The organism is Streptomyces sp. NBC_00316 (genome assembly GCF_036158715.1).
Classification (GTDB): domain Bacteria; phylum Actinomycetota; class Actinomycetes; order Streptomycetales; family Streptomycetaceae; genus Streptomyces.
Genome location: NZ_CP108024.1, coordinates 57,672 through 115,342, shown reverse-complemented (window position 1 = coordinate 115,342; position 57,671 = coordinate 57,672). Strand labels below are relative to the sequence as shown.

Genomic DNA, 57,671 nt, shown 5'->3' with positions numbered 1-57,671 from the left:
GGCTCCGCTGCCCTGGTCGCGGACGGTCTGCACGCCCGTACCGCCCGAAGGAGCGCCAGGTACCCGGACGGGGTACCGTCGTCCGGGCGGCGCCGACACGGGAGCGCTCAAGGACTGAGGAAGGATGCAGCAGTGACAGGCACGGGACAGACCCGCAGGCGGGGCGTCGCCCGGCTGCTGGCGCTCTGCGCGGTCCTGCTCGGCCTGTTCCTCATGCACGGCGCACCGGCCACTGCCGCCGGGGGCTGCCACGGCGAGATGACCGCGCCGGCCGCGATGCACGAAGCCCCCACGGCGGTCGCCATGGAATCCATGACGCCACCGGTCATGGCGCATTCCGGCGCCCAGCAGGCGGCCGACACAGCGGCTATGCACGGTGCCCTGTGCGTCTCCACCCCTGCACGCGACAAGACCCCGCTGCCGATCGGCGGACTGGTGGCCGTCGCCGCGATCCTCGCCGCCGGCTACCTCGCGGGCCGGCCCTGGGCTCTCGGCCGTACGGGGCGGCGCGGACCACCGCCGTCCGGCGGGCGAAGTCTGCTGCTCCAGGTGTGTATCGCGCGGACGTGACAGGACGCGCCGGAACCCGGTTGTGAGGACCGGGCCCGGCAATTCTCGTCCTGCTCACCCCGCGCGCCGCCCCGGTGTGGCGCGCCCACCCGGAAAGACCCACCTTCATGTTCGTTTCTTCTCGTTCCACCCTGCGCCGTCGGGCCCTCGCGGCGGCAGGCACCGCCGCCGCTCTCGCGCTGACGCTGGCTGCGTGCGGCTCCTCCGGCGACTCCTCGATGCCTGGCATGGACCACGGCGCCAAGTCCTCCGCGTCCGCCTCGGCGAGCGCGTCGCCCTCGATGGGCGACATGACCGGCATGGACCACATGGCCGCCGGCAACGGTCTGTCCGACACCCAGGACGGCTACCGCCTCACCAACCGGGACGCCAGCCTGCCGACGGACAAGCAGAGTGCCTACCGGTTCGCCGTCACCGGTCCCGACGGCAAGCCGGTGACCGACTTCGCGCTCGACCAGACCAAGCGGATGCACTTCTACGCCATCTGCTCGGACCTGACCGGCTTCCAGCACGTCCACCCGACCATGGCCGCCGACGGCACCTGGAGCGCCGACCTCGCCTCCCCCGCACCCGGCTCGTGGCGCATGTTCGCCTCCTTCACCCCCGACAGCGGCAGCAGCAAGGGCAAGGACTTCGTCCTCAGCCGCACCGTCACCGTCCCCGGTAAGGCGGCCAAGACCCCGCTGCCGGCGGCGGCGGACTCCACCGAGGTCGACGGGTACGACGTCACCGTAAAGGGCAAGCCGATGGCCGGCATGGCCCACCCGCTGACGGTCACCGTCACCAAGGACGGCAAGCCCGTCACCGACCTTCAGCCGTACCTGGACACCTACGCTCACCTGACCGCCTTCCACGAGGGCGACCAGGCATTCGCGCACCTGCACCCCACCACGAAGGTCAACGGCGACCACGGCGGTCCGGAACTGTCCTTCCACGCCGAACTGCCCACGGCCGGGAACTGGCGGCTGTTCCTGCAGTTCCAGACCGCAGGCAAGCTCCACACCGCAGCCCTCACCCTGAACGTCGGCTGAACCCCCTGCGGGGCGCCGCCCGTCCGGCGGCGCCCCGCACCTCCGGCCACGACGACACCAGCCGGGCTGGCCGTGTCGGTGCCCCAGGACGTACCGCTGCCGGAAGGCTTCCGCTATGCACGCCGTACTGCACGCGCTGTCCATCGCCGGTTCCATGACCTGGGAGATCACCTGGGCCCTGATCCTGGGGTTCGCCCTGTCCGCCGTGGTCCAGGCCGTCGTCCGCAAAACGACCGTCGTCTCCCTGCTCGGCGATGACCGCCCCCGCACCCTCGCCATCGCCTCCGGCCTCGGCGTGGCCTCCTCCTCGTGTTCCTACGCCGCCGTCGCCCTGGCCCGCTCCCTGTTCCGCAAAGGCGCGAACTTCACCGCCGCGATGGCCTTCGAGATCGCCTCCACCAACCTCGTCGTCGAGCTCGGCGTGATCCTCGCCCTGTTGATGGGCTGGCAGTTCACCGCGGCCGAGTTCATCGGCGGGCCCATCATGATCGTCGTGCTGGCGGTCCTGTTCCGGCTGTTCCTCCGCGACAAGCTCCTGCGTCAGGCCCGCGAGCAGGCCGAACGCGGAATCGCCGGCTCGATGGAAGGGCACGCGGCGATGGACATGTCCGTGCAGCGTGAAGGGTCCTTCGCCCGACGCCTGCTCTCACGCGAGGGCTTCACCTCCACCAGTCACGTGTTCGTCATGGAGTGGGCCGCGATCCTGCGCGACCTGGTGATAGGACTGCTCATCGCGGGGGCCATCGCTGCCTGGGTGCCGGACTCGTTCTGGCGCGCGTTCTTCTTCGACGGACACCCACTGGCAGCCAAACTGTGGGGGCCCATCATCGGCCCGCTCGTCGCGATCGCGTCGTTCGTCTGCTCCATCGGGAATGTGCCGCTGGCGGTGGTGCTGTGGAAGGGCGGCATCAGCTTCGGTGGCGTCGTCGCGTTCATCTTCGCCGACCTGCTGATCCTGCCCATCCTCAACATCTACCGGAAGTATTACGGCGCAAGAATGGCCCTCTTCCTGTTCGGCACCTTCTATCTCGCCATGGTCATCGCCGGCTACATCGTGGAGTTCGTGTTCGGCGGCCTCGGTCTCATCCCTGATCAGGCCGACGCCAAGGTCCCCATGGAAGGCATCACTTGGAACTACACCACCTGGCTCAACATCGCCTTCCTCACCCTGGCCGCCGCCCTCCTCTTCCGGTTCTTCCGCACCGGCGGGCGGGACATGCTCCGCATGATGGGCGGCGCACCCACTACGCGCCACGACCACGGCGACCATGGCTGAGCGCAACATCCACCTGGGGGTGGGGCACTGTGTCCACCCCCAGGCCGATTCCGGCGCTGCCCAGTCAGTGCTCGACTGGTCCCATGAGCCCTCTGCTGCCCCGCATCCTGCCCAGCCCTGACGGCAAACCGTCACCGCAGAACGACACCGCAGCGGCATTCCGGGCCTTCGCCCGCGACCTGGCAGCAGGCCGGCGCCCCTGGACCACCGAAACAGCCGGCTTCCTCTCCGACCTGTTCGACCAGCTCGCCGGCTCCTGGGACAGTGACCAGGCCACCGGCCGTGACGATCCCCTCCACGACGCACTCGCTCGCGGCGGCCCCTTCCCCCACGGCACCTGCCTGGAAATCGGCTCCGGCACCGGCCTGTTCACGCCCACGCTCTCGGCAGCATTCGGCACCGTGATCAGCATCGACCTGTCCGAGCAGATGCTTCGCCAGGCCGCCGAACGTTCGCCGATCCGCGTGCGCGCCGATGCCAGTGCCCTGCCAAGTGCCGATGCCACGGTGTCGGTCGTCGCCGCCATCGACATGCTGTTGTTCCCCCGCGAGTTGGCCCGCGTGCTGGCGCACGACGGTGTACTGCTGTGGATCAATCAGCTCGGGCAGGACGGCCCTCTGTACCTGTCATCCGAAGAAGTCGCGGCTGCCCTTCCAGGCCAATGGACCTCAGTGGAGGCCGCTGCCGGCTGGGGAAGCTGGGCCGCTCTGCGACGTAATCGCTGACCCCACGACGCAGGGGTGCGAACGCCAGCCAGCGGCCCGCCCTGTGCGCCAGCGAGCTTGTTCGAAAACCGCCTCCGTAGGTTGTTCGGCGGCCCCGGAGAGCGTTGGGAGATGCGCACCGCGGCGACGGCTGGTCAGACCGTCGATGAGTTCCTGAAGACCGCGCTCTCCAGGCCGCGAACGGTCCATTCCTCCTGCCCTGGAGCTGGCCGCGGAGACCGTGGCCGCTCGTACCCGAGAAGTTGTCGTCCAACACGACTACGCCCTATAAGCCCTGGCCAGTCCGCTGCCGCCGGAGCCCGGTGAGGTGGACGCGGAGGGCGCCGCCGGCGCCGCGGACGGCGAGGCGGCGGCCGAGCGGCCGCTGGACGGGATGACGGTGGTGGTCACCGGAGCCATGACCGGGGTGCTGGAGAAGCTCTTGCGGAACCAGATGAACGAACTGATCGAGCGGGCCGACGGGAAGTCCTCGTCCAGCGTCTCCAAGCGCACCACGCTGCTGGTCGCAGGGGAGAAGGCCGGGTCCAAGCGCACCAAGGCTGAGGTCCTCGGCGTACGGATCGCCGCACCGGACGAGTTCGCCGAGCTGATCGCCGAGTTCCTGCCGTCGGAGGTGTGAGGGGCGGACCACTCGGGCGCCCGTACGCGGGGGTGGACGGACGGGCGCGCCGATCCCTTGGATTTTGCCTGAGAGTGGCTTTCTTTGCCTTCCTATTGCATAGTGAGGGTTCGGTCGTGCCTCGCTATCAGCGGGTCGACGTGTGTGTGAACGGCTGCTGAGGCAGGCCGGGGGATGAGGGACGATGCATTCTCCGCACGACGGACGGCGGCACGGCCGGTCCATCCGCAACGGATACCGCGGTGCCACCCGCGGACTCGCCCTCGACCTCGGCAGTTCCTGCACCCGCGCCTGGATCCCCGGACTCGGCATCGTCACCGACGTCGAGTCCACCGGCGATCCCGGGGGCGGGTCCGGTCACGGCCGTCCGGTCCGGCGCGGGCGCATCGTCGACCCCGAGTCCTGCGGCCGGATTCTCAGCCGCATCGCCGGCACGGCTCTGGGCGCCGACCGGAGCGAGACCCTGATCGTCCTCAGCCACCCGGTACTCGCCGGGCCCGAACACCGGGCCGAGGTGCGGGAGATGCTCGCCGCACTCGGGCCGACGAGGATCATCGTGCTGGACAGCGCGAGAGCCGCTGCCGCTTACGCCGGACCGCAGGACGGCGGCCCGCTGCTCGTCGTCGACATAGGCGCCGAGCTGACCGAAGTCACCCTCCTGGTCGACGGAATGGTCCGTGACGCCCGCCAGGCCGAGACCGGGCTCAGTGACCTCGGACCCGATGAGCCGCCCACCGCCGTCGTGCGCACCGCACTGGACATGATCATGGAGATGTGGCGGCAGGACCGGCACGGCGCGGTCCTCGGAGCCCTGCGCAAGGGGCCGCTGCTCGCCGGCGGCGGTGCGCTGCGCCCCGACGTCACCAACAGGATCGCGGTCCGCCTCGGGGTTCCGGTGCGGCTCGCTGACGACCCGGCCACCACGGTGGTCCGCGGCGCGGGACTGATCCTCGACTCCGCGCTCCGGAAGGCCGGCGCGGCACCCGCCCTGCCCGGCCCGGTGAGGTGACCACCTTCCCGGGGGCGTCCCCGGGGTACACACCCCTGCGACGGTGGATGGACAGCCCGGTCCGCCGAGGGCGCGCGGCGGCAGCCCGTCAAACGCTCGTCGTGCTCCTTCTCGTCGTGCTCACCGTCGTCGGCGGCGCGTCCGCAGCCGTCGCGGCCGCCGGAGGCGTAACCCCGTCACGCTCCCTGTCCGGTCCTGAGTCCGCCACCACGCACACGCCCGCCGCCCCGACGCCCGCCCGGCGCACCGACCTGACCGCCCGCCCCGGCCCGCCGCACGACACCCGGTGGACCCGCACGGCCACGGCCACGGCGACCGGCCACGACCGCACGGACCTCCCGGCAGTACCCCGTCCCTGGGTCGCCACCGACCACATCCGCATCCAGCACCAGCTCCCGCCGCCCGGCCCCGGCGGCGCCCTGTTGCCGGGGCCGTTCCGGGTCCAGGTACCGCTTCCCGCTCGGCAACAGACCACGGACGCCCCCTCCTTCGCAACCGACCGCTTTCGCGTGGCGCTCCCCGGCGTACGGGGCCCTCCGAGGACGGACCGTTCCCTCGGCCACCGTTCTGCTCGACAGATCTGACGGCACGTCCTCGCCGAGATGAGGACGGCCGGCGTCCCTCGGAGGATTTCCATGACTCGCGCCACCACGGTGCGAGCGGTCCTGGCTGCGGCCGTGCTGCTCGTCTCCGTGCTCATCACGCTGACCATGTCACCCAGACTCGGCCTCGATCTTCAGGGCGGCACCAGGATGGTGCTCCAGGCCAAGGACTCCGCCACCGCGAAGGCGGACCGGGAAAGCACCGACCGGACTCTCGAGGTGCTGCGCCGGCGCATCGACTCGCTCGGCGTCTCCGAACCGACCCTGACCCGGTCCGGGGAGGACCGGATCATCGTCGAACTGCCCGACGTCCAGGACCCGCGCAAGGCCGCCGAAGTCATCGGCAGGACCGCCCAGCTCAGCTTCCACGCCGTCCGGGGCCCGGGCACGGAACAGGAGAAGGGCAAGGCCGCGGGGCTGACGCTGCCCGACGAGGAGGGCCGCCTTCTCGCGCTCGGCCAGGCCCGGCTCACCGGCGCGGGCGTCAAGGACGCCGGGGCCTCCTTCGATGCCCAGCAGGGCGCCGGCTGGACCGTCGCCCTCGACTTCCACAAGGACGCGGGCCGGGACTGGACCCGGCTGACCGGCGAAGCCGCCTGCCATCCCGCTCAGGACGAACGGCGACGGGTCGCCATCGTCCTCGACGACCGGGTCATCTCCTCGCCCCAGGTCGCCCCGTCCGTCGGCTGCAACGTCGGCCTGCCGTCCGGCTCCACGCAGATCACCGGCTCCTTCGGCGCCGACGAGGCCCGCGATCTCGCGCTGCTCATCAAGGGCGGCGCGCTGCCCCTCCCCGTCGAGCTCGTCGAACAGCGGACCGTCGGCCCGACGCTCGGCGCCGCCGCCATCGACGCCAGCGCCCGGGCGGCCCTCATCGGTGCCGCCGCCACCGTCCTCTTGATCACGTTCGTCTACCGGCTCTTCGGCGCCCTCGCCGCGATGGCCCTGGCCGCGTACGGAGTCATCTCGTACGCCGCACTGGTCGCCCTCGGCGTCACCCTCACCCTCCCCGGACTCGCCGGATTCGTCCTCGCCATCGGGATGGCGGTCGACGCGAACGTGCTGGTCTTCGAACGTGCGAGAGAGGAGTACGCGGAACGGTCCGGCCGTTCCCTGCGCTCCGCGATGACCGCCGGGTTCCGTAACGCCTGGAGCGCGGTCGCCGACTCCAACCTGACCACACTGATCGCGGCCGGTCTGCTCTTCTTCCTCGGCTCCGGACCGGTCAAGGGCTTCGGGGTCACGCTCGCCATCGGTGTTCTCGCGTCGATGTTCTCGGCGCTGGTCATCGCTCGCGCCCTCACCGAGATCGCGTCCCACTCGCGATTCGTCGGCGACTACCGGGGCGTCAACGGCATCGCACGCCCCGGACGGGTACGGACCTGGCTGGCCCGCCGTGACCCGCAACTGTTCCGGTCCCCTCGCCGCTGGCTGCTGATCTCCACGGTACTGATCGCCGTCGCGGTCCTCGGCATCGTCGAACGAGGTGTCGACCTGGGCGTGGAGTTCACCGGCGGCCGACTCGTCGAGTACTCCACGAGCCGGCCCGTCGACGTGGAGACCGCCCGCACCGTCCTGGCCGGAGCGGGATTCGGCGACGCCGAGGTGACCACGGCGGGAGCCGGCGACCTCTCCGTACGCACGGGAGACCTCGACAACCACGAGGAGCACGCCCTGCGTGCCGCCCTCGCCGAGGCGGGCGGCGACACCACCAAGGTCCGCGACGAACTGATCGGCCCCAGCCTCGGCGACGAACTGCGGCGCAACGCCCTCATTGCGCTCGCCGTCGCCGTGCTCGTACAACTCGCCTATCTGACGGTCCGGTTCCGCTGGACGTTCGCCCTCGCATCGGTCGCCGCGCTCGTCCACGACGTCGTCCTGCTGGTCGGCGCGTTCGCCTGGCTCGGCCGCACCGTCGACGGCATCTTCCTGGCCGCACTCCTGACCGTCATCGGCTACTCCGTCAACGACTCGGTGGTCGTCTTCGACCGGGTCCGCGAACTGTGGGCGATGGCACGCCGAGAATCCGTGACGACCATCGCCAACCGTGCCGTCCTGCAGACCGTGCCCAGAACCGTCAACACAGGCATGGGGGCCCTCTTCATCCTGGCCGCCCTCGCCGTGCTGGGCGGCGACTCCCTCGAGGACTTCGCGCTCGCCCTGCTCATCGGCATCTGCGTCGGCACGTACTCCTCCGTCCTGACCGCCGTACCGGTCGCGCTCACCCTGGAGAAGAGAGCCAAGACCCCGCCGCCCGCCCGCAAGCGCGCCTCCGGACGCACGTCCGGCGCAGGAGCGAAACGCCGGGACCCGCTCGACAACGGGGCGCGCGTATAACCGCTTCGCGCTCCGACGACGTGTGCCGCCCCCGCCCAGCGGTGCGGGGGCGGCACACGCTGCGGCGGTCCCGCGTCTGGCACTACACCGAACGACATCCGCACCCTGCGCATGGACGCGTACGACATCGCCGATCGGCTGAGGTCCTGGCCCACCCCCTGACCATCCGCACTCAGGCCACGCGACTCGACGGGACACGCGACGGCCTGGGAAGAAGTGCACACCGCCGACGCCACTCATCGAACGCGACGAGGTGACCGCCGCATGAGCCACGTTGCAGGCACCGACGCCCCCTGGATGGTGCTGGTCGGGCCAGCCGGCACGGGCAAGACCACCCTCGGCCGAGAAATCGCCGCCAAGGCGCAAAGACCGTTCATCGATCTGGACGCCGCTGCCCACGGGTACTACCTGCAGGCGGGGTGGAGCATGCCCAAACTCCGCGAGCGCATCGCCATCGTTGGACGTCTCGCGGCCGAGGCGGAGTGGGAGCCGGCTCGGGCACACGCCGTGGTGCGTGTCGTCGCCGACCATCCCGGCGCAGTCATCGCCCTGGGCGCAGGCCATACCAGCTACACCCATCACGAGCACTTGGCCATGGTCCGCAAAGCATTGCGCCACTGTCGAGACGTCGTCCAAGTCCTGCCCGCACCCCGACCGGGAGACCTCGCTGACCGTCCTACGACAACGCTGCACGGCCAGCAAGGGAGCAACTTGGATCGTCGATGGACACGACTTCCTCGCCCACTGGCTTGACGACCCAGGCACACAACAGGTGGCGACACGGACGATCTACACCCACGACGAGAGTCCCGCCCAGACCGCAGCCCGCCTGCTCCAATAGGAGCGAGCAGGCCACTAATCACCAGATCCACAAGTATTGACTATTGCTCTGCGCCCCTCGCCGAGTTCAGCATGGGCAGCCCGCCCATGGGCAAGGCCGAGGCCCAGCGCTGGCTGGGCATCTACACCCGAATGGTTACCGGCGGCCAGCTCCCCATCGACCCGAAGGTGCGGTCATGACGGGCTCAACGCCCGCACCGCGTGGGGCCGAAGCGGAGCGCCTCGCTCGCGCGCCTTACGTGGCCAGATCGTGCGGCGTAGCCGCTTCCCTCTACTTCGCCGCCGCGGTCCGCAGGGCCGGCCCGAACCCCTGCACCTGACAGGGCGCCCCTGCGATGATGCGGACCCGCACCCATCCCAGGGGGACCATGCGCACCCGACTCAGCGCCGTCGCAGTGACCCCGGCCACCCTGCTCGCCCTCACGGGCTGCGGGGCCAAAGCCGACGTCGCCGCCTGCAAGGCCGCCATGGCCAAAGCGTTCGATGAGGCCATAGCCGCAGGCGACACGGCCGACTCGGTAAAGAAGAGCGAGAGCCCGGCCGCCTGCGACGGGGTCGACGACGAGACGGTCCAGCGCTTCGCCGCTGAACTGATCAGCGATCGGGCCGGCAAAGCGGCCGAGGACGTGATGGAGAGCGCCGCACCCGACGCGATCAACGCAAAGACGGCCCTGGAAACTGAGCCTGTCCGTGCCGAATACCTCAAGCGGCACCTGCTGCACCAGGGCGTCTACCTCGAACGCATCCGCGGCAACCGGGTACTGCACGAAGTACTGTTCGTCGGCGCCGACCCGTTGCACCTCACCCTGGTCTTCAACCTGTCCCGTACCGCCGCGAGCCGCTACGCGACCATCGCCGAGAACCTGCTCGACGACCGGACGGGAGTCCGCCGCGATGCGGTCGGATGGGAGAGCGGGCGCTCTTGACGGCTGCCCGTAGGGGGATTTCCGACCGAACGATGCTGGCGGAGCAGACAGGAAAGACCGGCACGGCTTCTGTCGAGGAGTTGCCGCAAAAACAGTGGCGTCCCCATGGACGAGCCTCATAGCTTGTGCGCTCGTGACAGATGACCCGAAGACGCGCCCGAATCGACATGACCTCGGCCGGGTGTTCAACGAGGTGCCGGAACTCTACGACCGGGTCCGGCCGGCATACCCCGACAAGCTGTTCGCGGACCTTGTCGCCGTCACCGGCATGGACGAAACGTCGTCGGTGCTGGAGGTGGGCTGCGGTACCGGCCAGGCCACGCACTCGCTGGCGGCGCTCGGATGCTCAGTGACCGCCATCGAGCCGGGCGAAGAAATGGCCGCCCTCGCTCGCCAACGGATGGCCGTCTTCGGCAACGTCGAAGTCGAGACCTCGACGTTCGAGGAGTGGGACGACCGCGGTCGCCGCTTCGATGTTCTTGTGGCTGCGTCGTCGTGGCACTGGGTCGTGCCGTCGATCGGCTGGCAACGAGCGCACGACGTGCTCTTTCCCGGAGGTTGGATGGCACTGCTCGGCCACGTCGTTGTACGCCGACCGGGAGAGCCGGAGGTGTATGCCGAGACCGCCGATCTCCACGAGCGGTTCTGCCCCGGGAACCCCGGCTGGGGTCATCCTCCCCTGGAGGACGACGTGCGCACCACCGACAAGGGTTGGGGCTTGGTCGACGATCCCGGAGGATTGTTCGGCCCGACGATCGTGCGCTGGTGCCCGACCGTTCAGTGGTTCAACGGGGACGGCTTTGCCGATCACCTTCGCTCGCTGTCGCTGTACCGCAGGCTCGACCGCGACGTCCGCGAGCCCCTGCTCGACGCCGTCGCCGAGCGTATCCGCACGCGGATGGGCGACCGAGCACCACGCCGTTACCTGAGCGTCCTCCGTGTCGGACAGCGCGCCAAGTGAGCCCAGCGGTGAAGGACCCGCCGATTCAGCGGCAGCGGACCCACCGCACTTTCATGCCAGCCTGCCGAAGACGCCGTGGGTGCGATGGCGCGACGGGCAACGACGCCTCTTGCCCGCTCGGGTCGTCCAGCAGCTTCATGATTTGTACGGCTGTGGGAGTGATCAATGCATGAATGACGTTACGCTCTGATCCCTTTCGCGCATCGTTCTCCATGTGTCTACCCGATCTGGGGCAGAGCAGCGGAGGAGAACATATGAGGAACGTCCAGAAGATTGCCGCGGTGACCGTAGCCACCTGCGGAATCCTCTTCGCCGGCATCGGCGTGGCCAGCGCTGACACCGGTAACGGGGGGGACAACATCCCCGTGCTCAGCAACTTCAACCAGCTCGACTGGGACGATTCGCCCTTCTGTGGAATTCAAGTCAAGACCAAGGACAGCAAGCAGGAGACGAACTGTCCGGTAGTGCACAACGAGGGCAGCTATAAGAGCCCCGTCTACATCATCACTTTCGGATCTTGATCTTCCAAAGCGGTCCGGCGGTTCGCCCGTCGGGCCGTTTGGCTTGTCGGGGCGCTGGCAGGCAGGTGAGTGATCCGGCTGTTGTGTCGGGTGGGCTCCCAGGGCTTCGGCATGGTTCGGCCTCGCATTTTTGATCACGTCAGGCCGAGGAGGGCCAGGGGGGCGGGTTTGGTCCGGCCATGCTCACTGATCGTTTCAGAATGCGGTTCGGAGTCGCCTCAAACAGATGATGCTGCAGGCGAGTTGGAGCGGGCCTTGGTGGAGGTCGGCGCGTATCTCGTAGCGGATGCGGAGTCGTTTGAACTGGTGGAGCCAGGCGAAGGTGCGCTCGACGACCCATCGGGTCTTGCCCCGGCCGGGGCCGTGCGGGATGCCGCTGACCTGGGCCGGAGCGCGATCGGCGCCGCTGTTCCTGTGCCGTTCGGAAACTCGTCGCCGCTGGTCAGGCCGCACATCTGTACTCGTTGACCACGCCGCCGAGGAGACGAGTGCGTAGGAGCCGGTGAGCGGTCGGGGTGACCATGGGCTCCGGGTGCTCGCAGGCGAGGGGCGGGAGTTGCCCCCGGGCCTGATGCGGACGATGACCGTTGTAGTGCCGGGCATAGGCGTGCAGGACCTGTCGGGCGTGGGTCTCGTTCCAGATCAGCAGGTGGTCGAGGACCTCGCGGCGCAGGGTGCCAACGACCCGCTCGCAGTGCGCGTTCATCCGAGGGGCGCGCGGAGCGGTCCGCACGACCTCGATACCGTCGGCGGCGAAGACCGCGTCGAAGAACTCGGTGTACTTCGCGTCCCGGTCGCGGAGCAGGAAACGCAGCGAGTCGACCCGTACACCCAACTCGACGGCGAGGTTTCTCGCCTGCTGCACCGTCCAACATCCGGTGGGATGGGCGGTCACGCCGGCGATGTGCAGTCGGCGTGTGCCGTGCTCGAGGAAGACCAGCGCGTACACGCGGCGCAGGTCGACCAGGTCGATGTGTACGAAGTCGCAGGCGATGATGCCCTGGGCTTGCGCGGTCAGGAACTCTCGCCACGTCGGGCCGTTGCGGCGTGGAGCTGGATCGATGCCCGCTGCGGTGAGGATCTCCCAGACCGTCGTCGAGCCGACCGGGTGTCCGAGCCGGACGAGCTCCCCTTGGATCCGTCGGCAGCCCCAGCGCGGATTCTCCTTCGCGAGCCGCACCACCAGCGCCTTCACCGTGCTCGCGGTCGACGGTCTCCCGGGCCTGCTCCGGCGCTTGCTGTAGTCCCACTTCTTGGCGATCAGCCTGCGGTGCCACGCCAGCAGCGTCGCGGGCGTCACTGGGAACACCTGCGCCCACCGGTGCCGGGGGATCAGCGACGACAGCGCCGCGAACCACAGCCGATCCGCTGGCTCGTACCGCACAGGACCGGTGAGCTGCCTGCGCAGCACCGCGTTTTCGTGGCGCAACACCAGCAATTTCGCGTCCTTGGCCATGTCCCTGCGCAGCAGCACCGCCGGGACCGCGAGGAGCTTCCGAGCCACCCGATACACCAACGAGACGATCACCCAGACAGGGTTCCAGCAGACCGTAAGGGCGCGCCAGACCCCCTACGACCAGCAGCGATGAGTTTCCGAACGGCACAGGGTTCCAGCCGGACGTTTTGGCTGCCGGCCTGTTGGCCTTCGTTCCGGGCTGGTGTGGCCGAGATGGACCATCCGCATCTTCACAACTTCCCAGCTGCGTACGAGTACTTCATGCGCCACCGTGTGCGGACGTATGTGATCAGCCGTCTGTTCGAACCGGCGGCGCGTCGGCGCCCTGGGCCGAGACGACGGCCTCGAACTCCTGCAACCTTCGAGGGTCGCCATTCTCCCCGGCGGCATCTGCTGCGGCCTTCAACAGGCGAGCGGGGGCGGCCAGTTCCGTAAAAGCCTGCAATGCCAGGTGCCGGGCGGCTGGTATCGCGTGCCAGCCGGTGCAGCCGCGTGACCGGTAGCGCGTCCAGCCCGGCCGCGATGTGCCACGTCAACTCGACACTTCCTCCCGCCGCCGGTCATCGCTGGCTGTGGCGGGGATGGCGTTGTCGATGAGGACGGCGGCGATGGCGGCGGCGGTGGGGAAGGCGTCGGCGTCGAGGACCTGGGTGCGGGCCGCGGCGCCGTCGATGAGCAGCGCGAGCTGCTCGCCGAGCTGTTCAGGGTCGGCGGCGCCGGCTTCGCGGGCGGTGTCGGCGAGCCGCGCGGCGACGGCCTTCTTGTAGTCGCGTGCGTACTGGGATGCGGGGTGCTGGGGGTCGTGGAGTTCGACGGCGGCGGCGATGTAGGGGCACAGGGGGGTGGTGGGGGGGATGTCGAAGGCGGCGAGGAGCCGTTCGCGGGGCGTGAGGTCGGTGCGGTCGAACACGCCGGACAGAACTGAGGGGTCGAACCGGCGCAGGTACTCGGCGATGAGTTCGTCCTTGCCGCCGAAGTGCTGGTAGGCCGTGCGCTTGGACACCTCGGCCGCCGCGCAGAGCTGGTCCATGCCGGTGCGGTTGATGCCCTGCTCACGGAACAGTTGCTGGGACGCGCTGAGGATGCGCTCGCGGGCGCCCCGGCCGCGGCGGCGGCCCGTGGGGCCCTTTTCCAACTCCGTCATGGGTCCATGGTACTCCAGCTGGGTAACGACCGGTGTACATAGTTTGCGTCCCGACCGCCCGCCCGGTACCTTAAGTGCACGGAGCGGTGTACATAACGCCGTCACCCCAGGTACACACGGCACCACCGACCCAAGGGAACGACTATGGGAAAGCTTGACGGCAAGGTCGCGGTCATCACCGGCGGCACCACCGGCATGGCGCTGGCCGGTGCGAAGCTGTTCGTCGACGAGGGGGCGCACGTCTTCATCACCGGCCGCCGCCAGGACGCCCTGGACGAGGCCGTGAAGCAGATCGGCCGCAACGTCACCGGCGTCCAGGGCGACGCCGCCGACCTGGACGACCTGGACCGCCTGTACGACACCGTCAAGCGGGAGAAGGGAAGCCTCGACGTGCTGTGGGCCAGCGCCGGAGGGGGCGAGCCCGCCCCGCTCGGCGAGATCACCGAGGCCCACTTCGACGCCGCGTTCTACCTCAACGCCCGCGGCACCCTGTTCACCGTCCAGAAGGCCCTCCCGCTCTTCAACGACGGCGGTTCCATCCTCATGACCGGCTCCAACGCCTCCCTCGGCGCCTTCCCCGGCTGGAGCGTCTACGCCGGCAGCAAGGCCGTCCAGCAGGCCTGGGCCCGCGTCTGGCTCAACGAGCTCAAGGACCGCCGCATCCGCGTCAACGTCCTGACCCCCGGCCAGGTCGCCACCGCCAAGCAGGAAGAACTCTTCGACGGGGCCACCATGCGCCAGTTCGAGTCCCTCATCCCCCGCGGCCAGATGGGCCGCCCCGACGAAATCGCCACCGCCGCCCTCTTCCTCGCCTCCGACGACTCCAGCTACGTCAACGGCATGGAACTCGTCGCCGACGGCGGCACCACCGCCATCTGAACCGAACAACCACAACCAGGGCGGGACATCTCATGAGCAACATCAGCATCATCGGCACCGGGAACATGGCCCGCACCATCGGCGCGCGGGCGATAGCGGGCGGCAACACCGTCGAGGTCATGGGCCGCGTTCAGTCCAAGGCCGCTGACCTGGCCAAGGCTCTCGGCGGCGGCGCCACGACGGGAGAATGGGGCACCGCCCCGGCCGGGGACATCGTCATCGTGGCCCTGCTGTACGACGGCGTCGTGCCGGTCGTCGCCCAGTACGGAGACGCTCTCGCGGGCAAGGTCATCGTCGACATCAGCAATCCGTTCAACTCCACGTTCGACGGGCTAGCCCACCGCGAGGAGACCTCGATCGCGCAGGAAGTCGCCAAGGCGGCCCCGGCCAGCGCCAGCGTGGTGAAGGCGTTCAACACCGTCTTCCGCCATGTCCTGGAGAAGGGTCGGCCCGACGTCTTCATCGCTGGCGATAATGCGCAGGCCAAGGCAAGTGTGGAGGCGTTCATCGAGAGCCTCGGGCTGCGCCCGTTGGACGTCGGCGGCCTGAAAATGGCGCACTGGCTGGAAGGAGCGGGCGTGGTCACGGTGGGCCTCGCCAACCACGGGGTGGGGAACTTGGACTTCGCCCTCAGCATCACCGAACTTCCCGTCTGAGCAAACGGTTGACGGATCACCGAAAGGACTCGCCAAGTGAGCCTGTGGCGAGTCGGTGGGGTAGCGGTCCTGCGCGTCCTTCTCGAAGGCGAAGATCACTTCCGTCAGGTCAATGACAGCTCCGTCCAGTCGTGCTTCGGCCGCCTCCAGCCCCCGGGCCGCCAGGCGGCCGTCGGTGAACTCGGCAAGCAGCCTGATCACGCGCGTGTAGGTCTGGCTGTTCGTCAAGGCCGTAGCCCGGTGGTGGGCGATCCAGGCGTGTTGCCAACTGGGCGACCAACTGCGAGCACCGATAGTTCCCCGGGCGGATCACGCGCCGCATGGCCGTCTCCCGCCTGATCGGCGCCCTCGCCGTCTCCGGTGAGAAGGCCCTGCAGGCCGTCCGGTCCGAACGGTCCGAAGTCCGGTCACGCGTCTGGTCGTTGGCGGGCAATAACGCCCCCCGATGCCGACAAGCAGATCATCGTCGATCTCGACGGCGTCCTCGTGATCGCGCACTCGGAGAAGGAGGACGCAGCCGCGACCTGGAAGAAGACCTACGGCCACCACCCGCTGGCCGCCTTCGGCGATCACGGCCCCGGCGGAACCGGAGAGCCCGTCGCCACCCTCTGAGACCGGGAAACGCGGGCTCCAACACGGCCGCCGACCACATCACCACCGCCCAACTCGCCTGGTCCAACTACCGAAGAAGTAACGAAGAGGGCGGCAGACGCTGATCCGCGCGGACTCCGCCGGCGGCACCCACGACTTCGTGTCCTGGCTCGCCAGGCGAGGGCGATGGCTGTCCTACTCGGTCGGCATGGTGATCACCGAGGCGATCCACGAACACGTGCTGAAGGTCCCCGCCTCGGCCTGGACCCCGGCCGTCGAAGCCGACGGCGAGGTCCGGGACGGGGCCTGGGTCGCCGAGCTCACCGGCAAGCTTTTGGACGGCTGGCCGAAGGGCATGCGATTGACCGTCCGCAAGGAACGGCCCTATCCCGGGGCCCAGTTGAGGATCACCGACGCGGACGGCATGCGGATCACCTGCTTCGCGACCAACACCCCTGACCGGCCGATCGACGAGCTCGAACTCCGTCACCGGCTGCGGGCCAGGGCCGAGGACCGCATCCGGGCCACCCGGGCCACCGGCCTGCGGAATCTTCCTCTGCAGCGCACCGCCCAGAACCGGATCTGGCTGGAGATCGTCCAGATCGCTCTCGGCGTGCTGGCTTGGATGCCCATGCTCGCCCTGACCGGCAAGGCCCGGCTCTGGGAGCCCCGCCGCCTGCGATTCCGCCTGTTCTCCGCAGCCGCCCAACTCGTCACCACCAGCCGATGCCGCATCCTCCGCCTCGCCCAGAACTGGCCCTGGATCAGCCAGATCACCGCCGCCCTCGAACGGCTCGCACTCCTGCCCAACCCCGGCTGACCAGCAGATTCACCCGCCCCGACGACAGCAGCACCCAACCTCCGGGCAGTGGAATCCGGCGCCCACCCGACGCGACGGCCGGGCCACCATCAGCCCCGAAAAGCGAGAGGTCCGCCGACTCCGTCGGCGGACCCTCAAAAAAGGGTCGAGGCTAGATGACGTAGCGGCGGATCATGCTGCCCTGTTCCTTGCGGTCGGCGTGGTCCGTGTCGTCGAGGGTGAAGTAGCGCAGGGCGGTGAACTGGGCCTCGATGCGGTTGAGCCAGGCGGAGTTGGTCGGGGTGTAGGCGATCTCGACGTTGTTTGCCGTGGCCCGGGTGCCGACCCGTTGGCACGGTTTCGTGGTCAGAGCGGGGAAAAGTTGTCGCAGCTCATCGGTGATCTCGGTGAACTCGAAGCGGTCGCCGGTACGTCGGAGATGTGCCGCCGAGGATCGCCGGCTGGGCAACGGCGTCCTCTCGTCGGCAGCAGACTTTGACCAGTATGAGCAGAAGTCCGCTCTCTTTGCCCGGAACTTTCGCGTAGCAGAGTCTTTCTTTGGCTGATTCGCGGCTATACGATCCGAACCTGGACCGAGCCAGTCGCTCACCAGTGATCCCGGTGGGCGCTTACGCGCAGCTCGGAGTTGTGCACGCACTTGGCGTCACCCCGTCCCACCCGTAACGCAGCGACCGTTCACCCGTCTGGCTGTTCCCTCTGGACTTATCGGCGCATACAGCACCTTTCCCGGCTGGGCCGTCTCCGCACGACGGCCCGTCGGTCGGGCATACCCCTGAGGAGGTTCCATGCGCATAGCCCTCCGCCGCCGCCTCACCGCGTTCGGCGTGCTGCTCGCGCTCGTGGGCAGCACGCTCATCGGTTTGGCATCGACGTCCATCCCGGCTGCGGCGTCCGCTCCGGCCGCGGCCGTGCCGGAGAGCTCCGGCAATCAGTACAGAGTCCTGGTCTTCACGAAATCCACGGACGCGGACCCGTCGGTGATCGCCGCCGGTGTGGACGCCATCAGACAGCTGGGCGATCAGCTCCGGTTCGCGGTTCAAGTGACCGACGACGCCCGCAAGTTCGACGAGGAGCACCTCAAGCAGTACCGCGCTGTCGTCTTCCTCAACACCAGCGGCGACGTGCTCACCACCGCCCAGCAGGACGCCTTCGAGGCGTACTACCGGGCGGGCGGCGGCTTCGTCGGCATCGGCTCGGCGATCGAGGCCCAGCCCGGCTGGGCCTTCCTGTCCGACGCCCTCGGCACCCGCGCGTCCGGCCGGACCGACGTACAGCCCGGCACGATCAAGGTCGCCGACCGCGTCCACGAGGCGTCGAAGAACCTGCCGGAGTACTGGACCCGTTCCGACGCCTGGTACAACTTCAAGTCCAATGTGCGCGGCAAGAGCCATGTCCTTGCCACCGTCGTCGAGGACACCTTCAAGCAGCAGCCGTCAGGTGAGACGCTCTCCGGCATCAGCGGCGGCACGATGGGGTACGACCACCCGGTCACCTGGTGCAAGGACTGGGAGGGCGGCCGCTCCTTCTACACCGCGCTCGGCAACACCGCCGCCAGCTTCCGCGAGGGCGACATGCGCTCGCACCTCGGTGGCGCGATCAAGTGGGCGGCCGGGCAGGCCGACCCGGTGTACTCCGACTGCGGCGCGACGGTGCTGTCCAACTACCAGCAGACGGCCGTCGCAGCCCCGCCGAACCTGGGCGAGCCGATCGGCTTCGACGTCCTTCCCGACGGCCGGGCCATCCAGACAGACCGTCGCGGCAGTGTCCGGCTGCACGACTCCAAGTCGAACACGACCACCGTGCTGGCCCAGATCCCGGTCTACCAGAACAGCGAAGACGGCATGTACGGGCCGGGAATCGACAACGACTTCAAGACCAACCACTGGGTTTACCTCTACTACGCGCCACCCACCGTGAAGGACGTGAAGCTGTCGACGGGTGAGGTCGTCACGCAGACGACTCCGGCGGCGGACGCGCCGACCACCGGGGCCTCGCCGGCGGTCTGGGATCCCTGGGTCGGGTACTTCCAGCTGTCCCGTTTCAAGTTCGTCGATGCCGCCGGGGACAAGCCGGCGCACCTCGATGTCGGGTCCGAGCAGGAGATCATGCGGGTTCCGGTCAACCGCGGCGCCTGCTGCCATGTCGCGGGCGACATCGACTTCGACAAGCACAACAACTTGTGGATGGTCACCGGAGATGACACCCCGTCCGGCGGCGGCAACTCCGGGGGCTTCGCGCCCTTCAACGACATGCTGACCACGACCGGGCAGTACAACGCCCCGTTCGTCGACGCTCGCCGCTCGGCGCAGAACACCAATGACCTGCGCGGCAAGGTCCTGCGCATCTCGGTCAAGGACGGCGACATCGCCGCCGGCGATCAGAACCGGTTCGGCGGCGCCTACACGGTCCCCTCGGGCAACCTCTTCCCGGTCGGCAAGGACAAGACCCGTCCGGAGATCTACGGGATGGGCTTCCGCAACCCGTTCCGGGTCCAGGTCGACGAGAACGACGTCGCCTACGTCACCGACTACTCGCCCGACTCGCAGACCCCGCAGAACTTCCGCGGGCCTGCCGGTACCGGCCGAGTGGAGATTGTGCGCAAGCCGGCGAACTACGGCTGGCCGCTGTGCGTGCGCCAGGACCTGCCTTACTACCGCTGGAACTTCAACACCTCCACGCCGCTGGACAGTCCGGCGCAGCCGTTCGAGTGCGACAACCCCGAGCACGGGCCGCAGAACAACTCCAGGTGGAACCTCAACGGCGGGCCCACCGTTGAGCCCGGCCTCGAGTACGGCCCGCCGGTCACCAACCCGGACATCTGGTACTCGTACACACCCGAGAACCGGGCGGACAACCCGATCGGTACGCCGTGTCTCGCCTACTACAACGGCTCCGGTGCCACCACCTGCCCGCGGCTGTTCCCCGAGCTCGGCACCGGCGGTGTCGGCCCGCAGGGCGCGGCCAAGTACCACTTCGACCCGGACAACTCGGACCCGACGAAGCTGCCGCCGTACTACGACAACGCGATCTTCGCCGGCGAGTTCACCCGGGACACCCTGAAGGAGGTCCGCCTGGACTCGAAGGGCAGGGTGTTCAAGATCAACGACGTGCTCGACTGCGCCGGTCTCAATGCCAGGCGGGTCCCGGACACGAACAAGCCGTTCGAGTGCGACAACCCGATGGACATGCAGTTCGACGGGAACGGTCACCTCTACCTGCTCGGCTACGGCGACGGCTTCTTCAACAGCAACGCCGACGCCGGCTTGTACCGGTGGGACTACGTGAAGGGCAAGCGCGCACCGATCCCGGTGCTGGCGGCGACGCCGGCGAACGGCTCCGCACCGCTGAACGTGAAGTTCTCCAGCGCGGGCTCGCGGGATCCCGACGCGGGCGACTCGATCCGGTTCGAGTGGGACTTCAACGGTGACGGAACCGTCGACTCGCTCGACCCCGACCCGCAGTACACCTACACGACGCCGGGACAGTACACCGCGAAGCTGACCGTGCTCGACTCGAGCGGCAAGTCCGCCTCGGCGAACACGACCATCACGGTCGGTAACACCGCGCCCGTCGTGACCGTCAACACGCCGGTCGACAACGGCCTGTTCTCCTTCGGCGAGAGCATCCCGTTCTCGGTGACGGTCACCGATCCCGAGGACGGGACGATCGACTGCAGCCGCGTCGAGGTGACGTTCGTCCTCGGCCACGACACCCACGGTCACGCCGAGCAGAGCGTCCACGGCTGCACGGGTGTGCTGACGACCGATGTCAACGACGTGTCCCACGGGGGCAACGTGTTCGGTGTCATCAGCGCCTCATACACCGATCGCGGCGGTGCCGGCGGCGTTCCGGCGCTGACGACGGTCACTCAGAACCAGGTCCGGCAAAAGCGCCAGGAGGCCGAGTTCGCCCTGGAGGAGTCCGGCACCAACGTCGCCACGACGAACGACCCGGCCGGCGGCAGCCAGCACCGCGGCAGCCTCGGCAACGGCGACTGGATCGCCCTGAACGGACCGTTCGACCTGCACGGCATCGACTCGCTGACGTTCCGGGTGGCGAGCACGTCGACGCAGGTGCCGGCGGGTAGCCCGATGGCCGCCGTCGAGGTCCACCTCGACTCGGTCGGCGGGCCGGTTCTCACCACGGCGAATCTCACGTCGACCGGTGACACGGCGACGTGGCAGAGCCAGAAGTTCCCGATCACCGACCCGGGCGGCAAGCACAAGATCTACCTCGTGTTCCGGTCGGTCACCGGCGGCCAGACCGGAGGCAACCTGTTCAACCTCAACTGGGCCGAGCTCGGCGGACAAGGAGTGAGCGCGTCCTAGCACCATCCCGCGGCCGGGGGCGCCGTGCGATCACCGCGGCACCCCCGGCCCTGACCTGGTTCAGCCACTTCGAAAAAGGGACCACAATGGCCTTCGAGAGCAAGTTCAACCGGCGCCGGTTCATGGTCGGCGCGGGCGCGGCGGTGGCCGCGGCGTTCAGCCCGATCGGCCCCGCATCCGTGTTCACGCCGGCCCAGGCGAGCGCAGCCGGCGGGCGGCTGATCCCGGGCGGCAAGCTGGGCACGATCGCCTACAGCCAGCGCGACGTGCCCACGCGGGTCGGCATCGCGGCGAGCGCGGCCCTCGGCGTCTCACCCACCATGGGCCGCCTGGGCGGCCCGAACTTCCCGCAGGACCCCACCGACCTCGGCCCGCTCGTGCCGCTGCCCGGCGGCTGGGTGGAGCTGTTCGAGTTCCTGGCGAACTGCGGCTTCAAGCAGATCGAGTTCGCCGGCTACGGCCAGAACGCCGCCAACCCCGGCGGAGACGTGCCCAACCCGGCACCGGGCGGCGTCACCACACCGCAGTCGCGAGCGGCGTACCTGGCGTATGCGCGTACGCTGCGCGGCTTCCTCGACGCGTACGGTCTGGAGGTGATCGGCAACCACGGGTTCATCCCGAACACCTGGAACGGCCCCAACAGCGCCGGTGGCGCCATGTCCACGCAGGATTACGAGCGGCTGCAGACCGAGCTCGAATTCGCGGCGATCCTGGGCACGCCGTTCATGGGCACCGGCAGCGACCCGACGAACTCGGGCAACCGCAACATCGAGCCGTGGACCGTCGCCGGCGAGAAATGGGAGGCGCTGAACACGATCAGCCAGCAGTGGGGCATCCACCTGTACACCCACAACCACTCGCCGGCGTACAACTTCCTGCAGGACGGTCCCATGGTCACCGTGACCCAGGACCGCGTGACAGGCAAGCCGATTGCGCCCACGCAGGTGCGGGGAGAGTCGGGCAAGCGCCTCATGCAGCACTATCTCGACATCACTGACCCGGCCCTGTGTGTCATCGAGATGGACGTGTACTGGGCGCACGTCGCCCAGCACCAGTGGCGGTGGCGCTATGACTGGGAGGGCAACCGCGTAGAGGACATCTTCGACCCGGCCGCCCAGGTAGCCAAGCAGCCGCAGCGGTACCAGCTGTTCCACGCCAAGGACGGCGACGCCACCGGCGAGGCCCCCGGTGTCGGCAACGGCTACAACTTCATCCCGTTCGGCGACTCCCGCAGCGACATCGACTACACCACCTTCTACAAGAGCGTCGGTGCCAAGGGTCACTACAACTCGAACTACGAGCAGGACAACGCCCCGGGCGGCAACTCGGACCCGGGCCAGTCCCTCAGGTTCTCCAGGATCAGTGCGGCCGGCATGGCGACACTGCGCGGCTGATACCGGGCAGCTCTCCGTCCCGCTCGCGTCGCGGCGGCCACGCAACCTGGTGGTCACCGCGGCGGGAGCGGGGTGCGCGCCGGCAAATCCCGTCCCGGGCTTTTGCATAGAAGAACAAAAGTTCTAGTACTCTAGTGTCCCGAGTCTTAGGAGCACTACATATCTAGGATTTGGGGTTCGGCAGGCGGTTCAGGTAGCCGGCGAGGCGTTCGAAGATCTCGTCGGCGGATCTGGTCCAGGTGAACGGCTTGGGGTCTTCGTTCCAGTGGGCGATCCAGTCGCGGATGTCCTTCTCCAGCGCTTGTACGTTCTTGTGGACGCCGCGGCGTATCTGCTTGTCCGTCAGCAGTCCGAACCAGCGCTCGACTTGGTTGAGCCAGGACGAACTGGTGGGCGTGAAGTGCATGTGGAAGCGCGGGTGCGCGAGCAGCCATTTCTGGATGGCGGGGGTCTTGTGGGTGGCGTAGTTGTCGCAGATCAGGTGGACGTCGAGCTCGGCGGGGACCTCCTTGTCGAGCTTGGCGAGGAACTTCTTGAACTCGGCGGCGCGGTGGCGGCGGTGCAGGGAGCCGATGACCTCGCCGGTGGCGGTGTTGAGCGCCGCGAACAAGGTGGTGACGCCTCCGCGCAGGTAGTCGTGGGTGCGGCGCTCGGGCATGCCGGGCATCATCGGCAGCACCGGGGCCGAGCGGTCCAGCGCCTGGATTTGCGATTTCTCGTCGACGCAGAGCACGATGGCGCGCTCGGGCGGATCGAGGTACAGGCCCACAACGTCGCGGACCTTCTCGACGAACTGTGGGTCCTTGCTCAGCTTGAAGGTGTCGACCTGGTGCGGCTTGAGGCCGAAGGTGCGCCATATCCGTGAGACCGTCGACTGGCTCAGCCCGCTCTGCTTCGCCATCTCGCGCGTGGACCAGTGCGTGGCGCCCTTCGGCGTCGCCTCCAGGGTCCGCACGATCACGTCCTCGACCTGCTCGTCGGTCACCGTGCGCGCCGGGCCCGGCCGCTTCTCGTCGGCCAGGCCCTCCAGCCGGTTGGCCGCGAACCGCTTCCGCCATGTGGCCACCGTGGTCGGGTGGATCCCGAGGTCCGCGCCCACCGCAGTGTTCGACAACCCGTCAGCGCACGCGAGGACGATCCGGCAGCGCAAGGCCAGAGCCTGCGCGGACGTCGCCCGCCGTGACCAGCGCAGCAACGTCTCCCGCTCGTCATCCGTCAGGACCACTTCGACCGTCGGCCGACCCATGCGCGCCATGAGCCAAGCATACTTCTAAAGCTTTCCTAAGACTCGGGACACTAGCCGGCCTTCTCCATTACCGCTGGAGTAGCTAGGAAGTGCTGCAAGTCGACAAGTGACGTCCAGCCGTGCGACGTCACGAATACCGGGCGGCTATGACCTGAACTTCGTCCATTGCCCTTCGGAGACCACCTCGACGAGGCCGTCGACGACCTTGATGGCCGTCTGTTCGTCGATGGCGTAGGCCGGAACGCCGATGTCGGCGGCCCACCGCTCTGCGTCCGCCAGGGTGTTCTGCGGGAAAGCGTCCAGGTGCGGGAAGATCGAGAAGTCGACGACTCCCAGGGTGCGGTCGTCCGGCGCGGACGGCCACTCGACGAAGTACGCTCCGATCCGGGGCGTCATCACCATGCTTCCGGCGCTCACTCCCACCCAGACCGTGTCGGGCAGCGAAGGCAGCAGATCGGCCAGCCCGGACTCCCGCATCCAGTGGCACAGGTACGTCGCGTCGCCGCCGTCGACCAGGAGCCCGTCGGCCTCCCGGAGCCAGCGAACCCATCGCTCCGCGCCGATGGTGGGCAGTGCGGTGAGCTCGAGGACACCGAGCGACGCCCAGCCCAGGCCGGACAGGTGCTGCCACTGGGGCTCGGCGGCTACCAAGCCCCGCACCGATGTCGGACCGCACATCGGGTGACCCCACTGTGCCGTCGGGACGCAGAGGGCGCGGCACTCGGCGATCGGCTTGCCAAGAAGCTGCACGAGCGCCGAGTTGATGCTTGGGTTCGTGACGCCGCCTGACGTCAGCAAGAGCTTCAAGGTGCCTCCAAAATCGCGCGCGGAAGGTGGATGTACCTGAAGACCCGGGACCGTGCCGGGACTCATCGCAGTTCGGGCAACCTCTTCAGAGGGTCTCTCAGGTCGCCGCGCGCGATTGCCCACGGGTTCGTTGGTGCATGGTTCATGCGGGCGGACTGCCCGGAACGCTGTCACTACATGCGGCGCGGCCACCCGTTCGCGGGACGGTCCGCCAAGACCGCCCCGCACCCAAACCCACCCCGCTACAATCCCCACACCCAAGCCGTTGACCAGCGGTAATGGAGAAGTCCGGCTGGAGTACTAGTGTCCTGAGTCAATAATTCGTCTATGGTTTGGGGATGACTCGTCCGGGACCGAAGCTTGTGCCGTTGGATCTAACTGCTGCGGAACGCGGGGAGTTGGAGCGGTGGGTGCGGCGGCGCAAGGGTGCCCAGGACATGGCTCTTCGAGCCCGCTTGATCCTGGCGTGTGAAGCGGTGGGTGAGGACGGGTTTCCGGTCTCGACGAAGGCAGTCGCGGGCGAGATCGGTGTGACGCGGGAGACGGCGTCGAAGTGGCGGAAGCGTTTCCTGGTCGACAGGCTCGCTGGTCTGCAGGACGAGCCGCGTCCTGGCCGGCCTCGCACGGTTTTGGACGAGCAGGTCGCGGATCTGATCGCACGGACTCTGGAGTCGAAGCCGGAGAACGCCACGCATTGGTCGACGCGCTCGATGGCGAAGAAGACGGGTCTGTCCCAGTCGACGGTTTCACGTGTGTGGCGGGCTTTCGGGCTGCAGCCGCACCGCTTCGAGTCGTTCAAGCTGTCGACGGATCCGTTCTTCGTCGACAAGGTCCACGACGTCGTCGGCCTGTATCTCGACCCGCCTGAACGGGCGTTGGTGCTGTGTGTGGACGAGAAGTCGCAGATCCAGGCCCTGGACCGGTCTCAGCCAGTCCTGCCGATGATGCCGGGGGTGCCGGAGCGGGCCACCCACGATTACGTCCGCGCCGGCACCACCACCCTCTTCGCCGCGTTCGACGCCGCATCCGGCAAAGTCATCGGCTCCCTCCACCGCCGCCACCGCGCGACGGAGTTCAAGAAGTTCCTCACCAAGCTCGACAAAGAGATCCCCGACGACCTCGAGGTCCATCTCGTCTGCGACAACTACGCGACCCACAAGACCGCCGACATCAAGAAATGGCTCCTGGCCCATCCCAGATTCCACATGCACTTCACGCCCACGAGCTCTTCCTGGCTGAACCTCGTAGAGCGATGGTTCGCAGAGCTGACGGCCAAACAGATACGCCGCGGCGTCCACAAATCCGTCCAGGCCCTGGAGAAGGACATCCGCAACTGGATCACCACCTGGAACGAAGACCCCAAGCCATTCATCTGGACCAAGACAGCCGACCAGATCCTCGAATCACTCGCCACGTACTGCAAACGAATTACTGACTCAGGACACTAGGCATTGTTTCTCGGATCTCCGGACGTGGGAGATGCTGCTGTCGAAAGTCCAGGCCGCCGAGGACGCCGTGGGCCGGATCGACTGGGACGTGTCGGTGGACTCCACAGCGGTGCGGGCTCACCAGCACGCCGCCGGCGCGAGGAAAGCGCCAGTGGCCGCGGTTCCTCAAAAGGGGATCGACCAGGGGGCGAACCAGGTCGATCCGGCGCTTCGGAAACTGGACGTCCGGTTGGAGGAGGTGGTCAGATCGGCGAGTGTCTGGGCCGTTCTCGCGGAGGATTCACCACTAAGATCCACCTTGCCGCCGAGGGGCGATGCCGGCCTCTCGCCTTCGTCCTGGCACCCGGACATTACGGTGACGGCCCCCAACTCGAGCGGGTGCTGGAGCAGGTCTCCGTGCCCCGCACCGGAGTCGGACGACCTCGCACCCGGCCCGACCATGTCCTGTTCCCGGGTTCGGCCACGCGCTCGATGCGCAGTCGCGTGAGGATGGTGTCCGTGGTCAGGTGGGGGTGCGAAGGAGAACGCTGGGAGACGACGATGGCCACTAATCGGATCGGGCTGGCCGAGCTCTTGGCCGCAGCCGAGGATGCGTCGCCGGTAGCGTCCCTGGACATGGTCGCGGACAATCTGCGGGACCGTTTCGGCACGCAACAGGTGAGCTTCCTGTTCGCCGACGTCGTTGGCCAGCAGGTGGTGCGGATCAGCGAGGAGACCGCCCCGCGGCGGGGTCGACGCGGCGCCGACCAGATCCCCCTGGCCGGCAGCATCTACGACGAGGTCCTGCGGACCCAGAAGCTGGCGCAGGAGCCGGACGGCGACATGCAGCGGGTGGTGGCGCCGGTCACCAACCGGGGCGACACCATCGGCGTGCTGGAGCTGTTCCTTCCCCAGGCCACGCAGGAGGTGCTGGAGCAGGTCGAGGAGGCCGCGCACGCGTTAGCATACATCATCGTCACCGACCGCCGTTTCACCGACCTCTATCACCGGGGAGCGCGCACCACCCAGCTCAGCCTGGCCGCCGAGATCCAGCGTCAGCTCCTGCCTTCGGCCGCCTCGTGCGAGGCCGCTGAGTTCGCCCTTGCCTGCGCCCTGGTGCCGGCCGACACCATCGCAGGGGACACCTACGACTACAGCCTCGACCACGCCACCCTGCACCTGGCCGTCACCGACGCCATGGGCCACGACGTCGACGCCTCCCTCATGGCCTCTCTCCTGGTCAACGCCTCCCGCGGTGCCCGCCGCGCCGAGGAGGACCTTGCCGAACAAGCCCGCCAGGCCAATCAGGCCCTCCTCGACCACGGCCGTGGCGCCTTCGCCACTGGCCAGCTCCTGCGCATCGCCCTGGACGGGTCCGGCGCACAGCTCGTCAACGCCGGCCACCCCTGGCCACTGCGCCTGCGCGAGGGCACAGTCGACGAAGTACGCCTGGACGCCGACCTGCCCTTCGGCGTGCACGCACCCGGTCGCTACCGGGTCCAGGACTTCGACCTTGCACCAGGCGATCGCCTGGTGCTCTATACGGACGGCATGCAAGAACGCCGAGCGGCATCCGTCGACCTGCCCGACGTGATCCACAACACCGCCGGCGAACACCCCCGCGAGGTGGTCCGGTCCCTGACCGAAGCGGTCACCGATGCCTGCCACGGACACCCGGCAGACGATGCCACCATCGTCTGCCTGGACTGGCACGGGCCCCAGCCCGCCGGCCGCCACGCCCAAGCCGGCGCCGACAGGTAGGCCGCTGCCGCGTCTTCCCGGCTTTAGCGTGGCCGCGCGCTACCGCCCAGCCGGTCACGATATGGACATCGGCGGCGACTTCCACGACCTCATCGTCTGCACACCCACGACGGCGGCCGCGGTGATCGGCGACGTGCAAGGCCACAACATGGGGGCAGGTCCCGCACCGCCGTCCACCCCTACGCCGCCACCGCCAGGCGCCATCTCGGCGCCGTCGCCGTCCACACGCCCACGTGAAGGAAGCGGTCGGGCTGAGGACTTGCAGGAGCAGGGCGCGGCCGCGATGGCGCGATCGAGGTAACCCCTCCGCTCTTCAGCCGGCGCGGTCCGATGCCGTGGCACAGTGGCGCTATGTGCGGCCGTTACGCCTCCACCCGCAGTCCCCAGGAACTGACCCAGCTCTTCCGGGCCACGGACTGGCTTCCTGCCGAGAAGCTGGCGCCCAGCTGGAACGTGGCCCCTACCGACGATGTCTACGCGATTCTCGAGCGCGCCGGACGCGAGGAAGGCGACGAGGTACGGCGAGAGCTGCGGTCGCTGCGGTGGGGACTGGTCCCGTCGTGGGCGAAGGACCCGAAGATCGGGGCCCGGATGATCAATGCCCGGGTGGAGACAGTGCACGAAAAGCCCGCCTACCGCCGTGCCTTCGTCAAGCGGCGCTGCCTCCTGCCGGCTGACGGGTTCTACGAGTGGGAACCGCTCAAGGACGAAGCAACGGGCAAGACACGCAAGCAGCCGTACTTCATCCACCCCACCGACGGCCAGGTGATGGCCCTGGCGGGCCTGTACGAGTACTGGCGCGACTCGGACATCGAGAACGACGACGACCCGGCCGCCTGGCTGATCACCTGCACGATCATCACGACCGAGGCCACCGACGCGGCTGGCCGGGTACACCCCCGCATGCCGCTCGCCCTCACCCCGGACCACTACGACACCTGGCTGGACCCGCATCACCAGGACACCGACGACCTTCGCGCCCTGCTCACCCAGCCCGCAGGCGGCCTGCTCAACGCCCGGCCCGTTTCCACGGCCGTGAACAACGTCCGCAACAACGGCCCCCACCTGCTGGACGAGGTCGCCTGATTACGCCGCCCGCTTGACGGAAATGGGCATGCAGCTCGCGGTACCTGTCAAGCAGTGCAAGGGCACCAAGAGGCGGTCGCCCAGATACTGCGGATCTCCCAGCGCACCGTCGAGCGGTAAGTGAAGGACCAGATAGAAAAGCCCCGCCCGGACCTCGCCGCACGCCTGGAGACGGAGGTCAAGAGGCGGTGGCAGCCGCAGATCCGGGCGAAGGCCAGGGAGAAGGCGGCGAGCACCGGCGGCATCGTCATCGACACCCGGGCCCGGCTCGGCTGCGTCGCGCCAATCGGGTCGACGGATGAGGACCGGATCCGGCACCTGACCGTCGCCCTGCCGCCGCGACACGCCGACCGCCTCTTCAAGGCCCAGGAACAGGGCGCCAGCGACGACCGCCTGAGGGAGATCGCGGCCGAAGCCCTCAAAGAGACCTAATCCAGGACGGCGGCCGCCGCGCCGGCTCCCTGGAGGAGGTCCGTTTCACGGACATCGAGCACCTGGAGTTCGACCTGTAGAGGCCGTCCTGGTGGAGCACCCGGAGGCGGATGCAGTGAGCCGAAGCACGATAGTTGTCACCAAGGCAGGCGTGTTGTCACCAGGACCACCGAACGGGCGCATTCCACTTGGTGATCATGTCACCGGTCTGCGACAGCGATGTCCTGGAACGAAGACGACGGGATCTTCTCGGCTCACCGCCCTCATAGTGATCAAGTAAGAACCAAGAAGCCGAACCCGCTTCGGCCTCAACCACTGGGGGATTTCATGTCCGGCAGCCGTCGCAAGGCCTTTCTCGTCTCCGCTGTCCTCGTCGGCGGCGCCATGCTGATGACGGCGTGCCAGGACTCGGACGCGGCCACGGACACCGAGGCCGCGCAGGGTTCTTCATCCGCCACTCCGGCCGGCAGCGCGGTCACCCCGTCCGTCTCGTCGACCGCGGGCAGTAACCAGGGCACCGGCAAGGGATCCGACGCGACGGGCAAGGGAACCGCGGACGGTGGTGGCTCCAGCGCCGACACCGCCGACGGCGAGCGGGAGCCGGTCGGGCAGAGCTGCGGCGCCAACGACATTTCCTGGAGCACCAGGTCCGAGACCCAGGCCGGCGGATACATTCTGATCATCGCGAAGGCGAAGTCGGGGATCACCTGCTACCTGCCCGCCGCGCTTCCGACCGTGGCGTTCGGCTCTGACGGCACCGAGGCGGGCCCCGCGGAGCAGACAGTCGGCAAGCAGATCAAGCTGAGCGGGAGCACCACCGCCTACGCCGGGGTGAACCCGAAGACCACCAACGCGAACGGTGGCAAGGAACTGGACAGCATCATCGTCGCCATCGGTGACGACGACCCCAACCCGGTTTCCCTGCCGGTCGGCACCATCACTGTCGATCACCCCATCGTCACCAACTGGCACACCGCCGCGAAGGACGCCGTCCCGTTCAGCTGAACGGACCCGCAGCTCGTGATCCATGCTGGTGACGCGCAGCGTGGCGACCTGGTGACGGGACCTTCCCCCTTCGCCGCGTCGGCGAGTGCGGTGCCATCCCCGTCGAGCCCGGGTAGCGAAGTGATGGCGGTGAAGCCGCCCCGCACCTCCAAGGGCATGCCGGCACCGGATGTGAGTGGCCCCGCGGAGGGCAGGTGTGATCCTACTTCTGCGGAACGACACCCAGTTGCTGAAGCGCGGTCAGCGTGCTGCCGACCCCGGGACGGTTGAGGCATCACCGTGCAGCAGTGCGCTACCGCCCGGCAGTCGAGGGGCGCAGCGTCCACGCGCGCGTCCCGGCTCGGCTACCGGCTGCGTTCGACAGGATAAGCCCAGGTCGGAGAGGTGTGGACTGGATGCCGCAGTTAGATTGGAAACATGGTGTTGCCGGGGCGTCCCGCGGTTTTCCTGGGTCGGCGTGCTGAATGTGCGCTGTTCGACCGCTGGCAGGATGCCGTCAAGGCCGGTCGAGGCGGCGCTCTTGTGGTCCTCGGTGAGTCTGGTATCGGCAAGTCCGCGCTGCTCGACCACATGGCTTCGACCGCGGTCGGCTTCCGCGTGGTGCGGGCCGCCGGTGTGGAAGCGGAGGCAGAGCTGCCCTTCGGGGTGTTGCACCAGGTCTGCGCGCCGTTCCTAGCCACACTGGAGCACCTGCCCGGACCGCAGCAGGACGCCCTGGCTGCGGCATTCGGGCTGCGGACAGGAGCGGCGCCCGACCGCTTCATGCTGGGCCTGGCCGTACTGGGCTTGTTGTCCGAGACGGCGGCCCGCCAACCGCTGATCTGTGTGATCGACGACGCCCAGTGGCTCGATCTGGGTTCGGCCCAGGCGTTGACGTTTGTGGCGCACCGCGTCGGTGCGGAGCCCCTCGGCCTCGTGTTCGCCACTCGCCATGCCGGTGGTGGTCTACGCGGGTTGCAGGAGGTAGTGCTGACCGGGCTCGGCCCTGGAGACGCCCGTGCCTTGCTGCACTCGGCTCTGCACGTGCCGTTGGACGAGGAAGTCGTGGACCGGATCGCGGCGGAGGCCCGCGGCAATCCGCTTGCCCTGCTCGAACTGCCCCGAACCATGACGGCTGCCGGGTTCGCGGGCGGTTTCAGTCCGACGGACACCGCAGCCGTGCCGGGTCGCATCGAGGACAGTTTCCGTAGCAGGGTTCTCCGCCTTCCGCCGGCCACCCGGATGCTGCTCCTGGTGGCCGCGGCGGAGCCGACCGGCGACTCCGCGCTGCTGTGGCGCGCGGCCGCCCGTCTGGGAATCGGGGTCTCGGCCGCGACGGCGGCCGAGGCCGACGGGCTGCTGTCCATCGGCACGCAGGTGGTCTTCCGCCATCCCCTGGTGCGGTCGGCTGTCTATCAGGCGGTGCCGCCGTCGCAGCGGCGGGCCGTGCACCGGGCTCTGGCCGATGCCACCGGTCCTTCGGAACCGGACCGGCGAGCCTGGCACCGCGCGCAGGCTGCCGTCGGCTTTGACGAGGAAGCCGCAGCGGAGCTCGAGGGATCGGCTCACCGGGCGCTGGCACGCGGCGGTATCGCTGCCGCCGCGGCATTCCTGGAGCGGTCGGTCGCGCTCACTGCCGACCCCACCGCCAGGGCAGAGCGGGCGCTGCGTGCGGCACGCGCCAAACAGCAGGCCGGCGCGTACGACAGCGCTCTGGACCTCCTTGCCCTGGCTGACCGAGGGCCCGAGAACGAGCTGCGGGCTGCCAACAGTGAGTTGCTGCGAGGGCAGATCGCCTTTGCCCGCAGTTTCGGTGGCGGAGCCGCCCCCGTGCTGCTGCGCGCGGCCCGCCGTTTCGAGTCCATCGACGTCTCCCGTGCCAGGGATGTCTACTTGCAGGCCCTGACCGCAGCGATGCTCGCCGGCCGGCTGGGCGACGAGTGCCGGATTGCGGAGGTTGCCCATAGTGCTCGCAGAGTGCCTGCGGCGTCCGTACCACGCGCCTCCGACCTCTTGCTGGACGGGCTGACGCTCCTGATCGTCGAAGGCCGCGACGCCGCAGTTCCGGTGTTGCGCAGGGCGGTGTCGGCGTTCACCACAGAGGAATTGGCCCCTGAGGAGGAACTGTACTGGCTGTGGCTGGCCGGCCACGGCGCCGGGCTGTTGTGGGACGACGAGGCATGGCGACTCCTGGCCACGCGGCTGCTGCGATCCTGCGAGGAACGAGGAGCACTCAGCATCCTCCCGGTTGCCGCAGCCACACGTGCGGCACTGCACCTGCTGGGCGGGGATCTCCTGAAGGCCGCGTCGTTGGCCGAGACGGCCGCCGACGTCACTTTCATGACTGGAGCCGGCCCGGTCCCCTACGCGGAGGTGGGGCTCGCCGTCTTCCGCGGCCGGGATGATGAGGCCGCTGCCGCGATCCGCACCGCGACCCGGGACGCGATGGCGCGGGGCGAAGGCATGGCGCTGACCTACCTGCAATGGGCCACCGCCGTGCTCCACAACGGTGCATGCCGGTACGATCAGGCGCTGGAATCCGCCCGCCAGGCCGGAGCCGACTCCAGCGTCCAGCGGATCCGCAACTGGGCGCTGGCTGAGCTCATCGAGGCGGCCGTACGTACGGGACACCAGGACCTGGCCGACGAGGCGTTGAGGGAGCTGTGCCGGACGACCAGACCCTGCTCCAGCCACTGGGCCGCAGGCGTCGAGGCACACTGCCGGGCTCTGCTTGCCGTTGGCGCGGACGCCGAGGACCTGTACCGCACGGCCTTGGGACGGCTTGAGCGCACCGGCCTGCGTGCCGCGGTGGCCCGTGTCCATCTTCTGTACGGGGAGTGGCTGCGGCGCGAGCGCCGCCACCTCGAGGCACGAGACCAACTGCGGCAGGCACACGAGATGTTCGTGCGGTTCGGCATGGACGGTTTCGCCGAACGGGCCCGAAGCGAACTGTCAGCGGCCGGAGAACCCACCCGCAAGCGTCGGTCTCGGTTCGGCGAGCAACTCACTCCCCAGGAAAGACGTGTTGCGATGCTGGCGGCCGAGGGAGCTACCAACCCCGAGATCGCGTCGCGATTGTTCATCAGCGCCAGCACGGTCGACTACCACCTGCGTAAAGTCTTCCGCAAGCTCAAGGTCACCACGCGTACTCAGCTTGCCCGGCTGCTGCAAGATGGCCAGCCGACCTCCGGAGACACAGACCGGCCCTGACACGGCAACCCGGGCACGACTACGCATTCACGCGATGCCCTCGGGCGGGGGCGTGTGCCTACCTTTATTAGTGAAGCGGCACCGGCGCGGGCCGGGCAGCACACCGTCGGCCGTGCCTCGCGCGACACACCGCGGAAAGCGAGCGGACCGCAATGATCACGCCCATGACCTCACCTGATTCTCCCGTGTCCTGCTACGAGGTATTCCACCAGTGGGCATGCCTCCTGCTTGCCCGCGACCGCCCAGGTGCCACCATCGTCCTGAAGCGGCTCCGGGGGAGCACCCGGCCTCCACGATCGCCACACTGCTCGACGGCATGCGGCGGCGAGGTGATGGTCCGTAAGTTTCCGCGACACGGCAGCCGACATCGGCTTGGGCGCCTTCAACCGCCTCGACAGTGCGCTGCTCGTCCTCGACGGCCTCCCTGAACTGGCTGCTCACGAGCGGCGCCAGGGACATCGCCATCCACCCCGAGGCACATGGCCTGCCACCCCGCCCAGTTCCTCGCCGTGCACCAGAGCACGGCCGAAACGGGCACGCAGACCCGCCGGGCGGAGGCCGGGTGACGGCCCGGCCCCGGCCGAGCGCCGACCGACCCGCACTGACCGGCCCGGCGACGGCACCACACACACGGTTAGCAACCGCCACCGCCGTTGCGCAAACCCAACGATCAAGAAAGGCGGCGGGCACATGCCCACCCCACCCGTCGGCGCGGCCCAGCGCATGGTCGAGACCCTCTCGCGGTACGGCGTGCCGTACGTCTTCGGTGTCCCCGGAGCCACGAGCGACGCCGTTCACGATGCCCTGGCCGTCGGAGGCCCCGAACTTGTGATGTGCCGCCACGAACACAACGCTGCCATGATGGCAGCCACTGTCGGGCTGCTGACCGGCACCCCCGGAGCGGTCATGGCCACCTCAGGAGCAGGCACCACCAATCTGATGACCGCTCTGCTCACGGCGACGGCCGAGCAGTACCCCATGATTGCCATGTGCGGGGCCGGGACCCGCCGGGACCGGTTCAAGCGAAGCCAGCGGTCGATGGACGCCATCGCCGCACTGAGACTGGTCACCACTTACACCTGCGAAGTCCACGACCCCGACAACGTCCCCGAAGCCATCGCCAGCGCCCTGCGTGCGGCGGTCACCCCGCCCCGCGGTGCGGCCGCGGTGGTGATTCCGGCCGACGTCGCAGGCGCGCTCACCGCCGCAACCGTCGTCCAGCCGCACAGGCACCCTTCTCCCGGCCCCGCTCCCGCCGAAAACATCCACCGTGCCGCACAGATCATCCGCGCCGCACAGCAGCCCGTCCTTCTGGTCGGGTTGCGTGGTGCAGATCGCGAGGCCTGCGCCGCGTTGCGCGAACTGATCCGTGTCACAGGCCTGCCCGTGGTGGAGACCTCCCAGGCGACGGGTATCGTCCCGCGCACACTGGAGGAGCAGTACGCCGGCCGGGTCGGCCTTTTCCGTAACCGGCCTGGGGATGGCGTGGTGGCACACGCCGACGTCCTGATTACCGTCGGCTACGACCCCGTGGAGTACGACCCGGGCCTGTGGAACACCGACCCGGCCCGCACGATCGTCCACATCGATGCGCTGCCCGCCGAGATCGGCAGCCACTACCAGCCCGCTCTGGAACTGCAGGGCGATGTGGCCGCGACGGTCGGTGAGCTGTCAGGTGAGCTGTCCGGGCTGCCGATCAGCGACCGGACCCGAGCTGCCCTGGCCGAACAGCGCGCCGCCCTGGCCTGTATCGAGGAGGAGGCCAGGGCGGTCCCGGCCACCGCTGCCGGCCTCAATCCCGCCGCGGTGATCCTGAAGATCGCTGAGAACGTGGCGGACGACGCCACCGTCGTGTCCGACACAGGCCCGCACATCTACATGGCCCGTCACTTCCGCGGACACCAGCCGCGCCACATCCTGCTCTCCAACGGTCTGCAGACACCGGGAGTCGCCCTGCCACGGGCGATGACCGCCGCGCTGCTGCGGCCGGGGACCCAGGTGGTGTCGGTCTCCGGGGACGGCGGGTTCCTGTCCAGCGCACCGGAAATAGAGACCGCCACCCGTCTGGGCCTCCACATCACGCAGGTGATCATGCGGGACAACGCCTACGACATGGTGGCCTTCCAGGAGCATCGCAAATACGGCAGCGCCTCCGGTGTCCGGTCGGGCGACTACGACATCACCCTGTACGCCTGCGCGTTCGGCGCCAGAGGAATCCGGACCGAGACCATGGCCGCCTTCGAGACCGAACTGCGCAGGTCGCTCGACCCGGGCAGGCTCTGCGACCCCGGCATCACGGTCATCGACGTCCCGGTCGACTACGCACACAACACAGAACTCTTCGCGCAACTCCACGACGGCATTCCGAGATGACGGACGGACGACCGCGGCTCCGGCGCAGCCCCCTCGGTACGCCGAGGCGCCCGGCCACGGCGCCGCGAGCGCTCGCTGCTCGTAGCCGGGAAGCCGCAGGGCCCACCGGACAGTCATACGCCGCGTCGGGGGAGACCGACCGCGCCGTGGCGCCAGAGCATGGAGATCCTCATGAGCAACAGCACCGTGCCGGCTCCCGGAACCCCCGGCACCCTGGAGACCCCGCTGCGCAGTCGCGGTGCGGCCGTCACACGGCGGGAACGGCGGACCCTCGGCCTGACCGCACGCCTGCGGTCCATGGTGGTGACGGTCGATCAGCAAGCCAACTGGTCCGGTCGGTCGACCCGGCCCACGGTGCCCGATCAGCCGCGGTGAGGCGACGCGAATGACATGACGCACGAGCGAGGCTGCCCACCGACCCGAGAGGACACCTGTCATGCCAGCTGGACCAGCCCCATGTCGTACGTGGCAGGAGGTTCTCATGACGACGCAGACGACGCAGACGCACATCGTGACAAACAAGAGGTTCTCATGACGACGCACACACAACTCGTGACAGGAACGGGCCGCGTCGCGACTCTCGGGGGACTTGCCGTCAGCTTCTCGGCGGTACGGCTACGACCGCTCATCGCGGTCGTGGTCGCCTCGGCCGTCCTGCTCGGCGTCACCCTGGGGGGCGTGATCGTCCCCGCGGACGTCCACCTGGTAGTGCTGCTGGTGATGGTGCCGGCTCTCACCGCTGCGGCAGACAACACGCGTACCACCGTCAGTATGACCGCCCTGGCCTGTCTCGGCGTGGTCGCGGTCGACGTCGACGACGGTCTGCCCAGCTCACCGATCCTCCCGATCGACGTCCTGGGCCTGCTGGTCGTCTGCGTCCTGGTCCTCGTGTTCCGGCGCCTGCGGGACGTGGACCATCGAACGCTTCATGCGGTGCGCTCCGTCTCGGAGACAGCGCAAAGGGCGCTGCTGCCCCCGTTGCCGTGCCGTGTGGCAGGTCTGGAAATCGCCACTGCCTATCGCTCGGCCGCCGCCCACGCACACATCGGCGGAGACGTGTACGCCGCCGAACGTGTCGAGCGCACGGTCCGAATGTTGATCGGTGACGTGCGGGGCAACGGCTTGGCAGCAGTCGACGACGCCGCAGCCGTCATCGGTGCGTTCCGCGAAGCCGCGCACCGCGACGTGCAACTGGAGCATGTCGCCCTGTCCCTGGACGCCAGCGTGCGCCGGCGTGTCGACCAGGCCGGCCAGACGGACAGCAACGCCTCGGAGCGGTTCATCACCGCTCTCGTCCTGGAGATACCCGACGACCTCGACGTCGTCCACGTGACCAGCTGTGGCCACCCTGACTTGATGCGCTCTCACGGCACAGACGTGGACCTCCTCGACGTGTCGCAGCCGGCACCACCGCTCGGCCTGGGCGGCGACCAGGCGGCCTATCAGGTCAACACCTTCGGATTCGAGCCGGAGGACACGCTGCTCCTGCACACCGACGGCCTCCTCGAGACCCGCGACCCGGCGGGCGTCTTCTACCCGGCGCTGGACCGTTTCGCGCTCCTCGCCGAGGACGAGCCGCACCACCTGATCGAGCGCCTCATGAGCGACCTGACCGTCCATGCGGGCGGGGAGGTCCAGGACGACGTCGCCATGGTCGCGGTGCGCCGCCGGGCCGCACCGTCCACGGCGGGTGCCGACGAGGACGGCCACCATGCTCGCCTCGGGATCGACGGTTCGTCCTGCTGACGGTGCCCCTTTTCGGCCGGTGGCGGCGGCGTGCCGGTGTGTGCGGACCACAGCGGAGTCGATCTGGACCAGCCAATCGACGTCACCGGCCGCATCGGCCTGGACTTGGAGGTGGGGTGGGACCACTCGCGTATCGCCACGAGGAAGACGGAACTCGTCCAAGGAGCCGGCGGTGACGTCGTCGGTGTCGTCGGACAGCGCGGTCACAGGGAAGACGATCCTCTCTGCGACCGCGACCAGCAGACTGTCGTAGGGGCGGTTCTCGACGCGAGCTTGGCGACGCTGGTGTGCGCACCCGTCGCTGCGGCCGCGCTCGGCGGCGAGGTCGAGCGGGTGCAGGTGGCCGACCGCACCTTCCGACGGGCCCGACCCTCGTCAGCCGCCTCCGTCCTGGGCGAGGGGGCTGACACTCGACGAAGCGGAGTTAGCCTCCGCATTCTCGAAAAGTGCTGCCGTTGAAACCGCCACCTGCGCTGCCCGCGCTACGTCATTTCACCGCCGCGATCGCCGACTGAATGACCTTGCTCACGGCAGCCGGATCGGACACCAGGGTCAGATGCGAACCGCCTGGGTAGACAGTCACCTTCGCCCCCGCGCGACGCGCCATCTTCTTCTCCGACTCCGGTGTGATGATCTGGTCCCCGCTGCTGATGAAGTACCAGGAGGGGATCGTCTTCCATGCCGCAGCCTTGGAGGGGGTGTTGAAGGCCACTGTGCTGGCAGCCCGCTGGGTGGCCCACAGGTTGATCGCCTGGTCACGTGGCACGCTGCTGGCAAACTTCGTGACGAATACGTCCTTCTTGAGATAGAGGTTGGATGCCTTGGCGGGGGCGTCCGCGTACGACACGGCGTCGTACAGTTTGGACGGCGGCCCCGACAGCGCGGACGTCGAGCCGCTGAGCTGCCCCGTCGTCTCCCCGACCGCCGGAGCGGCCGCGTCGACGTATACGAGTGCCTTTACGTTACTCACTCCTGCCGCGGCGTTCGTGATCACCGACCCGCCATAGGAGTGCCCCACCAGCACGATCGGCCCCGAGATGCTCTTGAGGAAGTCTTTGACCGTGCGCGAGTCGGTCGTCAGGTTCTGCAACGGGTTCCCGATGGCACGCACTGGATAGCCCGCGCGGCGCAGGATGTCGACCTCGCCGTTCCAGCTCGACGCGTCCGCCCAGGCCCCGTGCACCAACACCACTGTGGGCTTCGCCTGCGCATTGTCCGCTGCCTTGGCAGCTGGATGCCTGACTGTTGTGGCGCCGTCAGGAGCGGACGCAGCCGTGGTTACAACAGTGATCGTGGCCACCGCCAGAGTCATCGGGATGAACCGCCGCCGTGCAGTGGACGCCTTCATCGGAAGCCTCCTTGCTACAGCTTCATCAGGGAACGCGTCCTCAAGAAGGATGAAGGGCCAGCGCACAAATCGGAAGCGAACCGCGCTTCAGCCAACGACACGTCCCGAGCCGTTCTCCCGACGTTAGCGCCAGGCCGCTGCATCGGCACCCGGGGCCACGGGGCCCCATCCTGTCGGCGCAGATCCGCCATGGCCACAGCACCAGCGAAGGCTGCCCCCGCCCGACCGGCGTGCCCCAGGCACCCGTAGTGCAAGGCGTGGCTGGTCACTTTCCATCCGTTGTCTTGCATGGGTATCCCCGGGTTCAGGCGTGGGGGATGCCCGTGGCCTGAAGCCCTGGCGGTACTCGGGCTGTCCCAGTAGGGGTTACTCAGCGGTAGACGTTGGATGGTCGGGAGTCCTTCCATCGGCGTACCAACGGCTGTGGAGGCGCCTCAGCGCAGCGTCGCGTAGACGATGAAATTGTCCACCGGGTGGCCCTGGGCGTCGAATGCGCCGTCGCAGGTGATGAGGCGGAGGACACGGTCGTCGGTCGCGCCGTACACCTTCTTCGTGGGGAACGCCTTCTTGCTCACGGATTCCGTGCCGGTGACGGTGAAGTGGGCCACCTGACCTCGCTCGTTGCGGATGGCGATGTCCGCTCCCTTGCCGATCTTCTTCAGATCGTGGAAGACGGCCCTGCCGAATCGGGTGTCGTTGTGCCCGATGACCACGGCTGTTCCGCGCTCGCCGGGGATCGCGCCTCCCGTGTACCAGCCTGCTGTCATGCCCTTCTCCGCCGGTGGGACTTCTACGGTGCCGTCCGCGTTGAGGCCGAGTCGCATCAGGGAACTCGTCACGCCGATCGAGGGGATGGCCACTTGGGTGGGAGCCGCGGGTTGTTCGGCCCTGGGGGTGACGGAGGAGCCGGACGGCGGCGTGGTGGCGGGGCGGTGCGAGGGGGCGTGGGCTGGTTCCTCCGCGGAATGCGTCATGCAGCCGGTGAGTGGAGCGAGAGCGAGGACGAGGGCAAGGCAGAGGTGCGTCGGGTGCGCGGCGGATCGCCGCAGCCGGTGGTGCGTACGGGGCATGTGGGTTCCAGTGCGGAGAGGATGTGCGGGAACAGGCAGTGGCGCCGCCCCTCAGGGCGGCGCCACTGCTGGTGGTCAGCCGTTGCGGTGCGCGGCCGTGCGGCGGCGCAGTACGAGGGTGCCCGCGCCCGCCAGGACGAACGCGGCAGCGGCCGAGCCTGCAAGGGCAGTGGTGTTGTCGCTCGTCGTTCCCAACGGGCGCTCGCCCGCGGCCACCCCGCCACGGGGCTCGGCGGAGTCGCGCTTCGAGGGACGGGCCGGGACCGCACTGGGCCGGTCGCCCGCGGCCACGCCGCCACGGGGCGCCGCCGACGGCGCCCCGCCCCGGGTGGGCTTGCCCGCATCGGTTCCCCTGGCGGGCGCCGGGGCTCGATCGGTGGCGGCCACCGATGGCCTGGGCTTTGCGTCGGAGGCGACCGATGCGACGGCCGTGGCCGACGGGACGAGTACCGCGCCCGCCGCGACAGCGGTCAGGACGGCGGTGCGCAAGGACATTCGGGGACGGTGGGACATACGTGGCTCCAGTTCCAGCCCGGCTTTGGTGGTGCCTGGACGCCGATTCGTACCAGGCGCCGGACATGCCGTCAGCCTGGCGGGACCTTGTGAAGAAGCTGTCAGAGCGCTGTGGTCATCGCATCAGCCCGGATGACCGGTGGACGATTCGCGACGGTCCGCGCCCTCTGGTTGCCGGCCCGGGACCTGCACCGGCTCGCTCGCCGGCCGGCCTGCCGGCAGCCGTAGTGTGAAGACCGAGCCTTCCCCTTGCGTACTCACCGCGCTCGCGCCGCCACCATGCGCCTCGGCGAGCTTCCTGACGATCGCCAGGCCGAGACCACTGCCGCCGGTGCGGCGGGTCCGGGATTTCTCGGCTCGCCAGAAGCGGTCGAAGACGTACGGGAGGTCCTCGGCCGAGATACCGGTTCCCGTGTCGGCGACGTCCACGACCACCTCGTCACCCGACTCGGTGCCGTACGCGCACAGGGTCACGCGTCCCCCCGACGGCGTGTGACGCACCGCGTTGGACACCAGGTTGTCGATGGCCTGCCGCAGTCGCACCGGGTCGGCGGTCAGTTCGGGGGACGGGGATCCGGGCGCCGGCTTGCGTACCGTCAGGGTGACACCGGTCGTTTCGGCCCGGGCCTGGTGCGCCGCGGTGATCTGTCCGAGGAGTTCGAGGATCCGTACCGGCTCCGGGTGCAGACGCAGCGCGCCCGCGTCGGCCGCGGCCAGGTCCTGGAGGTCGTCGATGATGTGCTGCAGCTGGACCGCTTCCTCCAGGAGCGAGGAGATGAACGCCGGCTCGGGGTCGGCCAGGCCGTCCTGTGCGGCTTCCAGCCAGCCGCGGATGTTGCTCAGCGGGGTACGCAGCTCGTGGGCGACATCGCTGACCATCATCTTCCGCTGTTCCTCGAGGCGCGCACGGTGCGCCGTCATGTCGTTGAAGGCTGCGGCCAGGCGCCCGATCTCGTTGTCATCGGCGACCAGTACGGCCGCCGATTCCTCACCGTCCCGCATCCGCTGGGCGGCCCCCGTGAGCGCTCGCAGCGGACGTACGAGCCGGGCCCCGGCCAGCACCGAAGCACCGACGGTGAGGGCGAGGACGAGGGCGGCGACGCCTGCGATCCGAGCAGTGTTCGCCGGTGAGAGGTCGAAACCGGGCACGGTGGCGCCGTTCGCGTCCCCGATGAACAGCAGCGCGGGCGAGGCGACATACGAGCTCAACTGCTCGTGGCGGGCGGTGCCCACGCACGACGCGATGGCCCGGTCGGCGTCACTGCTCCGGACGGCCGGTACGGGTGTGGGGGCGGAGGACCGGCGGACCGGTGCCGCGCTCGGCTCAGGCTTGCTCCCCTGGTCCCAGGCGAGGTCCAGCCGCAGGTGGACGACCGTCCGGCCCTGGCGGTTCAGACAGGCATTGGCCAGCTTGTTGAGCGTACCGAGCGCCTTCTTCTCGGTCCTGGTGGGCTCGTCCAGTGCGTCGGTGCTGCATCTGATGCCCAGGATGCGGTCGGGATCGTTGCCCACGAGCTGGATGCGAGGGCGCCCGCTGGGCCCCTCGACGACGTCCGAGGCGATCCCTACGTCATTGAGACACGACACGACTTCGTCGGCGGCTCGGCGCAACTGCCTACGTTCCGCCGTCGGCAACCGGAACGGCCCGACGGCCCGCGGGTCGACGCGGTCGGCCGCTGTGTCGCTCGTACCGGCGGTCTGCGCCGCGAGCGCGGTGTCCACGGACAGCGGGTCGACGATCGCGGAGGCCTGCGTGGGCAGCGCCGGCGGCGAGGACCCGGCCGCGGAGTCGGCGATGACCTCCCGGTTCTGGGTGGTCAGGGCGATCCGGCGATCCGACCGGCGGGCCAGATCACGCACCGTCGCCCCGACGTCGTCCCATCGGGGGTGGCCCGCCGCGAAGCCGAGCAGTTCGTTGTAGATCCGGGCGTCGGCGGTCAGGTTCTGGCCCTGCTCCTGCTTGATCGCGCCGGAGGTGGTCTGGACGGCGAGCCATGCGGTGGCTGCCACCGAACAGGCCGCCACCAGCACCGATACGGCAAGCAGCCGTCCGAGCAGGCTCTTGCGGAGCGGCAGCCGCTGCGGGTCCCACGGACGGCCACGCCGGTCCTTCCGGCTACGCCGAGGCACGCGGCGCCCTCTTGGCGGCCGGGTCGGTCAGCTTGTAGCCCACACCGAAGACGGTGAGCAGCCGGGTCGGCTTGCGCGGCGCGGGCTCGATCTTCTTGCGCAGGTTCATGATGTGCACGTCTACCGTGCGGTTGCTGATGTACCGGTCGAAGCCGTGCAGTTCCTCCAGGAGCCGCTGTCTGCTGAAGACGCGCTCGGGTTCGGCGGCCATCGCGGCGAGAATACGGAACTCGCCGGGGGTGCACTCCACGTACGCCCCGTCGACCCACACCTCGTACCGGACGGGGTCGACCCGGAGCGCGCCCACGGACAGCACCTCGTCGGTGGCGCCGGTGGCGCCGGTGGCGCCGGTGGCGGGGGGCGCATCGGGTGTCCGGCGGGTTCGGCGCAGGAGCGTACGGACCCGGGCCATCAGCTCACGCGGGCTGTACGGCTTGGTCATGTAGTCGTCGGCGCCGAGGTCGAGGCCGAGCAGCAGATCGTCCTCGGTGGTGCGGGCCGTCAGCATCAGGACGGGCAGTTCCCGGCCCTCGGCACGCAGCACACGCAGCACGTCCAGACCGTCCGCCCGCTCCATCATCACATCGAGAACAAGTAGGTCGGGCTCTTTGTCTTTGTGCCGCACCTCGTCGAGCGCGGCGAGCCCGTCCCCGACGACCGTGACCGCGTGGCCCTCGTGTTCGAGGTAACGGCGTACGAGTTCGGCCTGCTTCTCGTCGTCTTCGGCGACTATCACGTTTGCGCACACGAGGTCGATCGTAGGCGAGTGCGGGGTGCGGTCCGGTGGGCGAGCCCGCGGGATGCCTCCCGCCAGCGGGGTGTTGTCGTGCGGGTCGACGGGGTTGCGAGCTGCTGTCGGTTTGGTGTGCAGAAGTGAGTTGTAGCGCCCGGGAGTGAGTCTGGTGGTGGGCCGGCAGAGATCGAAACGGGGGTTCTGGAGTCGAATGGGTGACCTTGGTGGTGGTTGCTCGTTGTGCTGAGTGGCGGGTGCACGGGTTCTTGGGGGGTGTTGTGGTGGGTGGTGTGCGGGAGTTGGCGGCGTCGTTCGTGGTGCCGGGTCCTTCAGGAGTGGCGGTGCGGGACCGCTTGAAGCACCTCACACCCCAGGACGAGAAGGTCCTGCGATCCGTCGGTGAACACCAGGGCGCGCTCGCCTCCCATGACCTCAAGGCCCGCTGTGCGGATGGTCTGGATCACAGTGCTGATACGTGGGCATCGCGTAAGCGGGAGCTGACGAGGCAGTCGTCGTCGCGGATCGCGGGTGCGATCACCAAGGCCACGCATGATCAGTGGGCGCTGGCGCGCCGTTGCCAGGTGGCGCACATCCAGAACCTGGCGGCCGGGATCAAGACGTTGCGGCACCGGCTGTCCCTCCCGGTCGGGGAACGCGGAACGAAACGTGCGGCGGGTGGCTACCGGTCGAAGAGCGAGTGGTTTTGCAAGTCCCGCCGCCTCGCGGCACTGGAGGCGCGGCACACGGCGGCTGTTGCCGACCGGCAGGCGGGACGGGTGCGTGTGGTGCGGGGCGGCAAGCGTCTCCTCAACACCCGCCACCATCTCGCCGAGGCCCGTCTCACCGAGGACGAGTGGCGGGAGCGGTGGGAGGCGGAGCGCTGGTTTCTTGCTGCGGATGGTGAGTCGGGGAAGCGGTTCGGGAACGAGACGATCCGTGTCACCCCGGACGGCGAGGTCAGCATCAGGCTGCCTGCCCCGCTCGCGCACCTGGCCAACGCCCGGCACGGCCGGTACGTCCTCAGCGCTCGCATCGGGTTCGCGCATCGGGGTGCGGAGTGGGCCGACCGCATCACCGCGAACCGGGCCGTGGCCTACCGCATCCACCTCGATGTGGAGCGCGGACGCTGGTACCTGACCGCCTCCTGGCAGCGCCCCGTCGTGCAGACCATCCCGTTGGAGACCGCCCGGGCCCGGGGCATGATCGGCGTCGACACCAACGCCGACCACTTCGCCGCCTACCGCCTCGACCGGCACGGCAACCCGGTCGGTGACCCGCACCGCTTCGGCTACGACCTGTCCGGTACCGCCGGTCACCGGGACGCGCAGATCCGCCACGCGCTGACCCGGTTGATCAACTGGGCGGTGCGGGTGGGTGTCGCGGCGATCGGGATCGAAGACCTGGACTTCACGGCTGAGAAGACCCGCGAGAAACACGGCCGCCGCAAGCGGTTCAGGCAGCTCATCTCCGGGATGCCGACCGGGAAGCTGAAGGCCCGGCTGGTGTCGATGGCCGCCGAGCACGGCCTGAGCGTTGTCGCGGTCGACCCGGCCTACACCAGCCTGTGGGGTGCCCAGCACTGGCAGAAAAGCCTGACCACCCCACACCGCAGAATGTCCCGTCACGATGCCGCCGGTATCGCGATCGGGCGACGCGCCCTCGGACACCCGGTCCGGCGTCGGACGGCACCGCCCCCACACGACCGGAGTGATCGTGCGGGGCATCGGACCGCCCAGGCCGGACCAGGCGACCGGGGGCGTGAGGGAACCCGCCCACCCACCACGGACCGGCCCCCCAAAGGGCCGTCGCCGAGCGGGAAGCGAAAGCGGGAACCCAGCGCATCCAAAACCGTTCGGGATGCGCCCAGAACACATAGGTGAGTCCAAGACTCACTCATGCACACTGGCTAGGAACGGTACTTCTCGGAACGCAGTAGCCGGACGGTCCCAGCGCGCCTGCCCGCTGATGCTCACCCAGTTGAGACTGGCGTTGGCGCAGAGCTTTCCCGCAACAAAGGCCCAAGGTGTTCGGACAAGTTGCCGGCGGCCAAGCTCGACCGAGGTGGCCGAAGGTCTCAGGCGGAAGCAGGGTCGGCTTCGAGGGCGCGATAAAGGCGTTGGTCCAGATTCCCCCGCGGTCCTGCTCTACGTCGTTCTCCCGGGCTTCCGAGAGTGCCAAGCGCTGGGCGGGCGGCACCGAGGAGTTCTACGTCTCCTACTTCCAGCAGCCGGGCAGGGCCGAGGCAGAGATTGAACCCGACGTCCGCGGCTGGCTCGCGGGCTTCTCCGCCGTCCTGTCCGCCGACACCATGCCCGCACCCGGCGCCCCGGACCCGCACTTCGTCAGCCCTGGCAGTCCACTGCGCGACCGTTTCCTCGCAGCAGCTGCCATCCTGGCTCACCGAGTATGACCTCGACGTTTACCTCGGCGAATTCGAACGTACCGGGATGACAGGGGCCTTGAACCGCTACCGGAACATGAACCAGGACTGGGAGGACCTGGCCGCCTACGCTGGCGCCTCCATCAGGCAGCCGTCACTGTTCATCGGCGGCGGTCTGGGCGCTTCCAGGCCTGCGAAAGAAGCTGCGCGCGTGCAAGGGGGGAGAGAGGGGGCAGTTGTGGCGAAAGAGCATCGTCGGGTGGCTGCGGCGGCTCGATCCCGATCAGCCCGGGACCGGGCTGGCCGGTCGGGGCACCCGGCCTGACCGGACCGACGGGCTGAGCCCCTTGTCGGGGATGAAAAAAAGATTGATCCGTATTCCTCTGTCGTGTCGATCCGCGGCCGCCTCGTTCGACCTTGGAGTGAGAGGGTCCAGAGGCGACCCGATATCAAGGAGTTCGAAGATGGCGAAGTACATGCTGATCATGCGAGGCACGGACGAATCCGTTGCGAAGATGATGGAGACGCCCTTCGAGCAGATGCTCGAGACGGTGGGTCGCTTCAATGAGGAGATGATCCGGGCCGGCGTGCTCGTCGCTGCCGAGGGCCTGGATGACCCGGCCCAGGGCGTGGTGCTCGACTTCAGCGGCGAGACGCCAGTGGTCACCGACGGCCCGTACGGTGAGACGAAGGAGCTGTTCGGCGGCTTCTACGTGATCGACGTGGCTTCGAAGGAGGAGGCGGTCGAGTGGGCCAAGCGACTCCCAGCGGTTGCCGGCTCGAAGTGCGAGATCCGCCGCGTGCCGGGCATCGACGAGTTCCCGCAGGACAACGAGTGGATCATCAAGGAGCGGGCGTGGCGCGAGCGGACCGGCCAGCTCTGACACCCGCGGCCACCGGCGGCCCGCTGAGCACCGAATCGGTGCGGCGGGCCGTCGAGGCCGTCTGGCGGATCGAGTCCGCACGGATCATCGGTGCGCTCGCCCGCTTCACCGGGGACTTCGACCTCGCCGAGGACGTCGCGCAGGAGGCGGTGGCGGAGGCGCTCGTCACCTGGGCGCGCGACGGTGAGCCGGCGAACCCGGTGAACTGGCTGCTCGTGACCGCGCGGCGGCGCGCCATCGACGGCTTCCGCCGACGGTCGGCACTCGACGAGCGGTACGCCATGCTCGCCGGCCAGCTAGTCGAGGGCGAGGCGAACTCGGGCGCGGCAGCCCCGAGGGGCTTGTCGGACGACCTGCCGTGGGATCCCGACCGGGTCGACGACGACGTTCTCGCGCTGATGCTTGTGGCCTGCCATCCGGTGCTCTCGCCGGAGGCCCGCGTGGCCCTGACGCTGCGCGTGGTCGGCGGCCTGGCGAGCGAGGAAATCGCCCGGGCATTCCTCGTGCCCGTGTCGACGGTTCAGGCACGGATCACGCGGGCGAAGAAGACGATCGCCGCGGCGGGAGTGCCGTTCGAGCTGCCGCCGGCCGAGGAACGGCGCGAGCGGCTCGGCGGTCTCCTGAGCGTGCTCTACGTGATCTTCACGGAAGGCTCGACGGCGACGGCCGGTGACCACCTGCTTCGTCCCGATCTCGCGTACGAGGCGATCCGGCTGGCCCGGATGCTGGCCGCCTTGCTGCCCGATGAGCCGGAGGTGCACGGGCTGCTTGCCCTGTTCGAGCTCACGGCCGCACGCTTTCCCGCACGCACCGGGCCCGATGGCGAGGCGGTGCTCCTGGAGGATCAGGACCGGCGTCTGTGGGACCGGTCGGCGATCCGTCGCGGTCTGGCCGCGATCGGCAGAGCCTCGGCTGTCGGGCGCGGCCTTGGCCCGTACGGACTGCAGGCAGCAATAGCCGCCTGCCACGCGTCGGCATCCTCGGTTTCGGAGACCGACTGGGAGCGTGTCGTGCTCCTTTATGAGGCGCTCGGTCGTGTGGCTCCGTCACCCGTGGTCGAGCTCAACCGGGCTGTCGCTGTCGCGATGGCGAATGGACCACAGCGGGCGCTGTCTGTTGTGGACGAACTGGTCGCCTCCGGCCGCCTGTCGGGGTCGTACCTGCTCCCGAGCGTGCGCGGCGAGCTACTTGTCCGGCTCGGCCGGACCGCTGAGGCACGGGTCGAGCTGGAGCTCGCCGCCCGGCTGTGCCGCAACGTCCGTGAGCGGTCGGTGCTGCTGCGCAAGGCGGCTGCGCTGGCGTGATATCGGGCCGCCTCCGTCCGGGCAGGTGCACCGCGGTGCCGGCGGCTGGCGCACCCGGCCAGCGATGTACGCGCGCAATGGCACGACCTGGCGCAGAGCTTTCCCGAAGGCGAATTCGATAGTCGGCGAAAGAAATACCCTTGGAGAATTGCACGGGGCTACGCAGTCACGTAATTGCGCAGCTCGTTACCAATCGCGCGCATCGCAGCCAGGACTGCGTCCCGCGTCGGACCTTCATCGTGCTTCTCATTCCACCTTGCGATAACGGCATACGATGCAGCCGACCGGGGGGCGGTGATGTAGCCGACATCGGCTCGTACGCCAGAATCCGTCCCCGTCTTGTTCCGCAACACAAGATTGCGGTCACTGTCCAAGTGGGCGAGCGGGTCAATTCCCAGTGCGGATGCAACCATTGAAAGATCGGCGTTGAGACCCATCCATCTGTCCATCGTGGCGGATACCTCAGGAGAGATCAAATTCTCTCCCCGGACGGCATCCATGAAGCCGGACAACTCCTCTGCAGATCCAACCGACAAGCATGGGGGATGATCGTCACCCCTCTCATTCCGAACCCGATCCAGAAGTGACGTCGACTTCAGTCCGAGTTCAATGGCCAGCTGATGAATCCGCGGAAGGCCAATGCGTTCAAGGAGGATATTGGTGGCGTAATTGTCACTCACGCTGGCCACGAGAACGACGAGGTCCTCGACCGGGAGGGACTTCTGCGTGAGGTACTGAAGAATTCCTGAGTTCTTGACGGCGACGGATGGGTTCCGACTCAGAAGGTCGTCACGCGCGATCGAACCCTTCTCGTACTGGAGCGCCACCTCCGTCATGAGGAACAGTTTCCCGACGCTGGCCGTGGGGAGCGGAACTTCAGCGTCCAACTCGGCAAGTACGTGCCCCTGAGCGTCACGTAGACAGACTGACCAGGAGACGTTTGGGATGCTTGCTGCATCAATAACCACTTGTTGCAAAATGTCACTCATCGGCATATCCATCACATCTAGTCGTTACTCAGGCTGACTCTTCCGCCAGTTCCCAGTGCGTGACTCGGGAAGTCGCGAGCGTGGGGCGTCACGGTAGCGTCCACTGCGCGGGTTGTCCGGCGTGATGCTCAGCGGATGCTATCAGGCTGCAGATCTATTATCTGGGAGTGGGAAGTGTCCTGGTTCGACTACGTCGAATCCTTTGGAGTCATCGGCGCGCTGGGCGTGGGAGCGTTTCTGTCTCGTCGATTGGTCTTAGAGCGGAAACTTCGAGATGAGGATCGGCGTACCGAGCGGGCCCTTGAGCTGTATCGAGATTTTGGGTTGAAGGCGACGCTGCGAACGCCTTTCATCGATTCTCGAACCTGCTCCGGACCACAGGATCGGAGAATCACGGAGGGGCGACCTGGCACGTCATGGAAGACAAGGGTTTTTCGCCTGGCGCGCTACTGCGTCCGGAACCGGGAATCGATACGCCTTTCGCGGACTTCTATCGAATGCTGTGGTTCTTCGAGAGAGTGGAAATGAATATCCGCTTCAATCTCGTCGATGCTTCTGTATTCTTTGAGGCCTCTGGCTTCCATTGCTGGTGGTGGAGTCAGTTAGGTAGGAAGGTGCATGGCCCCAAGGCCACCGCTGCACTGCATAAATTGGCGACAGAAGCCACAGAGCGGGCCAAGGGAAACGGGAAGCTGGAGCAGTGGCCCTCCCATTGCCCGCAGGATTTCGACGATCCCTCGCCCTCCTGGGACTCACATAACGACAACCCGACTACGCCGAAGCCCTGGGGCTTACATGACCACGGAGCGGGATCCCGCCGAGACTCTGCCCACGGGCCTACTCGCCCGGCGGAACCCGAACGAAGCCCTCGGTCCAATGACGTTTTCGGCAAGGGCAACGTCAACACGCTGGTGATGCAGGAGGTCCTAGCCGATCCAAAGTGGGCCGACATGCTCACCGATGCGGACCGCCGGGCGCTGTCACCATTGTTCTGGTCCCATGTGAATCCATGCGGCAGGTTCGAGCTTGACATGAACAGCCGTCTCGACCTGGACCTGTCCATCTGGGGGACGGCGCCTGGCCAGCGCACCCCGCAGGGGGAGGCAGCCGCGGCCTCGGCGTGACACCGCGGCTCCGGGCCTGGCCAGAACCGTGTTGAAGACGGCGTTGCCCGGGATGCTTCAGCGTCCCGGGCAACGTGTGTGAGCGGCAGCGGCGGACCTACCGGGAAGCCGGGCGGCTTCAGGAGAGATCGCTACGGTCAGGGGCGGATCTGGGTGCTGAGGCGTTGCAGCAGTTCGATACCGCGTCGGAGTTCCCCGCGCTCGTGCGCGGTGAGCTCCGCCTCGATGGCGTTTTCCAGTACGTCGGCGCGAGAGCGGCGGTCCTCGTCCAGGGCGGTGCGGCCGGGTGCGGTGATGTGCACCAGCAGTTTGCGGCCGTCGGTGGGATGGGCTTCGGTGGCGACGAGTCCGGCCGCGGTCAGGTCCTTGACCGTTTTGGCGGCTGACTGGTGGCGGACCCCGCGTGCCTGGGCCAGTTCGGCGATGCTCTGCGGGCCGTCTCGGTCGAGGAGTCCGAGGACGGCGCCTTCGGCAGCGGGCATCGAGTCGGCGCTCTGCTTCGTCCTGCGGACCAGCTGTCCTACGGCTCTGCGGAGGTCCTCGGCCAGCTGGCGGCTCTGTGTCATACGGGCAGCCTACAGGAAATATCTACAATCAAGTTGTACAGCTTGATTGGATATATTGACTCCTTCTGCACAGCGAGAGAGGCACCCCATGCGGCTCACCAAGTTCGGCCACGCCTGCGTCCAGGTCGAGCAGGACGATCGGCGTCTGGTCATCGACCCCGGCGGCCTGACCGACCCGACCGCCCTGCACGGCGTCTCCGCCGTCCTGGTCACCCACGAGCACTTCGACCACTTCTCCGAGGCCGCGCTGCGTGCCGCCGTCGAGGCCGACCCCAGCCTGGAGATCTGGACGAACACCGCGGTGGCCGCGCAACTGGACGGCCTGGGCAGCCGCGTGCACCGGGTCGGCGAGGGCGACGCCTTCACCGCCGCCGGCTTCGAGGTCCAGGTCCACGGCACCTGGCACGCCGTGATCCACCCTGACATCCCGCGCATCACCAACATCGGCTTTCTCATCGACAGCGCGCTCTTCCACCCCGGCGACGCGCTGACCGTCCCCGACCAGCCGGGCCTGGACACCCTGCTCCTGCCGGTCCACGCACCCTGGTCCACCGTCGGCCACCTTGTCGACTACGTACGCGAAGTCGCCCCCAAGCGCACCTACGCGATCCACGACGGCGCCCTTAACGACACCGGGATCGCGATGATCGCCGGACTGCTCGGCGAACACGGCCCCGGCATCGGCGCCCCCTACACCCGGCTGGCCGCCGGAGACACCGTGGCAGTGAGCTGAAAGACACCCCAACCTGCCTCTTATGAGATGGTGCGTGATTGCGGGTGAGGTGTTCTGGCTGGTGGGCGGCATGATCCAGATGTGTCGATCATGCTCAATGGGACGGTTCTTGCGCATCAGGTGTTCACGGGGGCCTCTCGTGGGCATCTCGCTTCTCTGGTTGAGGAGTTGGCTGGTCCGTGGCAGGCCGTGGTCGAGGGGCGTCGTCACGAAGCCCGTGGCGGGGCCAGGAAGCGCGAGGCCGGAGCCGGTGTCCGGCATCGGCTGGTGTTCGTCGACCGGCTCGTGGCCACGTTGACGGTCTGCTCGTTCTCCCCGCATCCGCGGTGATGGTCCCCTGGCCACCCTGGCCAAAGAAGCCGTGGAGTGCTGCTCGCCGCACTGGAATGGTCGGTGTGGCCGAGATCGTCATAAGGGGCAGGGAGCGCCTGGCAGTGCTGCGGCTACGCCCCGGCATGCTGGTCGTTCAGATCAAACTCTGTTCAGCATGCACCCCGACGGCCCGCAGCAGCCGGACCGCCGCGACCCGCTGGTGGCGCGGACGGTTCTCGGCCAAGAACCCGCGCAGCAGTTCCTGCGGTACGCGGTCGGCCCACGGCAACAGAGCCGTGGTCGCCTGCCGGACCACCGCGGCCGACGGGTCCTCCAGGAGCGGTCGTACGTCGTCGACGCGCACCGCTTCCAGCGCCCGCAGTCCCGCCACCGCGCAGGCGCGCACCCCGGGTACCGGGTGCGCGAGGAGTGCCCGGACCAGGTCCGTGTCCTCGCGCACCCCGCACTCGCCGAGGCCCACCGCGGCGGCGGGCCGGGCTGCGGGGTCGGCGCACAGCGCGCGGTACAGCGGCGCCGGGTCGGTGCCGCCCTGCCGCAGCACCCACCGGGCGCACGCCCGCACCATGGCGGACCGGTCGGTGAGGTACGGCTCGGCGTCGGCGTGCCGCCCGGCCCGGCGTAGCGCGGTTACCCCCGCCGACCTGACCCGGGGCTGCCGGGACCCGAGCAGCGGCACCACGACCTCGGTGAACCCGTCGAAAGTGCCCTCGCCGAGGGCGGCTACAGCGGCTTCGGAGCACAGGTCCTGCACCACGACGTCGCGGTGGCGGACGGCGGTCCCAGCGAGCCGCGCCGCGGGGAGCAGCCGCCGCTCGACGGCGACGCGGTGCGCGAGGCGGGCCGCGGCCCGGTCGCCGCTGTCAAGCAGCGCCTCCGCCTGCGCGGCCGGGCCCGCGCGCAGCGCCCCGGTCAGCAGCTCCTGGGCGAAGCCGCCCCGGGAGCGGCGGCCGACTCGCAGGATCAGCGCGGCGTGCGCGGCAAGCCGGTGCGGGGGCGCCTCGGCCAGGAGCGCGCGGGCCCGTTCGCGTACCTGCCCCACCCAGTCCGCGCAGCGGATGACGACCAGCGCAAGCAGCGCGGGCCGCCCCTCGGCGTGACCCAGTGCGGCCTCGCGGATCCTGCCGTCGTGGTGGCACAGGGCGAGGGCGAGTTCGGCGTCGCCGGGCACCCGGAGCCAGGTGGCGGTGGGCAGCGATGCATCCGGGTCCCAGCTCAGCCGCCGCCCGGACGGCGACGCGTTCGAGTGGAACAGCTCCGGCCGCTGCCAGGCCAGTTCGCGTACCCCGAAGTCAAGGCCGATCCAGGACTCCGGGTCTGTCACATCGAGCGCCTGGTCCAGGGCAACTCCGGCGGCCAGTCGCCTGATGGCCTCATACGACCTGTCTTCACTGGTCAGCATGGGTGAAGCCTAGGGAGTATCTTCAAAGTCCCGTCTGCCCGGCGCTGTGTGGTGCGCACGCTCCCTAGGACATTCCGCGAGGGACGGGCTCCGCGGTACCGCGCCTCGCCACGAACACGAACTCCCTGCCCGGCCGGTCGGGTGCGTCGCGTACGTCCTCGACGACTAAGCCGTGCTCATACAAGTCCCGCTCGATCTCCGTACGTTCGCGGAAGCGAAGTATCGATTCCGAGGTCAGTACGTCCCCGTCCGCGAACACGTGCGTACCCCGGAAGCTCACCAGCGGCAGGCTCACGTCCGTCAACTCGGCCCAGGTCTCGACGTGGCCGACGCCCGGAATGTCCGTCATGCGGTACGTGGTCTCGCGCGTCCACTCCGCCCACTCCTCCCACACGCGCTGCGCCGGATCGCGCGTCTCGAAGACAAGCCGCCCACCGGGCCGCAGCGCCTCGTACGCACCGCGCAGTGTCGTACGCCACGCCTGCGGATCGGCGATCGCCTGGGCGACGTTCCCGGTCATCGTCACCAGGTCGATCTGCATGGGTGGCAGGTCCCCCGCGTCGCCGTCGAGCCAGCGCACCCGCTCCGCGCCCGGCTTGCCACGCGCGACGTCGACGGACGCCCGCGCGGGATCGATCCCGGTGACCGTAATCCCGCGCTCGGCGAGCAGCAGCGCGAACACGCCCGTACCGCACCCGATGTCCAGCACAGACCGCGCCCCGAACTCCTCCGCCATCGCGAGATACGCGTCGAGATCGCTGCGGTCCGGATCGAGTGGGTCGTAGATCGCGGCGAGGCGCGGATGCCCGAAAGTTGCGTCTACCATGGATGCGAACGTATGTGGCCCCGAGCCCGCGCGGCCACTGCCTTTTCGGGTGACGGCACCAAGCGGGCGCGGCGAAGTGCGCCGCTGATCCCGGCGCCCCCATCGGGCACGGCCGTACCGAAGCGGATCTCGGCCAGGCCGACAGTGCCCGCTTCACAGGCCTCGATGCCGACATCACGGTCGGCCGTCTGAACGGTCCCGGCGAGATCAGCACGCAGAAGGGTGACCTGAACATCACCGAGGCCGTGCTCGGCACGCTCACGCTGAGCACCCAGATGGGCGACATCACCGTCGGTGCCGCCCGCGGAGTCTTCGCCTGTCTGGTCTGCCTGCCTGTGCCGGTGGGATTCGTCGTGCCGCTGTCGGCACCAGATGGCGCGGAGTTCGGGATCGCGGGCGATGTGTGGTGGGCAGGGAGCGAACTCGGAAGGCGCGCACGCGGTCAGGGGGTCGTTGGCGTGAGGTCCTGCAAGCCCACCACCCGCAGCAACTGCAAGCGCTTGTACGACTCCGTGCCCGGGCGGGCCGTGTGGATGACGAGCCGCTGGTTGTGGTCGGAGTTGATGAGGATCTCGCAGTCGAGTTCGAGGATGCCGATCGTAGGGTGCCTGAAGCGTTTCGTGGCGGCGCGGCGTACGGCGACCTCGTGTTCGTCCCAGAGGTGGGCGAACTCCTTGCTTGCGGCACACAGTTCGGCGACGAGGGCGGCGGGTTCGGGGTCCGTGGGGCGGGCCGAGGCCACCGCTCGCAGGCCGGCGACCTGCTCGCGGGCGCGCTCCGGGCGGTCCTCGGACGGGAACAGCTCCTGGGCCGCCGGGTCCAGGAAGAAGCGGCGGATCATGTTGCGTTCTCGGGGCGGGCGGGCGAGAGCGTCTCCGCTCAGTGCCCGCGACAGCGCGTTCTGGGCCAGGACCTCGCCGCAGTCGGTCGCCACCATCGCCGGGGTGTCGTACAGCCGGTCCAGCACCAGGAGCAGGCCCGGGAGCACGTGCGTGCTGGTTGCCTCCCGGCGCGGCGGCTCTTCACCGGTGAGGTGGAAGAGGTGGTCGCGTTCGTCCTCCGTCAGGCGCAGGGCGCGGGCCAGCGCGGTGAGCATTTGGCGGGAGGGGCGCGGCCCCCGGGACTGTTCCAACCGCGTGTAGTAGTCCACGGACATGCCGGCCAGCTGGGCCACCTCCTCGCGGCGCAGCCCCGGCGTACGGCGGCGGGCGCCGGCCGTCAGACCCACGTCGGAGGGGTCCAGGCGGGCACGAGCGCGGCGCAGGAAGTCGGCGAGTTCGGCTCGGTTCACCTTGCCAGGGTGCGGGATGCGGGCCGGCTTATCCAGGGACTCCCGATCCCCTGATGAAGAGGTCTCTCCCGGTCGTCCCCGCATCCGCCGAGGCTGGTCATCAACGACAGGCGACACAGTGCGTTAAGGAGCACATCATGCTGACCTTGGTGACCGGTACGACGGGACAAGTTGGACGCCGCTTCGTGCCGAGGCTGCTGGCCCAGCGACAGCCGGGCGAGCAGGTGCGAGTCCTGGTGCGGGACGCGGCCCGCGGCGAGCGCTTCGCAGAGCTGGGCGCCCAGGCCGCCGTAGGAGATATGCGCGACGAGGAGGCACTCGGCAAGGCACTCGCCGGCGTGGACGCCGTCGTAAACGTCGCCGCCGCCTTCCGCGGGGTGCCGGACGAGGAGGCGTGGGCCGTCAACCGGGACGCCGCGGTGGCCCTGGGCCGCGCCGCCCAGACCTCCGGCGTGGAGCGGTTCGTGCAGGTCAGCACGAACAATGTGTACGGCCTCGGACGGGGCCGCCCGCTGACCGAGGAGGACGAGAGTCGGCCGGGCGGCGCGATGTGGGGCGCCTACCCCGAGTCCAAGGCCGAGGCCGAGCGCGAACTGCTCGCGCTCAAGAGCCTGGACGTACGTATCGGGCGGCTCCCCTTCGTCTACGGCGAGGGCGATCCGCACCTGGCCAACTCCTTGCATTGGGCCGCCCGCTGGGCGCCGCACCAGCGCCTGCAGATGGCCCACCACGCTGACGTCGCCCAGGGCCTGATGCGTCTGCTGTACGCGCCGGGTATCGCCGGCCGGATCTACAACATCGCCGATGACGCTCCCGTCACGACGGTCGAGTTGTACCAGCTCAACGGCGTCGAGGTGCCCAACGGAGTCCACGAGCTCACGGACCCCGACCCGTGGTTCGGGATCGTGTCCAACCAGCGGATCCGCCGGGAGCTCGGCTTCCGGCCGATCTACCCGAGCGTCTGGACGGCCCGGGATGCCGGAGCCCTGTGACGGTCACTGCGCCGGGTCAGCCCACCCTTGTGATCCGCCCAGCCGGCATCCGTCTGCGGGGCGTAGGGGCGGTGACATCGCCTCTGCTTCACGTGCTGCTGGTGACAGGTGGCGCACCGTATCGGTGACAACCACCGTGCTTCGCCCGACTGGAGCCGCAGTTCAGCGGATGCCGGTGGTGACACCTATCGTGCTTCGGCTCACCGAACCGCCGATGGTCCGGGGCTCGCTCGCGTATCTGCGGGGGGTCGGATGTTCATGCACGCGTGCCGTGTTCAACGACGCCGCCCCGCCTACTGGTCACCACAGCGGCAAAGCGACGCTTACGGCGCGGTGAGGCCGCGGGTCACTCAGCGGGGCGGCCTCCAGCGGGTGAACACGCACTGGTCGGGGCCGGCATGGATTCCGAAGGGCAGCCCGATTCGTTCGAGAAGGAATCCCTCACCGGGGGAGTGGACGGTGTATCCGCAGTCCTTGCAGAAGGCGCCCAGGTCCCGGTCGGTCTCGAAGGTAGTACGAGCGCTGCCACTGCACCGACCAGGGGACGTTCCACCACAGGTCCAAAACCGTCAGCGCCCGGACACGGTCCGGCGACAGCGCCCAGGCCCTGGTTTGCACATTGTGCAGCAATTCCCCGAGCCGGAAGGACCCCGTCATGGTGTCCTTCTGGACAGCAAGGTTCCCGTGTTCGCGCACGTACTGGCCCGCATGCGCCAGGCCGGCCGTGAAGGACTCATCCGACTGCCGGTTGTGCCCCCGCCGTCTCTCGCCCTCCACCTTCTGCCCGCCGGTCCCGACGGACGTCCGCGCGGCGAGTTCGTCTACCAGCGGGCGCAGACGGTGTGCCGGAGCGACCGTCCACATCCGGCCTCTGGTCCAGCGTCCTGACGACCAGGGCTTCGACCTGCTCGTCCGTGATCTTCCGCGGCGCCCCCGAACGGGCAGGTCCACCAGGCCCTCCAGCCGGTCCGCAACAAACCGCGCCCGCCACTTGCTACCTGCGCGTTCGACCGGCCCTCCGCACAGGCCAGCACGATACGGAGCTCCGTGGCGAGGGCGAGCGCGATGGGAGTCGGTCAGCGCGGGGCGCTTGGTCGGGGGCCATGGCCGGTCATGTTCGCGAGGGCAGCCGAAGGCGGTCGGTCAGCAGTCGTGGAAGGGCAGTGGACCGAGGTTGTCCCGTGTGCGCTGCGGTTGGGGGGCTCTTGCGCCGCCTGGCGGAGGTGCTCAGCGAGTGTCGCGGTTGCTGTCGAGGTGGCGCGGTCTGTGACACCCCAGGCGAGCAGACGGTGGCGGCGG

46 protein-coding genes and 11 pseudogenes (2 of these 57 cut by a window edge) are annotated in these 57,671 nt (G+C 68.7%); 38 read left to right on the top strand and 19 right to left on the bottom strand.

Annotated features, from left to right (window positions below):
* From OG878_RS39825 to OG878_RS39765, 13 genes and pseudogenes are all read left to right on the top strand, one after another.
* A pseudogene (locus OG878_RS39825) lies at positions 1–42 on the top strand (cation diffusion facilitator family transporter) (its annotated part extends 54 nt beyond the left edge of the window); the annotation flags it as partial.
* A gap of 90 nt (positions 43–132) precedes the next feature.
* A complete protein-coding gene (locus OG878_RS39820) occupies positions 133–570 on the top strand; it encodes a hypothetical protein (RefSeq protein WP_328891994.1) in 438 nt (145 codons plus the stop codon).
* A gap of 107 nt (positions 571–677) precedes the next feature.
* Entirely contained in the window at positions 678–1,601 is a 924-nt protein-coding gene (locus OG878_RS39815) for a hypothetical protein (protein WP_328891620.1), read from the top strand.
* A 115-nt stretch (positions 1,602–1,716) separates the two neighbouring features.
* Positions 1,717–2,877 (top strand): permease, encoded by a 1,161-nt coding sequence (locus tag OG878_RS39810; protein ID WP_328891619.1) that lies wholly within the window; start codon positions 1,717–1,719, stop codon positions 2,875–2,877.
* A gap of 83 nt (positions 2,878–2,960) precedes the next feature.
* Entirely contained in the window at positions 2,961–3,602 is a 642-nt protein-coding gene (locus tag OG878_RS39805; RefSeq protein ID WP_328891618.1) for a class I SAM-dependent methyltransferase, read from the top strand.
* Between the two features lie 289 nt (positions 3,603–3,891).
* Positions 3,892–4,221: pseudogene (locus tag OG878_RS39800) on the top strand (BRCT domain-containing protein); the annotation flags it as partial.
* A 184-nt stretch (positions 4,222–4,405) separates the two neighbouring features.
* A complete protein-coding gene (locus tag OG878_RS39795; RefSeq protein ID WP_328891617.1) occupies positions 4,406–5,230 on the top strand; it encodes a rod shape-determining protein MreC in 825 nt (274 codons plus the stop codon).
* 101 nt (positions 5,231–5,331) lie between these two features.
* A complete protein-coding gene (locus tag OG878_RS39790; protein WP_328891616.1) occupies positions 5,332–5,814 on the top strand; it encodes a hypothetical protein in 483 nt (160 codons plus the stop codon).
* A 51-nt stretch (positions 5,815–5,865) separates the two neighbouring features.
* Positions 5,866–8,169, top strand: a complete 2,304-nt coding sequence (gene secD / locus OG878_RS39785; RefSeq protein WP_328891615.1) for a protein translocase subunit SecD — start codon at positions 5,866–5,868, stop codon at positions 8,167–8,169.
* Between the two features lie 264 nt (positions 8,170–8,433).
* Positions 8,434–8,922 (top strand): shikimate kinase, encoded by a 489-nt coding sequence (locus OG878_RS39780; protein ID WP_328891614.1) that lies wholly within the window; start codon positions 8,434–8,436, stop codon positions 8,920–8,922.
* A 455-nt stretch (positions 8,923–9,377) separates the two neighbouring features.
* Entirely contained in the window at positions 9,378–9,935 is a 558-nt protein-coding gene (locus tag OG878_RS39775) for a hypothetical protein (protein WP_328891613.1), read from the top strand.
* 133 nt (positions 9,936–10,068) lie between these two features.
* Positions 10,069–10,896: a class I SAM-dependent methyltransferase gene (locus tag OG878_RS39770; protein ID WP_328891612.1), complete on the top strand. Its 828-nt coding sequence runs from the start codon at positions 10,069–10,071 to the stop codon at positions 10,894–10,896.
* A 254-nt stretch (positions 10,897–11,150) separates the two neighbouring features.
* Positions 11,151–11,417, top strand: a complete 267-nt coding sequence (locus OG878_RS39765; protein WP_328891611.1) for a hypothetical protein — start codon at positions 11,151–11,153, stop codon at positions 11,415–11,417.
* A 195-nt stretch (positions 11,418–11,612) separates the two neighbouring features.
* Here the strand turns inward: OG878_RS39765 and OG878_RS39760 are convergent.
* From OG878_RS39760 to OG878_RS39750, 3 genes and pseudogenes are all read right to left on the bottom strand, one after another.
* A pseudogene (locus OG878_RS39760) lies at positions 11,613–11,792 on the bottom strand (transposase); the annotation flags it as partial.
* Positions 11,793–11,859: 67 nt separating this feature from the next.
* Positions 11,860–12,945: an integrase core domain-containing protein gene (locus tag OG878_RS39755; RefSeq protein WP_328891610.1), complete on the bottom strand. Its 1,086-nt coding sequence runs from the start codon at positions 12,943–12,945 to the stop codon at positions 11,860–11,862.
* Between the two features lie 460 nt (positions 12,946–13,405).
* On the bottom strand, positions 13,406–14,017 hold the full coding sequence (locus OG878_RS39750; protein WP_328891609.1) for a TetR/AcrR family transcriptional regulator: 612 nt from the start codon (positions 14,015–14,017) through the stop codon (positions 13,406–13,408).
* A gap of 144 nt (positions 14,018–14,161) precedes the next feature.
* Here OG878_RS39750 and OG878_RS39745 point away from each other — a divergent pair, with 144 nt between their 5' ends.
* The 3 genes and pseudogenes from OG878_RS39745 to OG878_RS39735 all read left to right on the top strand — a co-directional run.
* The gene (locus OG878_RS39745) at positions 14,162–14,896 is read left to right on the top strand and encodes an SDR family NAD(P)-dependent oxidoreductase (protein ID WP_328891608.1); all 735 of its coding nucleotides are present in this window, start codon (positions 14,162–14,164) and stop codon (positions 14,894–14,896) included.
* Positions 14,897–14,928: 32 nt separating this feature from the next.
* Entirely contained in the window at positions 14,929–15,552 is a 624-nt protein-coding gene (locus OG878_RS39740; RefSeq protein WP_328891607.1) for an NADPH-dependent F420 reductase, read from the top strand.
* Between the two features lie 323 nt (positions 15,553–15,875).
* A pseudogene (locus OG878_RS39735) lies at positions 15,876–16,963 on the top strand (IS1380 family transposase); the annotation flags it as partial.
* Between the two features lie 151 nt (positions 16,964–17,114).
* On the opposite strand, the gene OG878_RS39730 reads toward OG878_RS39735, so the two are convergent.
* Positions 17,115–17,411, bottom strand: coding sequence for a hypothetical protein (locus tag OG878_RS39730; RefSeq protein ID WP_443049298.1), 297 nt, complete (start codon positions 17,409–17,411; stop codon positions 17,115–17,117).
* A gap of 337 nt (positions 17,412–17,748) precedes the next feature.
* Between OG878_RS39730 and OG878_RS39725 the strand changes: the two genes are divergently transcribed.
* Positions 17,749–21,291 (top strand): ThuA domain-containing protein, encoded by a 3,543-nt coding sequence (locus tag OG878_RS39725; protein ID WP_328891606.1) that lies wholly within the window; start codon positions 17,749–17,751, stop codon positions 21,289–21,291.
* Between the two features lie 86 nt (positions 21,292–21,377).
* A complete protein-coding gene (locus tag OG878_RS39720) occupies positions 21,378–22,685 on the top strand; it encodes a sugar phosphate isomerase/epimerase family protein (RefSeq protein WP_328891605.1) in 1,308 nt (435 codons plus the stop codon).
* 163 nt (positions 22,686–22,848) lie between these two features.
* Here OG878_RS39720 and OG878_RS39715 read toward each other — a convergent pair whose 3' ends face one another.
* Together OG878_RS39715 and OG878_RS39710 are read right to left on the bottom strand one after the other, a co-directional pair.
* Entirely contained in the window at positions 22,849–23,940 is a 1,092-nt protein-coding gene (locus OG878_RS39715) for an IS630 family transposase (protein WP_328885146.1), read from the bottom strand.
* 135 nt (positions 23,941–24,075) lie between these two features.
* Positions 24,076–24,738, bottom strand: coding sequence for a Type 1 glutamine amidotransferase-like domain-containing protein (locus OG878_RS39710; RefSeq protein ID WP_328891604.1), 663 nt, complete (start codon positions 24,736–24,738; stop codon positions 24,076–24,078).
* Positions 24,739–25,076: 338 nt separating this feature from the next.
* Here OG878_RS39710 and OG878_RS39705 point away from each other — a divergent pair, with 338 nt between their 5' ends.
* The 11 genes and pseudogenes from OG878_RS39705 to OG878_RS39655 all read left to right on the top strand — a co-directional run bounded on the left by OG878_RS39705 (position 25,077) and on the right by OG878_RS39655 (position 38,216).
* Complete coding sequence (locus OG878_RS39705; RefSeq protein ID WP_328885022.1) at positions 25,077–26,186, top strand: IS630 family transposase; 1,110 nt, start codon at positions 25,077–25,079, stop codon at positions 26,184–26,186.
* Between the two features lie 22 nt (positions 26,187–26,208).
* Positions 26,209–26,630, top strand: a pseudogene (locus OG878_RS39700) (hypothetical protein); the annotation flags it as partial.
* Between the two features lie 96 nt (positions 26,631–26,726).
* Positions 26,727–27,926 carry a PP2C family protein-serine/threonine phosphatase gene (locus tag OG878_RS39695; protein WP_328891603.1) on the top strand — a complete coding sequence of 400 codons (1,200 nt, stop codon included), beginning with the start codon at positions 26,727–26,729 and terminating at the stop codon, positions 27,924–27,926.
* Between the two features lie 351 nt (positions 27,927–28,277).
* Positions 28,278–29,012, top strand: coding sequence for an SOS response-associated peptidase (locus OG878_RS39690; RefSeq protein WP_328891602.1), 735 nt, complete (start codon positions 28,278–28,280; stop codon positions 29,010–29,012).
* Between the two features lie 31 nt (positions 29,013–29,043).
* Positions 29,044–29,524, top strand: a pseudogene (gene tpg, locus OG878_RS39685) (telomere-protecting terminal protein Tpg); the annotation flags it as partial.
* A 247-nt stretch (positions 29,525–29,771) separates the two neighbouring features.
* On the top strand, positions 29,772–30,449 hold the full coding sequence (locus OG878_RS39680) for a DUF4232 domain-containing protein (RefSeq protein ID WP_328891601.1): 678 nt from the start codon (positions 29,772–29,774) through the stop codon (positions 30,447–30,449).
* 417 nt (positions 30,450–30,866) lie between these two features.
* Positions 30,867–33,638 (top strand): helix-turn-helix transcriptional regulator, encoded by a 2,772-nt coding sequence (locus OG878_RS39675; RefSeq protein WP_328891600.1) that lies wholly within the window; start codon positions 30,867–30,869, stop codon positions 33,636–33,638.
* Between the two features lie 690 nt (positions 33,639–34,328).
* A complete protein-coding gene (alsS, locus tag OG878_RS39670) occupies positions 34,329–36,011 on the top strand; it encodes an acetolactate synthase AlsS (protein ID WP_328891599.1) in 1,683 nt (560 codons plus the stop codon).
* A gap of 171 nt (positions 36,012–36,182) precedes the next feature.
* Positions 36,183–36,386: a hypothetical protein gene (locus OG878_RS39665; protein WP_328891598.1), complete on the top strand. Its 204-nt coding sequence runs from the start codon at positions 36,183–36,185 to the stop codon at positions 36,384–36,386.
* A 156-nt stretch (positions 36,387–36,542) separates the two neighbouring features.
* On the top strand, positions 36,543–37,757 hold the full coding sequence (locus OG878_RS39660) for a PP2C family protein-serine/threonine phosphatase (RefSeq protein ID WP_328891597.1): 1,215 nt from the start codon (positions 36,543–36,545) through the stop codon (positions 37,755–37,757).
* 30 nt (positions 37,758–37,787) lie between these two features.
* Positions 37,788–38,216, top strand: coding sequence for a hypothetical protein (locus OG878_RS39655; protein WP_328891596.1), 429 nt, complete (start codon positions 37,788–37,790; stop codon positions 38,214–38,216).
* Between the two features lie 28 nt (positions 38,217–38,244).
* On the opposite strand, the gene OG878_RS39650 is transcribed toward OG878_RS39655, so the two are convergent.
* From OG878_RS39650 to OG878_RS39630, 5 genes are all read right to left on the bottom strand, one after another.
* Entirely contained in the window at positions 38,245–39,105 is an 861-nt protein-coding gene (locus OG878_RS39650) for an alpha/beta hydrolase (protein ID WP_328891595.1), read from the bottom strand.
* Positions 39,106–39,539: 434 nt separating this feature from the next.
* On the bottom strand, positions 39,540–40,175 hold the full coding sequence (locus OG878_RS39645) for a class F sortase (RefSeq protein WP_328891594.1): 636 nt from the start codon (positions 40,173–40,175) through the stop codon (positions 39,540–39,542).
* A 75-nt stretch (positions 40,176–40,250) separates the two neighbouring features.
* Complete coding sequence (locus OG878_RS39640) at positions 40,251–40,688, bottom strand: hypothetical protein (protein WP_328891593.1); 438 nt, start codon at positions 40,686–40,688, stop codon at positions 40,251–40,253.
* A 123-nt stretch (positions 40,689–40,811) separates the two neighbouring features.
* The gene (locus tag OG878_RS39635; protein WP_328891592.1) at positions 40,812–42,818 is read right to left on the bottom strand and encodes a HAMP domain-containing sensor histidine kinase; all 2,007 of its coding nucleotides are present in this window, start codon (positions 42,816–42,818) and stop codon (positions 40,812–40,814) included.
* Entirely contained in the window at positions 42,805–43,566 is a 762-nt protein-coding gene (locus OG878_RS39630; RefSeq protein ID WP_328891591.1) for a response regulator transcription factor, read from the bottom strand. The genes OG878_RS39635 and OG878_RS39630 overlap by 14 nt, the downstream gene beginning before the upstream one ends.
* Before the next feature lie 266 nt (positions 43,567–43,832).
* On the opposite strand from OG878_RS39630, the gene OG878_RS39625 reads away from it, so the two are divergent.
* The 4 genes and pseudogenes from OG878_RS39625 (at position 43,833) to OG878_RS39610 (ending at position 48,119) form a co-directional block, all read left to right on the top strand.
* Entirely contained in the window at positions 43,833–45,431 is a 1,599-nt protein-coding gene (locus tag OG878_RS39625) for an IS200/IS605 family accessory protein TnpB-related protein (protein ID WP_328891590.1), read from the top strand.
* A 308-nt stretch (positions 45,432–45,739) separates the two neighbouring features.
* A pseudogene (locus OG878_RS39620) lies at positions 45,740–46,118 on the top strand (alpha/beta hydrolase); the annotation flags it as partial.
* A 277-nt stretch (positions 46,119–46,395) separates the two neighbouring features.
* Positions 46,396–46,815: a YciI family protein gene (locus OG878_RS39615; RefSeq protein ID WP_267009857.1), complete on the top strand. Its 420-nt coding sequence runs from the start codon at positions 46,396–46,398 to the stop codon at positions 46,813–46,815.
* The gene (locus tag OG878_RS39610) at positions 46,788–48,119 is read left to right on the top strand and encodes an RNA polymerase sigma factor (protein WP_328891589.1); all 1,332 of its coding nucleotides are present in this window, start codon (positions 46,788–46,790) and stop codon (positions 48,117–48,119) included. Before OG878_RS39615 ends, OG878_RS39610 begins: the two co-directional genes overlap by 28 nt.
* A 158-nt stretch (positions 48,120–48,277) precedes the next feature.
* Here OG878_RS39610 and OG878_RS39605 read toward each other — a convergent pair whose 3' ends face one another.
* The gene (locus OG878_RS39605) at positions 48,278–49,108 is read right to left on the bottom strand and encodes a serine hydrolase (protein WP_328891588.1); all 831 of its coding nucleotides are present in this window, start codon (positions 49,106–49,108) and stop codon (positions 48,278–48,280) included.
* Positions 49,109–49,524: 416 nt separating this feature from the next.
* On the opposite strand from OG878_RS39605, the gene OG878_RS39600 reads away from it, so the two are divergent.
* Positions 49,525–50,232, top strand: coding sequence for a Tn3 family transposase (locus OG878_RS39600; protein ID WP_328891587.1), 708 nt, complete (start codon positions 49,525–49,527; stop codon positions 50,230–50,232).
* A gap of 137 nt (positions 50,233–50,369) precedes the next feature.
* Here OG878_RS39600 and OG878_RS39595 read toward each other — a convergent pair whose 3' ends face one another.
* Positions 50,370–50,798: a MarR family winged helix-turn-helix transcriptional regulator gene (locus tag OG878_RS39595; protein ID WP_328891586.1), complete on the bottom strand. Its 429-nt coding sequence runs from the start codon at positions 50,796–50,798 to the stop codon at positions 50,370–50,372.
* A gap of 88 nt (positions 50,799–50,886) precedes the next feature.
* On the opposite strand from OG878_RS39595, the gene OG878_RS39590 reads away from it, so the two are divergent.
* Both OG878_RS39590 and OG878_RS39585 read left to right on the top strand, forming a co-directional pair.
* Entirely contained in the window at positions 50,887–51,531 is a 645-nt protein-coding gene (locus OG878_RS39590) for an MBL fold metallo-hydrolase (protein WP_328891585.1), read from the top strand.
* Positions 51,532–51,621: 90 nt separating this feature from the next.
* Positions 51,622–51,828: pseudogene (locus tag OG878_RS39585) on the top strand (transposase family protein); the annotation flags it as partial.
* Between the two features lie 169 nt (positions 51,829–51,997).
* Here OG878_RS39585 and OG878_RS39580 read toward each other — a convergent pair.
* Together OG878_RS39580 and OG878_RS39575 are read right to left on the bottom strand one after the other, a co-directional pair.
* Positions 51,998–53,263: a hypothetical protein gene (locus tag OG878_RS39580; protein ID WP_328891584.1), complete on the bottom strand. Its 1,266-nt coding sequence runs from the start codon at positions 53,261–53,263 to the stop codon at positions 51,998–52,000.
* Positions 53,264–53,327: 64 nt separating this feature from the next.
* On the bottom strand, positions 53,328–54,089 hold the full coding sequence (locus tag OG878_RS39575; RefSeq protein ID WP_328891583.1) for a class I SAM-dependent methyltransferase: 762 nt from the start codon (positions 54,087–54,089) through the stop codon (positions 53,328–53,330).
* A 134-nt stretch (positions 54,090–54,223) separates the two neighbouring features.
* Between OG878_RS39575 and OG878_RS39570 the strand changes: the two are divergent.
* A pseudogene (locus OG878_RS39570) lies at positions 54,224–54,412 on the top strand (hypothetical protein); the annotation flags it as partial.
* A 119-nt stretch (positions 54,413–54,531) separates the two neighbouring features.
* Here the strand turns inward: OG878_RS39570 and OG878_RS39565 are convergent.
* Entirely contained in the window at positions 54,532–55,380 is an 849-nt protein-coding gene (locus OG878_RS39565) for a helix-turn-helix transcriptional regulator (RefSeq protein WP_328891582.1), read from the bottom strand.
* 137 nt (positions 55,381–55,517) lie between these two features.
* Between OG878_RS39565 and OG878_RS39560 the strand changes: the two genes are divergently transcribed.
* Complete coding sequence (locus tag OG878_RS39560; protein ID WP_328891581.1) at positions 55,518–56,372, top strand: NAD-dependent epimerase/dehydratase family protein; 855 nt, start codon at positions 55,518–55,520, stop codon at positions 56,370–56,372.
* Positions 56,373–56,813: 441 nt separating this feature from the next.
* Here the strand turns inward: OG878_RS39560 and OG878_RS42505 are convergent, their stop codons facing one another.
* From OG878_RS42505 to OG878_RS39550, 3 genes and pseudogenes are all read right to left on the bottom strand, one after another.
* The gene (locus OG878_RS42505) at positions 56,814–57,236 is read right to left on the bottom strand and encodes a helicase associated domain-containing protein (RefSeq protein ID WP_443049297.1); all 423 of its coding nucleotides are present in this window, start codon (positions 57,234–57,236) and stop codon (positions 56,814–56,816) included.
* A gap of 1 nt (position 57,237) precedes the next feature.
* Positions 57,238–57,430 (bottom strand): annotated as a pseudogene (locus OG878_RS39555) (helix-turn-helix domain-containing protein); the annotation flags it as partial.
* Between the two features lie 85 nt (positions 57,431–57,515).
* Positions 57,516–57,671, bottom strand: a pseudogene (locus tag OG878_RS39550) (LysR substrate-binding domain-containing protein); its annotated part runs 254 nt beyond the window's last position; the annotation flags it as partial.

Excerpts from the sequence above, each read along its gene's own strand:
- OG878_RS39815 (WP_328891620.1), top strand. The coding sequence starts at position 678 with ATGTTCGTTTCTTCTCGTTCCACCCTGCGCCGTCGGGCCCTCGCGGCG.
- OG878_RS39810 (WP_328891619.1), top strand. The coding sequence starts at position 1,717 with ATGCACGCCGTACTGCACGCGCTGTCCATCGCCGGTTCCATGACCTGG.
- OG878_RS39805 (WP_328891618.1), top strand. The coding sequence starts at position 2,961 with ATGAGCCCTCTGCTGCCCCGCATCCTGCCCAGCCCTGACGGCAAACCG.
- OG878_RS39795 (WP_328891617.1), top strand. The coding sequence starts at position 4,406 with ATGCATTCTCCGCACGACGGACGGCGGCACGGCCGGTCCATCCGCAAC.
- secD (WP_328891615.1), top strand. The coding sequence starts at position 5,866 with ATGACTCGCGCCACCACGGTGCGAGCGGTCCTGGCTGCGGCCGTGCTG.
- OG878_RS39780 (WP_328891614.1), top strand. The coding sequence starts at position 8,434 with ATGAGCCACGTTGCAGGCACCGACGCCCCCTGGATGGTGCTGGTCGGG.
- OG878_RS39775 (WP_328891613.1), top strand. The coding sequence starts at position 9,378 with ATGCGCACCCGACTCAGCGCCGTCGCAGTGACCCCGGCCACCCTGCTC.
- OG878_RS39765 (WP_328891611.1), top strand. The coding sequence starts at position 11,151 with ATGAGGAACGTCCAGAAGATTGCCGCGGTGACCGTAGCCACCTGCGGA.
- OG878_RS39750 (WP_328891609.1), bottom strand. The coding sequence starts at position 14,017 with ATGACGGAGTTGGAAAAGGGCCCCACGGGCCGCCGCCGCGGCCGGGGC.
- OG878_RS39745 (WP_328891608.1), top strand. The coding sequence starts at position 14,162 with ATGGGAAAGCTTGACGGCAAGGTCGCGGTCATCACCGGCGGCACCACC.
- OG878_RS39740 (WP_328891607.1), top strand. The coding sequence starts at position 14,929 with ATGAGCAACATCAGCATCATCGGCACCGGGAACATGGCCCGCACCATC.
- OG878_RS39725 (WP_328891606.1), top strand. The coding sequence starts at position 17,749 with ATGCGCATAGCCCTCCGCCGCCGCCTCACCGCGTTCGGCGTGCTGCTC.
- OG878_RS39720 (WP_328891605.1), top strand. The coding sequence starts at position 21,378 with ATGGCCTTCGAGAGCAAGTTCAACCGGCGCCGGTTCATGGTCGGCGCG.
- OG878_RS39715 (WP_328885146.1), bottom strand. The coding sequence starts at position 23,940 with ATGGCGCGCATGGGTCGGCCGACGGTCGAAGTGGTCCTGACGGATGAC.
- OG878_RS39705 (WP_328885022.1), top strand. The coding sequence starts at position 25,077 with ATGACTCGTCCGGGACCGAAGCTTGTGCCGTTGGATCTAACTGCTGCG.
- OG878_RS39695 (WP_328891603.1), top strand. The coding sequence starts at position 26,727 with ATGGCCACTAATCGGATCGGGCTGGCCGAGCTCTTGGCCGCAGCCGAG.
- OG878_RS39690 (WP_328891602.1), top strand. The coding sequence starts at position 28,278 with ATGTGCGGCCGTTACGCCTCCACCCGCAGTCCCCAGGAACTGACCCAG.
- OG878_RS39680 (WP_328891601.1), top strand. The coding sequence starts at position 29,772 with ATGTCCGGCAGCCGTCGCAAGGCCTTTCTCGTCTCCGCTGTCCTCGTC.
- OG878_RS39675 (WP_328891600.1), top strand. The coding sequence starts at position 30,867 with ATGGTGTTGCCGGGGCGTCCCGCGGTTTTCCTGGGTCGGCGTGCTGAA.
- alsS (WP_328891599.1), top strand. The coding sequence starts at position 34,329 with ATGCCCACCCCACCCGTCGGCGCGGCCCAGCGCATGGTCGAGACCCTC.
- OG878_RS39665 (WP_328891598.1), top strand. The coding sequence starts at position 36,183 with ATGAGCAACAGCACCGTGCCGGCTCCCGGAACCCCCGGCACCCTGGAG.
- OG878_RS39660 (WP_328891597.1), top strand. The coding sequence starts at position 36,543 with ATGACGACGCACACACAACTCGTGACAGGAACGGGCCGCGTCGCGACT.
- OG878_RS39650 (WP_328891595.1), bottom strand. The coding sequence starts at position 39,105 with ATGAAGGCGTCCACTGCACGGCGGCGGTTCATCCCGATGACTCTGGCG.
- OG878_RS39645 (WP_328891594.1), bottom strand. The coding sequence starts at position 40,175 with ATGCCCCGTACGCACCACCGGCTGCGGCGATCCGCCGCGCACCCGACG.
- OG878_RS39640 (WP_328891593.1), bottom strand. The coding sequence starts at position 40,688 with ATGTCCCACCGTCCCCGAATGTCCTTGCGCACCGCCGTCCTGACCGCT.
- OG878_RS39615 (WP_267009857.1), top strand. The coding sequence starts at position 46,396 with ATGGCGAAGTACATGCTGATCATGCGAGGCACGGACGAATCCGTTGCG.
- OG878_RS39605 (WP_328891588.1), bottom strand. The coding sequence starts at position 49,108 with ATGAGTGACATTTTGCAACAAGTGGTTATTGATGCAGCAAGCATCCCA.
- OG878_RS39600 (WP_328891587.1), top strand. The coding sequence starts at position 49,525 with ATGGAAGACAAGGGTTTTTCGCCTGGCGCGCTACTGCGTCCGGAACCG.
- OG878_RS39595 (WP_328891586.1), bottom strand. The coding sequence starts at position 50,798 with ATGACACAGAGCCGCCAGCTGGCCGAGGACCTCCGCAGAGCCGTAGGA.
- OG878_RS39590 (WP_328891585.1), top strand. The coding sequence starts at position 50,887 with ATGCGGCTCACCAAGTTCGGCCACGCCTGCGTCCAGGTCGAGCAGGAC.
- OG878_RS39580 (WP_328891584.1), bottom strand. The coding sequence starts at position 53,263 with ATGCTGACCAGTGAAGACAGGTCGTATGAGGCCATCAGGCGACTGGCC.
- OG878_RS39575 (WP_328891583.1), bottom strand. The coding sequence starts at position 54,089 with ATGGTAGACGCAACTTTCGGGCATCCGCGCCTCGCCGCGATCTACGAC.
- OG878_RS39560 (WP_328891581.1), top strand. The coding sequence starts at position 55,518 with ATGCTGACCTTGGTGACCGGTACGACGGGACAAGTTGGACGCCGCTTC.
- OG878_RS42505 (WP_443049297.1), bottom strand. The coding sequence starts at position 57,236 with ATGTGGACGGTCGCTCCGGCACACCGTCTGCGCCCGCTGGTAGACGAA.